Annotated in this window: 17 protein-coding genes; 10 read left to right on the top strand and 7 right to left on the bottom strand. The window is 67.7% G+C overall.

Annotation, left to right across the window (positions count from 1 at the left end; translation table 11 throughout):
* Window positions 1-62 precede the first annotated feature (62 nt).
* Together ABFX56_RS15745 and ABFX56_RS15740 are read right to left on the bottom strand one after the other, a co-directional pair.
* The gene (locus ABFX56_RS15745) at window positions 63-701 is read right to left on the bottom strand and encodes a DUF222 domain-containing protein (protein WP_346234314.1); all 639 of its coding nucleotides are present in this window, start codon (window positions 699-701) and stop codon (window positions 63-65) included.
* Between the two features lie 309 nt (window positions 702-1,010).
* Complete coding sequence (locus ABFX56_RS15740; protein WP_346234313.1) at window positions 1,011-2,165, bottom strand: acyl-CoA dehydrogenase family protein; 1,155 nt, start codon at window positions 2,163-2,165, stop codon at window positions 1,011-1,013.
* 230 nt (window positions 2,166-2,395) lie between these two features.
* Here ABFX56_RS15740 and ABFX56_RS15735 point away from each other — a divergent pair, with 230 nt between their 5' ends.
* The 3 genes from ABFX56_RS15735 to ABFX56_RS15725 are packed head-to-tail and all read left to right on the top strand — an operon-like array spanning window position 2,396 to window position 5,103.
* A complete protein-coding gene (locus ABFX56_RS15735; protein WP_346234312.1) occupies window positions 2,396-3,175 on the top strand; it encodes an electron transfer flavoprotein subunit beta/FixA family protein in 780 nt (259 codons plus the stop codon).
* Window positions 3,176-3,205: 30 nt separating this feature from the next.
* Window positions 3,206-4,180 carry an electron transfer flavoprotein subunit alpha/FixB family protein gene (locus tag ABFX56_RS15730; protein WP_346234311.1) on the top strand — a complete coding sequence of 325 codons (975 nt, stop codon included), beginning with the start codon at window positions 3,206-3,208 and terminating at the stop codon, window positions 4,178-4,180.
* Window positions 4,177-5,103, top strand: a complete 927-nt coding sequence (locus ABFX56_RS15725; RefSeq protein WP_428834464.1) for a cytochrome b/b6 domain-containing protein — start codon at window positions 4,177-4,179, stop codon at window positions 5,101-5,103. The genes ABFX56_RS15730 and ABFX56_RS15725 overlap by 4 nt, the downstream gene beginning before the upstream one ends.
* Window positions 5,104-5,195: 92 nt before the next feature.
* On the opposite strand, the gene ABFX56_RS15720 is transcribed toward ABFX56_RS15725, so the two are convergent.
* Entirely contained in the window at window positions 5,196-5,540 is a 345-nt protein-coding gene (locus tag ABFX56_RS15720) for a hypothetical protein (protein ID WP_346234310.1), read from the bottom strand.
* A 165-nt stretch (window positions 5,541-5,705) separates the two neighbouring features.
* Between ABFX56_RS15720 and ABFX56_RS15715 the strand changes: the two genes are divergently transcribed.
* The 4 genes from ABFX56_RS15715 to ABFX56_RS15700 all read left to right on the top strand — a co-directional run bounded on the left by ABFX56_RS15715 (window position 5,706) and on the right by ABFX56_RS15700 (window position 37,841).
* Entirely contained in the window at window positions 5,706-6,311 is a 606-nt protein-coding gene (locus tag ABFX56_RS15715; protein WP_346234309.1) for a DUF1326 domain-containing protein, read from the top strand.
* On the top strand, window positions 6,312-7,085 hold the full coding sequence (locus tag ABFX56_RS15710; protein WP_346234308.1) for a DUF2182 domain-containing protein: 774 nt from the start codon (window positions 6,312-6,314) through the stop codon (window positions 7,083-7,085).
* A gap of 124 nt (window positions 7,086-7,209) precedes the next feature.
* Window positions 7,210-9,006 (top strand): acyl-CoA dehydrogenase, encoded by a 1,797-nt coding sequence (locus tag ABFX56_RS15705; RefSeq protein WP_346234307.1) that lies wholly within the window; start codon window positions 7,210-7,212, stop codon window positions 9,004-9,006.
* A 404-nt stretch (window positions 9,007-9,410) separates the two neighbouring features.
* Complete coding sequence (locus ABFX56_RS15700; RefSeq protein WP_346234306.1) at window positions 9,411-37,841, top strand: hypothetical protein; 28,431 nt, start codon at window positions 9,411-9,413, stop codon at window positions 37,839-37,841.
* A gap of 21 nt (window positions 37,842-37,862) precedes the next feature.
* On the opposite strand, the gene ABFX56_RS15695 is transcribed toward ABFX56_RS15700, so the two are convergent.
* Window positions 37,863-38,972 carry a PLL family lectin gene (locus tag ABFX56_RS15695; protein WP_346234305.1) on the bottom strand — a complete coding sequence of 370 codons (1,110 nt, stop codon included), beginning with the start codon at window positions 38,970-38,972 and terminating at the stop codon, window positions 37,863-37,865.
* A 163-nt stretch (window positions 38,973-39,135) separates the two neighbouring features.
* Here ABFX56_RS15695 and ABFX56_RS15690 point away from each other — a divergent pair, with 163 nt between their 5' ends.
* Together ABFX56_RS15690 and ABFX56_RS15685 are read left to right on the top strand one after the other, a co-directional pair.
* Window positions 39,136-39,630 (top strand): cation:proton antiporter regulatory subunit, encoded by a 495-nt coding sequence (locus ABFX56_RS15690; RefSeq protein ID WP_346234304.1) that lies wholly within the window; start codon window positions 39,136-39,138, stop codon window positions 39,628-39,630.
* A 15-nt stretch (window positions 39,631-39,645) separates the two neighbouring features.
* Window positions 39,646-40,854, top strand: coding sequence for a cation:proton antiporter (locus tag ABFX56_RS15685; RefSeq protein ID WP_346234303.1), 1,209 nt, complete (start codon window positions 39,646-39,648; stop codon window positions 40,852-40,854).
* Window positions 40,855-40,913: 59 nt separating this feature from the next.
* On the opposite strand, the gene ABFX56_RS15680 is transcribed toward ABFX56_RS15685, so the two are convergent.
* Together ABFX56_RS15680 and ABFX56_RS15675 are read right to left on the bottom strand one after the other, a co-directional pair.
* The gene (locus ABFX56_RS15680; protein WP_346234302.1) at window positions 40,914-41,789 is read right to left on the bottom strand and encodes an alpha/beta fold hydrolase; all 876 of its coding nucleotides are present in this window, start codon (window positions 41,787-41,789) and stop codon (window positions 40,914-40,916) included.
* A 194-nt stretch (window positions 41,790-41,983) separates the two neighbouring features.
* Window positions 41,984-42,442 (bottom strand): MarR family winged helix-turn-helix transcriptional regulator, encoded by a 459-nt coding sequence (locus tag ABFX56_RS15675; protein ID WP_346234301.1) that lies wholly within the window; start codon window positions 42,440-42,442, stop codon window positions 41,984-41,986.
* 53 nt (window positions 42,443-42,495) lie between these two features.
* Between ABFX56_RS15675 and ABFX56_RS15670 the strand changes: the two genes are divergently transcribed.
* Entirely contained in the window at window positions 42,496-43,557 is a 1,062-nt protein-coding gene (locus ABFX56_RS15670; RefSeq protein WP_346234300.1) for a GNAT family N-acetyltransferase, read from the top strand.
* Between the two features lie 20 nt (window positions 43,558-43,577).
* On the opposite strand, the gene ABFX56_RS15665 is transcribed toward ABFX56_RS15670, so the two are convergent.
* Window positions 43,578-43,775 carry a hypothetical protein gene (locus tag ABFX56_RS15665; protein WP_346234299.1) on the bottom strand — a complete coding sequence of 66 codons (198 nt, stop codon included), beginning with the start codon at window positions 43,773-43,775 and terminating at the stop codon, window positions 43,578-43,580.
* Window positions 43,776-44,089 lie beyond the last annotated feature (314 nt).

Here is a 44,089-nt window from a genome sequence, read left to right as displayed (position 1 = left end):
GCGACGGCGACAACGACGAATCCATCTCATCGGTCAAAGACATTCAGTGTCAGAACCTTTCATCAAATATGACTCTTACACAGACAATCTGACACCCTCTGGGATCCGTCCTGGTCCAGGAACATCCGCCACACACCGGCCTGGTTACGGATATCGTCCGCCGCGCAGGCCACCGGGGATAACTCGGTGGCCCCGCACGCGGCGGCCACCAACGCGGTTTCCGCCGCCTGCAGCACGTCGCGACCCACCGGGTGGGTCAGCGCGGTCAGTCCCGCCACGATCGCGTGGGCACTATCCAGACCGATCGTCCCGGCAACCATGGCGTCGGCGACAACGGCGAATTGGGCAGGTAGCCGCTCCCCGGACAGCGACAGCCGCCCGCGCACGGCCCGGCCGGTCTTGATCCGTTTGCGGGCGGTATCCCCGGAGACCTGGGCGACCCGTTCCAGCAACTCCGCACTATTGCGGCAGCCCTTCCGGGCGGCCAGACCACACCTGCCCACCTCGTTGCGGGAGAGTTCGGCCACCTCCCCGGCCGCCAGCACCCGCAGTGCGTCCACCCGCCGGCCCAGACGTTCGGTCGCCGCTAGCAGGCTGAGCAGGTCGTCCTCGGACATGCCACCCAGTCCGCGCGGATCCAGCACCGCGGCCACCCGTGCGGTGATCCCATCCAATACTGTGGTGGTGGTGGGGTTTCCCATACCCCTATTTTGCCACGGAATGCAAGCAGTATCGTATCTTTCTTCGATGTGTGGATAACTATATCCGCTATTGACGCGTCGATAGTTGGCCTACGGTGTACTAGGGAAGCACCAACTGCGGGTGGTGAGAACTCATCATGGCCGTATGTGTGTTCGACATCCTTGCAGGGTCTCGACACTTCGACAAGCTCAGTGGAGCCCAAGCTCGACCACCGGAGAAAGGTGCGGGTCGCGACGAGCTCGACCACCGGGGCGGGTCGACCACTGGGGCGGCTCGACTACTTGGAAGGGGCTGGTGGACCGCGCCGATCAGTAGGAGCGGGGGAGACCCAGGGTGTGCTGTGCCACATAATTGAGCACCATCTCGCGACTGACCGGGGCGATCCGCAGCAGGCGCACGATGCCCCAGAGTGGGATGAGTCCGTACTCGGTGCTAAGTCCGTTGCCGCCGTGGGTCTGGATGGCAGCATCCACGGCGCCCAGTGCTGCTTCCGCGGCAGCGTACTTTGCCATGTTCGACGCCTCGCCGGCCGGGCGACCGTTGTCGTGCAACCAGGCAGCTTTGCGCGTCATCAGCGCCGCCAATTCCACCTCGATCTTGGCCTTGGCCAGCACGTGCGACACGCCCTGGTGGCTGCCGATCGGCACGTCCCAGACCTTGCGGGTGCGAGCGTACTCTGCCGTCTTCTCCAACGCGTACCTGCCGACGCCAACGCAAATCGCTGCGCCCACGATGCGCTCCGGGTTCAAACCGTGGAACACCTCGGCGAAGCCTTCGTTTTCGGCTCCGACCAGCGCGTCGCTGCCAAGACGCAGGTTGTCGAAGAACAGCGTGAACTGACGCTCCGGAAGCGAGGCGGAAACCGGAAGCCGCTGCGCCACGAAGCCGGGGGCATCGGTGGGCACGATGAACAGCGATAGCAGCGCTTTGCCGTTTTCTTCGTTGGTGCCGGTGCGCGCTACGACGAGCACGGCATCCGCCTCGTCGACTCCGGAGATGTAGTACTTGGTGCCGTTCAGCACCCAGTCATCGCCGTCGCGCACCGCGGTGGTGGCCATCTTCAGGGTGTTGGATCCGGCATCCGGCTCGGTAATGGCGAACACCACCTTGCTTTCGCCGCTGGCCATCCGGGGCAACCACGTCTCCTTCTGGGACTGGCTGCCATAGCGGGAAATGACTTCGCCGGAGATGGCGCTCGAGACGAGCATCAGCAGCAATGGCGTGCCTTGGGCGGCCGTCTCTTCGCACACCAGGGCCAGCTCGGTGAGGCCGGCCCCGCCGCCGCCGAACTCCTCCGGCAGATTGATGCCGATGAAGCCCTGCTTGCCGAGTTCCAGCCACAATTCTTGGGTCGGCTTGTTGCTGGCGCCGTGATCCGCGTAATAGGAGTCGCCGAATGATCGGGTGACCGCAGCCACCGCCTCACGTATGTCCGCGTGGCTCTCTTCGTCGTCGAAGTTCATGGTGGCGATCCTTTCGTGGGTGCAGTACTCGGAATGCATTCACGGCGTGTGGCCGTTGTCACAATTGTATGATGTCCCAGTAAATCACCATTAACTGAACTTCTTCCTATCGCCGGGTCACTACGTCCCTCCGGTTTGTGAAGGAGGGCCCTACTATCGGTTAGAAGAACCGCGGATTCACACCCGCCATTCGGATGCTGTCTATCCGGATTCTGCAGAAGGAGCGAGCCATGAAGATCGTCGTGCTGATCAAGCAAGTGCCCGATACCTATGAGGAGCGCAGGTTGGATCCGGCGACGGGGATTCTGGATCGGGCGGCCAGCGATCCGATCATCGACGAGATCGGTGAACGCGCCCTGGAGGTGGCGTTGCGCTACAAGGATGCCCATAAGGGCACCGAGGTGGTGCTGGTGTCGATGGGGCCGAGTTCGGTAACCGCCGCGCTGCGTAAGGGGTTGTCGCTGGGGGCGGATGCGGCGGTGCACGTGCTGGATGATTCGCTGGCCGGCGCCGACCTGGCCCGCACCGCCTCGGTGCTGGCGGCCGCGCTGACCAAGTCGGGGTATGACCTGGTCATTGCCGGCAACGAGTCCACCGATGGTCGTGGTGGGGTGATCCCCGCGATGGTTGCCGAGCACCTGGGTCTACCGCATCTGACCTTTTTGGACTCGGTGGAGATTTCCGAGTCCCAGGTGAGTGGGGAACGCGGCACCGACAGCGGCAGCATTCAGGTGCACACCGGGTTGCCGGCTGTCGTCTCGGTCACTGAACGCACTCCGGAGGTGCGGTTCCCGAACTTCAAGGGCATTCTCTCGGCGAAGAAGAAGCCGCTGACCGTGCTCACGGTGGGCGAGCTGGGTCTGGGTGCCGATGCGCTGTCCGGTGGGGGCCGGTCGGTGGTGTTGAGCACCGCCGAGCGGCCATCGCGTACCGCGGGCACGAAGGTCGTTGACGAGGGCAACGCGGGTGTCGAACTGGCGGAATTCCTGGCCGCGGGCCACCTGATCTGACCGACGTTGATCGAACCTAAGGAATCTGACATGCCCAACATCCTTGCCCTGATCGAACGCTCCAGCACCGGCGAGATCCGGAACACCGCGCCGTCGTTGATCGCCGCCGCCGGACGGTTGGGCACCCCGGTCGCGGTGGTCGCGGTCGCCCCTGGTGCGGGAGCCGGCCTGGTCGACGCGCTCGGCGCGCTGGGCGCCCAGCAGGTGTTTCTGGCCGAGTCCGATCGGGTCGACTCGCTGCTGGTGGGCCCGCAGTTGGAGGCGTTGGTGGCCGCCAGTGCCGCCCTGGATCCGGCCGCGGTCCTGGTGGCGAACTCCGTTGAGGGCCGGGATGTTGCCGCCCGTCTGGCGGTGCGTCTGAAGGGTGGCCTGTGCATTGATGCGGTGGATGTGCGTTCGGATGCCGGAAAGATCGTGGTCACTCATTCGATTTTCGGCGGCGCCTACACGGTCGAGTCGACCGTGGAGGGCGGGCCGGCGATCGTGACGCTGCGTCCGGGGGCCATCGAGGAGCGTGCCACGGCCGCGACGCCGACCGTCAGCACCGTTCAGGTGAGCGCTGATGCCGCGACCTCGGCGGTGGTCGACGGCATCACCGACGCGGTGGGCACCTCGGCCCGGCCGGAGTTGCGGGAGGCGAAAGTGGTCGTCTCCGGCGGCCGCGGCCTTGGCTCCAAGGAGAAGTTCGAGCTGGTAGAACAGCTGGCGGATGCGCTCGGCGCGGCGGTGGGCGCCTCGCGCGCGGCGGTGGATGCCGGTTACGTGCCGCAGACTTCCCAGGTGGGCCAGACCGGAACCACGGTGTCGCCGCAGCTGTATATCGCGTTGGGTATTTCCGGCGCGATCCAGCATCGGGCCGGCATGCAGACCGCCAAGACGATCGTGGCGATCAACAAGGACGCCGACGCGCCGATCTTCGACATCGCTGACTACGGCATTGTCGGAGACGTGTTCACCGTCGTGCCGCAACTGATCCAGGCGCTGGAAGAGCGAGCCGCATCGTGACGGCGGAGTCGAAATCGGTCACCGCCGCCCGGTGGTTCAAACCGGCGGTGATCACCCTCGCAGCGCTAGTCGCCCTGGTCGTGGTCGTGCTGGTGGCTAAGGGGCTGCGGGAGCTGCCGGCGGTGCAGTCGTTCATGACCGACTTCCCCGGCCAATCCGAACTGCCCAAGGTGGCGCCGGTGGGTTTCCCGGCCTGGCTGTCCTGGCAGCACTTCCTGAACTTCTTCTTCATCATCCTGATCATCCGGTCCGGTTGGCAGGTGCGCACCACCGCCCGGCCGCCGGCGCACTGGACCCGCAACAACAAGGGCCTGATCCGCACCAAGGGCACCCCGACCAAGATCAGCCTGCACCTGTGGTTCCACCTCAGCCTGGCCGCCTTCTGGGTAGCCAACGGCATCATCTTCCTGATCCTGCTGTTTCCCACCGGCCAATGGATGCGCATCGTCCCGCTGCACTGGGACGTGATCCCCAACTCGATCTCGGTCGCCATCCAATACGCGTCCCTGAACTGGCCCACCGAAAACGGTTGGGTCAACTACAACAGCCTGCAACTAATCGCCTACTTCGTCACCGTGTTCATCGCCGCACCCCTCGCCGTCATCACCGGGATACGGATGTCCGGGGCCTGGCCCAAGAACGCCACCACCTTAAACCGGATCTATCCGATCGAGATCGCCCGGGCCATCCACTTCCCGATCATGCTCTACTACGTCCTGTTCACCATCGTGCACGTCACCCTGGTACTGGCCACCGGAGCACTACGCAACCTCAACCACATGTATGGCGGCAGCGACCACGAGAACTGGGTCGGCTTCTGGATCTTCGCCACCTCCATCCTGGTCATGGCCGCCGCCTGGTACGCCGCCAGACCACTGCTACTACGCCCGGTCGCCTCCCTCACCGGCACCATCACCCGCTAAGACCCCGGTGGTCGAGCCTGTCAAGACCCCCCCCCCCAACGAACCGGGATTTCGACAAGCCCAATCACCGATACCAGTACCGGAACCCGAACTCACGAATCGATGAGCTTCAACAGGTTCTTCGACGCAGTGGCAATATCGTCATGGTCGTTTTGCGCAGCACGTGATTCGAGGGAAATAACCGCGCAGCGGTGCACCTTGGAGAAATCGCCGAACGGGAAGCTGTAGCGTCCCTTGGTCTCGGCTGGTTTATCCGTGTCGATTCCCAGGTGCCAGCGCCCGTACGCCTCCCAGCCTTCCTGATCGACAAACTTGTTCTCGTCGTCGGTCGAGGGAGCGTGCTCGCTCCAGTCGTCCCGTTCGTCGCGGACCACACTGCCCCCTTTGACCAGACGACGGGCAGCGCTGAGCGCATCATCATTCAGTTTCACCGACACGGTTCTTCCTCCCGCTCTCTAACGTTTGCTGCAATCCAGGTCACGTTACGCGCGGACCATGACACCGCGAAGGGCGAGTGCTTCACAAGAGATCAATCGGTTGACATCGCCGCCGGCCGCGAGGAGAATCCTCGGCGCAAAGTCACCTCTCGGAAGGAACTTACGATGACGTGGCAACTAGAAGGCACCTACTTCGAGAACTGCAATTGCGACATGATCTGCCCCTGTACCACCTCCGGGTTGAGTGCTCCAGCCGACAATGAGCGATGCAGAGTGGCGATGGCGTTCCATGTCGACAACGGTGACGTCAACGGTGTTGACGTCGATGGCCTCACCGTCTGTCTCGTCGCCGATACGCCTGCGCTGATGAGTGAGGGAGGTTGGAAACTCGGCCTTCTGATGGATTCGACGGCCTCGGCGGAACAGGCGGAAGCGCTCGGTGCTGTGTTCGGCGGCCAGCTCGGCGGACCGATGGCGGGCCTGGCTCCGCTGATCGGCGAAATGGCCGGGATGCAGTCCTCTGAGATGACGTATTCCGACGACGGGAAACGCCACCAGGTCACCGTCGGCAACGCTGTCCAGATGACCGTCGAAGACTTTGTGTCGCCACTGGATCCCACCGGGTTGGGGGTGAAGGTCAGCGGAGTCGGTTTCCCCGCCGACACCCTCGCCGCAGGATTATCCAGCACCGGGCGCATCGACGTGTTCGGGATGACCTGGGACAACGCGGGGAAGAACTCCTTCTCGGCTCCGTTCGCCTGGTCAGCCTAGGTGTCCGGTCGCGCACGCGCACACCTGACCACCGGTCACCGCGCCAGCGCGCTGGCGCTGATCGCCTGCGCGGCGCTCGCCTGGCTGATTACCGTACAGCAGTTCATCGGCATGCCTGCCGGGCCCGGAACGATGGGTCTCGGACTGGTCGGGTTCCTGGCGGTGTGGGAACTGATGATGGTCGCGATGATGTTGCCGACCCTGGCGCCGCTCACGTCGACTTACCTGCGCACGCTGCGCGCCCTACAGCCGTCCCGGATCAGGCTGGCACGCACGACGGCCCTGGTCGTCGGCTACCTGATCACCTGGCTGGGCTTCGGACTGCTCGCCTACTTCGCGGCGAGCCTGCTAGCCGTGCTGGTCGCGGTGGCGCCCGTCGCGGCGACCTGGGTCGGCGCCGGGCTGCTCGCGGCGGCGGGCATCTATCAGCTGACGCCGCTGAAAGACTTCTGCCTCAGACACTGCCGGTCACCGATGGCCTTCCTGTTGCACGTGTCCGGTTATCGAGGCCGGTTTCGGGATCTCCGCGTCGGCATGTATCACGGTTCGTATTGCGCCGGTTGCTGCTGGGGATTGATGGTGGTCCTGATCTGCGTCGGGGTGATGAACCTGGTGTGGATGGCTGCCATCGCGGCGGCGATCCTCTTGGAGAAGACGTGGAAGCACGGCCGCGCATTCAGCAAGGTGGTCGGAGTAGGCATCATCGTATTTGCGTGCTTCGTTCCACTGAATCCGGTATTGCTGCCCGGGCTGACCGCGGTCATGCCCATGTGAGCGGGCCTGTGGCTTGTAGGACTACACCGCAGCATCCGTGCGCAGTCGGAGCAATATTGTAGGAAATCGGCACAGAAACGCGGCAATCCGGGCGGATTCCGCCATGCAAGGTACGCTGGCGAACATGAGCGAGTACCGACCTCCCGTATCCGAAGTAGCCTTCATCCTCAAGCACGTCGTGGGGTACCCGGACATCGCCAAGTTGCCCGGTTTTGAGCACGCCGACCTCGACACGGTGATGGAGTTGCTTGAGCAGTGCGGCGAGTTCATGGCCGATGTCGTGGCGCCTACCAACCGCGCCGGCGACCTGGAAGGCTCGCGCTGGCAGCCCGATGGCACCGTCGTCACGCCGACCGGCTTCAAAGAGGCCTATCACCAGTACGTCGAAGCAGGCTGGGGCGCGATGCCGTTGCCCGAGGAGTTCGGCGGCGGCGGATTCCCCCGGGTGATCGGGCTGATCATCCAGGAGTTCATGACGTCAGCGAACATGGCATTCGCGCTCGGCCCGCTACTCACCCAGGGGGCTATCGACGCGCTGCTGCATCACGGCGCCACCGAACAGCAGCAGCGCTTCCTGCCGAAAATGGTGACCGGCGAGTGGGCCGCGACGATGAACCTCACCGAGCCGCAGGCCGGTTCGGATGTCGGCGCGCTGACCACCCGCGCGGTGCGGCAAGACGACGGCAGCTATGCCATCAGCGGGCAGAAGATCTTCATCACCTTCGGCGACCACGACATGGCCGAGCAGATCGTGCACCTGGTGCTTGCACGCACACCAGACGCCCCGGCCGGCACCAAGGGCATCTCCTGCTTCATCGTGCCGAAGTTCCTGGTGAACGAGGATGGTTCGCTGGGGGAGCGCAACGGCGTGAAGACGCTGTCGATCGAGCACAAGCTCGGCATCCACGGGTCGCCGACCTGCGTACTCGCGTACGAGAACGCCACCGGCTATCTCATCGGCGAAGAAAACATGGGCATGCGGATCATGTTCATCATGATGAACAGCGCCCGTCTCTCGGTTGGGATGCAGGGCCTGGCGGTCGCCGAACGCGCCTACCAGCAGTCGCTGGAGTATGCGCAGGAACGGCGCCAGGGCCGGGCCATCGGAGCGACTGGCCGAGACTCGGCGATCATCGAATTCCCGGACGTGCGCCGGATGCTGATGACCCAGAAGACCTACCTTGCGGCGCTGCGCCGGCTGATGTTGCTCAACGCCGTGTATGTCGACCACAGCACGCACGAGCCGGACCCGGCCGCGCGTAGCCGTTCCGACGAGATCGTGGGGCTGCTGACCCCGATCTGCAAGGCGTTCGGCACCGACCTGGGCAACGAGCTCACCTCGCTCGCGCTGCAGATCCACGGTGGCATGGGCTTCATCGAGGAGACCGGGGCCGCGCAGCACTTCCGCGACGTGCGGATCGCCGCGATCTACGAGGGTACCAACGGCATCCAGGCTGCAGACCTCGTCGGCCGGAAACTCGGCGTGCGCGGTGGGGCATCCTTCCTCGAGTTCATCGCGACCATGCGAGAGATCGTGCCAGAGCTGGCCGCTGCCGGAAACGACTTCGACTCCATCCGCGAGGAGCTCACCAGGCAGTTGGATGCCCTGGAGACAGCCACGAAGTGGATGCTTGCCACCAGCACTGCGGATCCCAACTCGGTCCTTGCCGGTTCCGTGCCGTATCTGCGGATGTGGGGCCTGAGTGTCGGCGGGTGGCTGATGGCGCGTTCGGCCCTGGCCGGTCCGGAGACCGGCGACCCGGAACTAGCCAACACCCAGCTGGTGCTCGCACGGTTCTACGCGGAGCAACTGCTGCCGCAAGCGTCGGGCCTGCTCGGCGCGGCGACCGCGGGCGCCCGTGACCTCTTCGCCCTGGATGCCGACCAGCTGGCAGGGGTCACGCGCCGTTTGGTCAAGTAGTAGCCGGTCATCACCCGCTTCGGGTGGTGCTGTCGACGCCCGTGCCGTGACCGCGCCCCCGGTGGTTGAGTCCGGGTCCTCGATCGTGCCAACTCCGAGCGGCAAGAGAAGGACGACCGAGCCTGCTCAGTGCCCTCCTGTGGCGATACTCCCCGGGTAATCGCCGCCCGGTGGAGGCCTCTGTCTCAACTCGTCAATATGAGTCATTGACACCTGCGAATTGACTACGGTATGGTCTCGCGAAGACCTTTCGTTGGTTGCCGGATCAGATCGTGACCTGCAAGCCCTCCGCCGGAAGAGCTCTGCCCTGTCGTGCGTCGCTCCCCTCGGGGTTTGACGTGCCAGGTGGTAGTTGCCCGCCCCCCCCGAACCGACTGCACCGCCTAGATCACCGGGAACCCCGCATGACTTGGACCGCGCTTGCAATAGCGACGCGGCGGACGTGGACCGCCGCCGTTGCGCTGGTGACTGCGGCGACCATGACACTGCCGGCGGCGAGTCCCGCTGCGGCACTTGCGGCTCCCAGCACGAACGCGCGCGAGCTCACGCTGCCGGTCACGCTCACGGGCGAGCAACTGGCCGACCTACTGCGCAACGGCGAGCACCAGGACGCGCCCGGCATCGGCCCCGCGCCAGGCAGCGCCGCGATCTCGCAGAACGACCTGTCGGCGGCGGCCGCTTCGGCCGCGGCGCAATGGCCCGGCTGGGACGTCAGCGGGGCGCGGCTGTACCTCGCAGACCTCGACGGCGCCACACTGGCCGTCACTTACGACAACGCGATCGCGGTCGACCCTGACGCTGCCGGGTGGGGCTGGTCGCTCAACGGCGGGGCCATGGACCTCGTCACGGTGCTCGCTCACGAGTACGGACACATCGCCGGCTTCCCCGACATCGACGGTGGCAGCGACCTGATGTCCCGCGTACTCGACCCCGGCGAGCAACGCGCGAACAGTGCCGAGCGGATGTATCCGGCAGCAGTTTCAGAACCCGCGCCCACCGCAGATCCGGCCCCGGCCGACCCCGCTCCGACCGTGGACCCCACACCGACCTCCGACCCCACCTCGGCGACGGACCCCGTCCCTTCGACGACCGCCGACCCCGTCACGACAAGCACCGATGCAGCGACGACGACTCCCGAGGCGGACACCGCGACCGTGCCCGGCGACGGTGACCAGGCGCCGGAGAGCTCGACCTCCGCCACGCCCGATGGGGCACCCGACGCGCTCGTGCCAACGGTCTGGTCGCGGTCGATCGGTGCCGGCGCGCACACCCTGGTCTTCAACGCGGATGGCACGGCCAGCTTCGGCAGCGAGACCCGCGCACTGACTGGAGTCACCGAGATCCGTGTCACCGGATCGGCCGGGGACGATATCTTCACCATCGACCGCACCGCAGCCGACCCGGCGATCACGGTCGTCTTCGACGGTGCCGACGGTTTCGACACGCTCGCTACTGCGGGTGACGGCAGCATCGTGTCGTTCCCCGCCGACGCCTCGTCCGGCACCCTGCACCTCGGTGCCATGACGGTGGTCTACTCGAACATCGAGCCGATCGTCGCGACTGGCACCGCGAATGACGTGGAGTTCACCCTCAGCGGCAGCGACGACAAGGCCGTGCTCGAGGAGATCACCGGCGGCCTCCGGCTGCGCAGCCTGAACAGCTCGTTCGAGCAGACCGACTTCACCGGGCCCACCGTCTCGCTCACCATCAACGGCGGCGACGGCAACGACACCATCACGATCATCGGCACCATCGCTCTGGGCGGCGCGACCCTCGTGATCAACGTCGAGAAGATCACCGTGCAGTCCGGCGCAACGATCACCGCAAAGCAGATCACGCTCAACGCCACCCAGTCGACCACCGGCGGACCTGGGCTCGATCCCGACTGCCTCCTGCGCCCGGCCACGCACTGCGCCGACGTGTCCGTCCTCGTCGACGGCGCATCGCTCACCGCCGAGCAGCTCACCCTCACCGCCACGGCGACCGTCGATCCCGACGAGACGGACCCCACCGCCTATGCGGTGATCGTCGACTCGAACGCGAGCGTGACCGTGACCGGCGCATCATCGCTGACCGCCACCGCCGGCGATGCGGTGCTCACCGCATCCTCGACAATCGGACCGGTCGAGTTGAACAAGAAGTACGGCGATGCTGCGATCGTGTTCTCGGACGCCTCGGTCACCGTCGGCGGCTCGGCCGTTGTGACCGCGAGCGGCAAGGTGATCCTCTCGTCGACCTCGACCGTGGATGCCGGTGCCAAGCCGGGGTCGGACGCGGCCAAGGACGAGGGCACCGCCGGCGCGGACGGCACCGCGAGCTTCGACGCCGCGGTGGCCATCCTCACCGTCACAGCGCGCGCGATCAGCAAGGTGACCAACACGGCCCGCATCACCGTGACCGGTGACCTCGAGGTCACGGCCGTCAACCACGCCACCCTGAGCGGCATCGCCGACGCGAAGGATGCAACGGCCGGGGCCGGCGTGGCGATCGCCCACCTCAACCAGACCACCGAGGCGGCCATCGACTCGACGAGCGCCACACCCAGCACGGCCGCCACACTCGCGCTGCTCGCCGAGCAGGAGGCCACGATCACCGCCTCATCCAACGCCGGCAAGGGCGGTGCGACCCAGAACAACGAGAGCGCGAACTCGGCGGATCGCGCGAACGGCCAGTCGTCCACCTCCGACGGCACCATCGACGTCGCCGGCGCGCTGTCGGTGTCGGTGCTCGGCACGAACACGAAGGCGCACGTCACCGGCGCGAAGGTCACCACGACCGGCGCGCAGACCATCACGGCGAAAGCCAAGAACACCGTCACGACCACCGCCGATGGCGGCACGACGGACGGCAGTGGCGGCGGATCCGGATTGGGACTGGCCATCGGGGTCGCGGTGAACATCATCGACGTCCTCACCGAAGCCTTCATCGGGAACGGCTCAACCCTGGGGGCGACGAGCGTCATGGTCGAGGCCCAGGGCCCGGCAACCGGCGAATCGAACTTCACCGCGACGTCGATCTCCGGCAAGAAGAGCTCCGGCTCGGTATCGATCGCCGGCTCGGTTGCGGTGAACTCGGTGACGGCAACGACGGCCGCCGAGGTGCGCGGGGCCGGCAGTTCGGCGGGCAACGCGGATGTCGCGCTGAAGGCCACGGCCGGCCACAACAACCATGCCAAGGCCACCGCGAAGCAGGACGGCGGTTCGGTGGGAGTCGGTGCCTCCGTCGCCATCAGCCTGATCAACGTCGCCGTGCAGGCGGGCCTGGCCGCGGCATCCGCCATCACCGGCATCAAGGCGCTGAACATCGAGGCGACCAGCACCGACGACACGACCACCGAGACGGAAGGCGGTGCCGGCGGCGGATCGTCCGCGTCTCTCACCGGTGTCGCCAGCATCGCGATCTCGAACGTGCGCACGGTCGCCTCCATTCTCACCGGACCAGCGCTGTCGACCAGTGCCGGTATCACCGCGAAGGCCGACCAGACCGCCAAGGCCACCACCACGGCGAAGGGCGCCACCGCGGCAGGCAGCGGATCCTCCCTCGCGGCGACCATCTCGTTCGCACTGACCTCCGCCGACCACGAGGCCGATTCGTCGATCTACCGGGACGTGACCTCGGCCGGCGACGTTGGCATGACGGCTGACGGCGTCTCGACGACGTCCACGAGCGCGGAAGCCAGCGCGGCGGGCGCGCCGGACGAGAGCAGCGACTCCACCGGCCAGAGTGCCAACCAGAAATCCGACGCCAAACTGTCCGATGCCGGGGCTCGCTCCTCGGCCGGTGCGAACGACTCCAGCACACCGGCGGCCGAGAACGAAGACGGCACGGACGTGACCGTGGCCGCCGCAATCGCCTTCAACCTGGTCGAATCCACCACCACGGCGCTGCTCGCCCCCGCCACCACCCTCACCACCAGCGGTGCCGCGTCGTTCACGACACACAACAACACGGATGCGACCGCGACCGCCGACGGCACGTCAACCGGCGCCACCTCGGTCGGCATCGGAGCCGGACTCGCCGTGAACAAGGTGAAGCTGCTGAACGAGGCCGGCATCGGCGTGGGCGCGAAACTGGTGGCGCATTCACTTGCTCTCAGCGCCACCGTGAAGCCGGTCGGCACCGACACGAGCCATGCGTTCGAGGCGACCGCCAAGGCGGGTGCCACCGACGGCAGCGGCACACTCGGCATCGCCGGGGCCTTCGCGCTGAACCTCGTCGACGCGACCACCCTCGCGGTCATCCACGGCGACCAGGCGCCCCTCACCGACTTCCTGCCCGACCGCGGGGTGGCCATCACCGGTGGAGGTGCGGTCAGTTTCACCGCCGGGTCGCAGAGCACCAACAAGGCGTCAGGACTCGCCAGCCAGTCGGGCACGGGCACCGTCGGAATCGGCGCCGCATTCGGCCTCAACCTCGTCAACTTCACCGTCTACGCCGGCATCGACCAGGTCGCCGACCCGACTCGCGGCCCACCGCTCACCGGCGCCGGCGCCATCACGATCACCGCTACCGAGGACACGACGTTCACCACGGAAGCGAAAGCCGGCGGCACATCCGGAACCGTCACCATCGTCCCGGCCATCGCCATCACGTTGGCCACCATCCGCACCAGCGCATCGCTCGGTGCAAGCAGCACCGCACTCACCGCCGAAAGCGTCACCGCGCAGGCCACCCAGAGTGTGAAGGCCGGCACCACCGCCAAGGGGGACACCAAGGCGGGCAGTACTGCCGGCATCGGCGTCTCCCTCGCGCTCGCCATCCTCGACAACGTCGTCGCAGAATCCGGCAGCGCCCGCAGCATCACCGCCGTCGGGGCCGTGGGCTTCCAGACCACGCAATCGGTCGATGTCACGACGCTCGCCGAAGCGGCCGCGAAAGGCGCCTCGCCGTCGGAAGGCAAGGACGGCGGCGGCAAGGACGTCAACCAGAAGGCCGATGCGAACCTCGGCAAGGCGAACCAATCCCGCAACGCCAACGGCGGCACGACCTCCACGAGTTCCACCCCCAAGGCGGCCTCCAACGAGGACGGCGGCAACTCGGTCTCGATCGCCGGCGCGATCGCGATCAACGTGGTGAACAGCGCCTCCCGGGCCTGGTTCGGCGACGGCGTCGTGATCTCGGCGGGTGGGGTCGTCACCCTGAAGTCGCTGGCGAACACGGATGTCTCGGCGAACGCCAAGGGCGACTCCGCGACCGACGGCTCGGTCGGGATCGGCGCGGGCGTCGCCGTCAACGACGTCGACATCGTGAACCGCGCGGTCACCGGCACCGCGACCATCACCGGCACCGGCCTGGTGCTGACCGCGGGCCTGGCCGGCGGGGACACCAACGACGTGATCCGCCGCTGGAGTGGATCCGAGTGGAGGATCGTCGAGGAGGGCAAGGAACTGCCAGGGCCGTCCAAGGACGACCTGGCCTACGTCAAGGCGAGTGCCGACGACGGCATCTACAAGTTCGACGGCTCCAACTGGTCGATGGACACCGACACCACCATCACCAGCGGCGCGGCCCTGCCCGGCACCCCGTCGAACGGTGACTACTTCCTCCTCACCACGGCGCGCGAGGGAAAGCCCGCGAAGAGCGTCTGGAAGTACAACGGCACCGCGTGGGAGTGGATCACCGCGGACGTGTACTCCGAGAAGGACGAACTGCCGAAGGACCAGATCGAGAAGAACGACTGGTTCCGGCTCACCGAGCAGGACGGGTCGAAGGCACCGGGCTTCTACAAGCGGAACGACCAGCACCAGTGGATCCTGCAGACCGGCGCGACGATCGGCACCGGCGACCACTTCCCGGCCGCCCCCGCCGCCGACCAGCTGTTCCGACTGTGGGAGCACGAGGTCACCGCGACCGCGCGGGCCGGCGCCAGCAAGTCGACCAGCGTCGGCATCGCCGGAGCCCTGGCCATCAACATCCTGCACAACACCACCGAAGCGCTGCTGCAGCCCGGCGCCTCCGCAACCCTCACCGGCGGCGCCGTCACGATCTCGGCGCAGAGCAATGAACGGGACCTCGCGAAGGCTTCCGGCAAGGCCGAGGTCGGATCCGCGACCGGCATCGGCGCGTCCGTCGCCCTGCAGGTCATCGACGGCAGCGCCGTGCGCGCCGGGGCCGAGGACGGCGCGGCGCTCACCGGCGGATCCTCGCTCAGCGTCGACGCGTTCGGCTTCCGTGAACTCGTCACCACCGCGGAGGGCGGCACAGCGGGCGGCACCGCGATCACCCCGGTCGTCGCCCTGGTCGTGAGCGTCGACGATGTCGTCATCGCGCGGCTCGGCACCTCCGGCACCGGATACACCGGGAGCGGCGCGGTGACCGTCACCGCGACGCACGTGAACCGCATCGTCACCGAGGGCAACGCCGAAGCCGCGGGCAAGAGCACCGCGGTAGGAGTGGACCTCTCCATCAACGCCGTCGTCGGCTGGGACACCCTCGCCGAGATCGCCCGCGACACCACCGGCACCGCCGTGACGGTGCTGGCAGTATCCGAACTGCGCTCCGAGGCGAAGGCGGTCGCCAGCGCGAAGGGTGCGGAGGAGTCCGACTCCAGTGGCGACCAGAAGTCCAAGGAGCAGGTCAACGGGAACAACCCGAACACGCAGGCGACCTCATCGAAGACCGCGGGCATGCCATCCTCGAACGGCGGAACCAACGGCACGAACGGGGCGACCGGCGCGAACAGCACATCGAGCAGCCAGTCCGGCTCCGGCAGCGGCAGCACCGGAGTCGCCGCCGCCGTCGCGGTCAACTGGGTCGTGGCGACGAACACCGCGCGCATCGCCGCGGACGTCGAGGTCACGGCGACGACGGGACCGGTCGTGGTGCGCTCGACCCTCTGGGCGAACGCGAGGGCCCTCGCGATGGGCTCGGCCATCGACCTCCAATCGAACGGCACCCGCGTCGGCGCAGCGATCGGCCTGAACGTGCAGGACCTCACCAACCGCGCGGCCATCGGTGCGGGCGCCGACGTCAGCGGCAACACCGGCGTCATCGTGGAAGCCACCACGCCGAGCGTCGGCGGGGTGGTGCAGAACAACGAATTCATCGTCTGGGCGTTCGCGGCCGGTGGCGGCAAGTCCACCTCCTTCGCCGGCAGCGCCGCGGTGCAGATCCTGCTGCTCACCACCGAGGCGCAGGTCGGGCAAGGTGCCGGCATCGACGCTTCGGCTGGCGGCATCGCCGTGCGGGCCGACCAGCGCATCGGCCTGCAGAACCTGGCGATCGCCGGCGCCCTGTCCACCGGCTCAGGCTCGGCGATCGGCGCCGCCTTCTCCGTGAACTACCTCGAGGTCGCCACGACGGCGCACGTCGACTCCAGCACCGGCGCCGGCAGCACCGGCCTGGATGCGGCGGGCGCGATCTCGGTTAGCGCCAAGTCCACCCTCGTCTCGCTTGTGCCGGATGTTCCCGAACCGCTCGACGGCAAGCTCGACTGGCTGTCGCTGACCTCCGTCGCCATCGCGGGCGGTGCGAGCTCCGGCGGGGCGGCCGTGTCCGGCGCGTTCATCATCGAGATCTTCAATTTCGACACCCGGGCCTGGATCGGCAACGGCGCGCAGGTCAACCAGGTCGGCGCGATCGGCCACGCCGGGCAGAGTGTGGCCGTGCGGGCGGAGGACAACCTCACCGTCGACGACGTCGGCGGCACCCTGGCGCTCAGCCAGAGCTCGGCCAGCGTCGGCATCACCGTGATCGTCGTCGTCGCCAACTCCAATTTGCGAGCCTGGATCGGCGACTCCGCCGACGTCCGGGCGGGCGGTTCGGTGACCGTCGCCGCCGACGGGACCGAGGACTGGTTCCTCCTCGCCATCGCGGGCGGGCTGAGCCTCAACTCGGCCGCCGCCTCGGGCGCCGTCATCGTGTTCGTCGCCGGCCAGGGCGGTTCCGACCCCAAGGTCCGCGCGCACGTCGGCGCCGACACCGAGGTGCACGCGCTCGGCGCCGTGGCCGTCACTGCGATCCGCGCGATGAACGCCGACCTGGCTGCCGGGAACCTCGCGATCGGCGGCGGCTCGGCCGGAGTGGGGGCATCCGCGATCGTCGTGGTCCGCAACAGCACCGTCGAGGCCCAGGTCGGCGTGAACGCCGACGTTCAGGCCCAGGGAGCGGGCCTCACAATCTCGGCGACGAAGTCGGGCGACCTGATGCTCCTGGCCGTCGGCGGTTCCGGAGGAAGCACCGCCGGGGTGGCCGGTTCCGTGGTGGTCAACACGACCACGGATGTCACCAGGGCGAGCCTCCTCGGCGACGTCAGCCAGCCGACGACGAACGTCGCCATACTGGCCAGCGACGACACGACGGTGCTCGCACTCGCGGGACAGCTGAGCTACGGCGGAACCGCCGGTGTCGGCGCGGGCGTCGACGTCGAGGTGATCCACAAGACCACCGAAGCCTGGATCGGCAAGGCAGCCACGGTTCGGGCCGGCGGCAACCTCACCATTGACGCGCTCTCCACCGAGAACATCGATTCGATCTCGGTCGGCGGCGGGTTCGGCGGCACGGCCGCCGTCAACGTCAACGCCGGCGTCTCCGTGATCACCGTGAACACGACCGCGTATGTTGAGGACGGCACCTCGACCGCGGACCGGGCCGACATCGCCGTGTCCGGCAGCGTCCGGGTGGCCGCCGACGACCGCCTCCGTCTCAACGTGATCGCCGGCAACATCTCCGGCGGCGGCACCGCCGCGGTCGGTGCGGCCGTCGCGGTTCCGGTGATCGCCAAGCACACCCGGTCCTACCTCGGCGCGTTCGCGCTGGTCGTCGGGCTGGGCAACGGCACACCGCTCACCGTCGCGACCGGCGGCTACACCGTGACCACCCAGGACACCCGCTTCGATGCCTCGGTTGCGCTGGAGGGCGGCGGCGTCATCAACCTCGGCTTCGCCCACGGGTTCGCCGACGGCGACGAGGTTATCTACGACTCCGGCTACGGCGCCAACATCTCGGGGCTCAGCGACACTCCGGGTGACGAGAACACGCCGCAGCAGGTCTACTACGTGGAGGTCGTCGACGCGACCCGGGTGAAGCTGCACAAGGTCCAGGACCTGTCCGATGCCGCGATCGCCGTCTCGGGGGGCACCGGTGAAAGCCACCGGCTCATCCCGACCGACCAGGCCGGCGTCCGCCAGGACGAATCCCTCCGGTTCAACCCGCTGAAGCCGGGCACGGTGAGTGGCGACGTCATCACGCTGCCTTACAACCACGGCTTCGCGGACGGCGACACCGTCGTCTACAGCGCGGGCGGGGGAGTGCCGATCGGCGGTCTGATCGACGGCGCGACCTATTACGCGGAGACCACCGGCCTCGCCCCGAACCAGCTGCGGCTGCGGAACAAGCCGGAGGACAAGGGCGGCGTCGTGATCACCGGCCTGAACACCGGATCGACGAGCGGCCGCAGCCACAGCATCGTCGAGAGCGGCACGACCCCCGGCGGGGACGCCAGCGCCTACGGGCCGCGGCTGATCACCGTCGGCACGGACACCTTCCGCGGCGTCGCCGTCACCGCGGGCAGCAGCGACGACATCGCCGTCGTCGGGATCTCCGCCGGCGTCGCCGGCACTGCCGCGGTCAACCTCGCGGGCGCGGTCAACGTCGACGACATCCACACCTATGCCTGGATCGGCGCGGATGCCCGCATGAACTGCAACGCGGACTGCAGCGGCGATGCCGCCGGGTCGAACCCCGCGCAGTCGGTGCGGGTGGCCGCGGCGAGCCAGTTCTACCACCTCGGCATCGCCGGCGCCCTGTCGGTGGCCGGGTCTGCGGCGGTCGCCATCCCGGTGGGCGTCCGGGTCGTGCAGTTGAACACCCGGGCACACGTCGGGTCGGATGCGATCGTGCGGGCGCGCAATGACATCGCCATCACCGCCACCTCGACAGACGCGGTCGTCTCGGTCGTGGTAGGCGCCGGCGGCGGCACCGTCGGCGTCGCGGCCACCCTGGCCGTCACAATCCTGAACACCCGCACCTACGCCTGCACCGGCAACCCGGCGGGAGACGGCTCGGCGTGCGCGACCGGGGGCGCCACGCTCAAGGCCGGCAACAACATCCTGGTGCTCGCCGGAGACGACACGAAGGCGATCCTGATCACCGCGGCCATCGCCGGCGGCTACGTCGGTGTGGGTGCCGCGGTTGGCATCGCCCTCCTCGACAAGGACACGCAGGCCTTTCTCGGTAACGGGTCCGTCGTCGACGCCCTGGCCACCGGCGCTGGCCTGCCCGGCGTCTACAACGGCACGATCGTCGGCACCGGCTTCGGCCGCTACGGGGCGGGCGCGCCGTTCCACGGCGTCGCGGTGCAGGCGTACTCGTCGGAGGACATCTTCGGCCTGGTGCCGGCGATCGGCGGCGGCTTCGTCGGCGTGGCCGGCGGCATCGCCGTCACCCTCCTGCACGTGGTCACGAAGGCCTTCATCGGCGCCGGCGCCCGGGTCAACCTGGCCGGTGGGGCGTCGGCAGCGCAGAGCGTCAACGTCTCGGCCGTGGACCGGTTCACGTCCGTTACGGTCGCCGGCGGCGCGGCAGGCGGCTTCGTCGGCGTCGCCGGCGGGATCGACATCGGCATCGCCGACACCAGAGTGCAGGCCGCGATCGCCGCCGGGGCGACCGTCACAGCGAACGACGACGTCGAGGTCTTCGCACTGTCGATCAAGGACGTCAGCTCCATCGCCGTGAGCATCGCCGGCGGCGCCGTCGGCCTGGCCATCTCGCTGTCGCTCTGGGCGATCGGCACCCAGCAGTCCGGCACCTACCACCAGGCGGACGGTGGACCGTTCCGCGGCGAATACTCGGCGGCCACCGCGAACGACGTGAACCTCTTCTACCGCGAGGGCGACGTCGTCACCTACGGTGGCAAGCGCTGGGCGGCGACCGTCCACCACGCGACCAGCACGCCGGGCACGGACGGCCAGTGGCAGGGCGAGACGGATGCCGCACCCACCGCGAAGGACAACACCGACAAGGCCGATGAGATCGCCAAGGGCGACGGCGGCTACAAGGGGGCGCTGAACGGCACGACCAGCACCCGCACCTTCGTGGCCTGGGACTCCGGCGTCTCCTATGACATGGAAGACCCGAACTCTTACGTCTCCTACGGCGGACACAAGTACCGTCCGCGGGTGAACGCGACCACCATCGGCGCCGCGCCCGACGTGACCGCCGCCGAGTGGGTCATGGTCGACGGCGAGGAGAAGACCAACGGCCGGGTCACCTCCGGATTGGCCGGCGCCTCCGCGGCCATCGCGGGCGCCGCGCCGACCACCGGGCTCACCGCCAGCGCGCTGGCCACCCCGCCGAGCGGCGGCACCACCGCCAGCATCGACGGTCTCGTCACCGCCGGGCACTCGGTGCGGGTGTGGGCGATCGACGACCTGCAGGTGCTCGGCGTGGCCGGCGCCATCGGCGGCGGTGTGGTCGGCGGCGGCGGATCGGTGCTCGTGCTGAACATCCGCAGCCGCACGGATGCCGGCATCGGATCGACCGCCGTGGTCACCGCCGGTGCCGGGGCTGCCGACGAAATCAGTGTCCGTGCCGTCATGGTCGAGGACTCACTCGGGTTCGGGCTCGCCGCTGGCGGCGGATTCGTCGGGCTCGGCGGCCAGGTCGCCGTGATCAAGGACACGGGCACGCAGCGGGCGCACATCGATGGCGGCGCCCAGCTGCGACGGGCGGGCCTCGGCGTGCTCGTCGAATCCAGTGCGACCAGAACCCTGAACGTGTACTCCATCGGGGTCGCCGCCGGCGCTGGAGCGGTCGGCTTCGCGGTCGCCTATGTGAGCGTCGCCGGCGACAACCGGGCCGAGACCGCAAGCGGCACGGTCGCCGTCGGCGCGGCCGGAACCGTCGGTCGCTACGTCGCCAAGGTCATCGACAACGTCACGGTCGACGCGCTGGGCATCTCGCTGGCGGGCGGCGCGATCGGCATCGGCGGAGTGATCACCTTCGTGGACCTGTCCGGCACGGCCAGGGCCTCGGCCGCACCGACGGGGAGCATCGGCGCCGGCGGCGTGTCCGTCACCGCCGACGGCAGCCGAACGGTCACCGTGAAGACGCTGAACGTCACCGTCGGCGCCGTCGCGCTCGGGGTGACCGTTGCCCGCGCGAACTCGTCACGCCACCTGGAATCCGTGCTCGGCGGTGCCACCACCACGACCGGCGCCGTCACGGTGCGCGCCACCGCCGACAACGAGGCCGCCGTGATCGCCCCGGCCGGCGGCGGCGGCGGCGTCAGCGTCCAGATTCAGGTCGTCTTCGCGGAACTTGCCGGACACACCCTGGCGCAGGTCAATGGCAGCGTCATCAACGCAGCGGCCATCGCGGTCGAAGCCGACGCGGAGAACCGTGCGACGGCGGACACCGTGATGGGCGCCATTGCGCTGGTGGGCATCAGCGGCGCCTGGGCGAGCACCCAGATCACCTCCGACGCGTGGATCCGGGCCATCGTCGCCAGCGGCACACTGTCATCGACCGGTGCGATCAGGGTCACCGCGAAGACCCACGACGACGGCAACCTCGTCAGAAGCATCGTCGACGGCGTCTCGGGCGGCCTCATCGACCTGAAGGCGATGATCGCACTCGCCGACGTCGACAACGAAGTGCGGGCCACCATGGACGGCGCGATCACCGCGGCGACCTCGGTCGAGGTGAGCGCGAACGCCCATGCGACCGCCCAGGCGCGCGTGCTCACCGCCGCAGTGGCGCTGGTGAGCCTGGCCGTCGGAATCGCCCACGCCGAGATCACCTCCGCGGTGTCGGCAACGGGCGCCGGCTCCATCGCAGCGCCGGGAGCCGATGTCTCCATCACGGCCACGTCGGTGAACTCGGCGACCGCTGTCTCGAACGTGATGACGGTCTCCCTCTTCGCCGGCATCGCCGTCGGCGCTCCGATCGCCACGATCGGCGCGCCAACGGTGGCCCGCTGGGATGGCACGGTCACGGCGGCGAAGAACCTCACCATCGAGGCCAGCGGCACGAACACGGTGGATGCGACCCTCATCGCGATTGCGGCAGGGCTCGCCGGGGTGAACGGCGGCGTGGCGAACGCGGACATCTCCACCGCGGCGGTCACCGCCGCCATCGTCGGGGACCCGGCCGAAATCTCCGGCGTCACCGGCAAACTCGTGCTGTACGCCCACGCGCGCAACCGCGCGACAGCCGCCTCCGGCGGGGTCGCGTTCGGCGGCGTCAGCATCAGCACGGTCTCGCCGACGGCGACCGACAAGGCGGTCACCAAGGCCGAGCTGAACGGCGACGTGGGAACCACGCACATCGACCCGGCAGTCGGCAGGGTCGGCGACGCCGGCGCACTGGTCATCGAGGTCAAGGCCATCGGCGACGACGCGACCAACGCCAGAGTCGACAGCTTCTCGGCAGGCATCCTGGCCGTCAACGCCTCGACCGCCGAGGCCAACACCGCACCGACCGTCTCGGCGACGCTGGGCGGCGGGGAGGTGACCGCGGCGCAGTCCCTGACCGTCTTCGCGCAGTCCCTGACCGATGCCGATTCCTTCGCCAACGCGACGACCGGTGGCGTGATCTCCATCACGGCGGGCTTCACCGCGAAGTCGGTGGACAAACCAACCGTGGTTGCCACCGTGACCGGCGGCTTCGCGCAGGCCGGCGGGCTGCTCTCCATCACCGCACGCCATGGCGCCGCGCTCGCCACACTCTCCGACGGCACGATCCAGGCGATCAACTGCAACGGCGCAGACACCATCTGCTTCGCGCTTCCGCACGGAATCGACACCGGCAGCACCATCACCTACAGCGCGCCGGCGTCCACCGACCCCGCCGTGCAGGACGGCACGATCCCGAACCCGAACGCCATCGCCGGACTGGGCGACGGCCGCAGCTACGGCATCATCAAGGTCGACGACAACACGCTGAGGCTCGGCGTCCAGTTCACCGCGGCCGGCGTGGTCTCCGCCGCCACGGCCACCCTGCACTTCCCGGGAGGACACAACCTCCGCACCGGCGACAGGGTCGTCTACAACTGCAACGGCGGCGGTGCGCTCGGCACACTGCCGGTGGGCGGCCTCACCTGCGGGAACGCCTACTACGTCTACGCGGTGGACGAATTCGACCTGCGCCTATCCACCTCACCGCTGACCCAGTCCGGCAACACCGTCGTCTCGCTCGTGAACCCGAGCATCACTGCGGGCAGCAGCTTCACCGTCGGCGACACCACCGGCCTGGACGGGCGCGCCGTGGTGTACCACGCCCCCGCGACCATCGACTTCAAGTCCAGCCTGGTCGACGTGCGCACCGACGGGGACGGCAAACTCGACCAGAACGCCGATGGCGCCATCAGCCACGACGGGGCGTGGAACACGATCTACGCCCCGAACCACGGCGCCATCGACAACTCCGAGTGGATCTACACCGTCAGCGGCGGTCCCGCGATCGGCGGGCTCGTGAACGGCCAGCACGTGTGGATCGTGCTCGAAGACCTCGACGGATTCGGCCCGATGTTCGGGGCGGGCAACCACACCATCCGACTGGCCGACTCCGCCTGCCACGCCGGCATCGGAACCTACGACGCCGACCCGGGCACCGACGTCGACCTCCGCCCGTGCACCGAGGTCATGCAGATCATCGCGCTCATCCCCAACACGACACCGGCCGGGCTGCGGGCCACCCACAGCCTGCAGCGCGTCGGCCACGAGTCGATCGGGCTCGTCGACGGCAACATGTACTTCATCTCGGTGACAAGCGGCACCACGTTCCAGCTGAAGGACGCCGCCGGCACGGTGCAGACCGGCCTGGTCGACAAGCTCGGCACGCACCGCCTCGTCGACGAGGGCATCGCAGCCGTCTCGCAAGGCACAGGAACGCAGCAGCTCTATCTCGACCTCCCGAACGGCAGCCTCGTCGGCACACCGCACGTCCTCATCGGCGTCGGCGGACCGGGAGCACTGCTCGCCGACCTCAGCGGCGGGGTGAACGGCGTGCCGAGCGCCACCTCCACCGGCATCGGCGGCGGCGGGTTCGACTTCAAGGACGTCTACTCCACGGTCGACGTGCGGCCGACGGTCACTGTCGATATCCGGAACGGAACACTCCGCGGCGGCGCCGTGAAACTCAACGGCACGTCCTACGCCAACGCCGCCGTGAGTTCGGTGGCCCGGGGCGGCGGATTCATCGGATTCGGGGCGGCTCACGCCAACGCCCACGTCGTGAACACCGTCACCGTCGTGGTCGCCAATGGCGCCTCAATCTTCTCCTCGACCGACGTCGAGATCACCGCCCTCGGCTTCATCACCGCCAACGGAGAGGCGGTCAACCGCACCGGCGGCCTCATCTCCGGCGCCGACACCGACGTCGACCTCGAACTCGGCTTCACCGTGAGCACGCTCGTCGCCGGTGACGTCGTCGCGGGTCGCACCGTGCTCGTCGATGCCGCCGCGGGCTTCGACGCATCGGCACGCGCATCCTCGGGTTCCGGCGGCCTCGGCACGAACACCGACGCCAACGACGACTCGAGCCAGGGCGTCCAGATCGGTGGCGAGCATTCCGCCACCGTGGCGACGACCGTGGCCGGCACCGGCAGCATCCTCGGCGATGAGGTTCAGCTCTCGGCGGCCATCGGCCGCCAGCACACCGTGAACGGTGCCACCGGCGCGATCCAGACCGCACTCCTTCAGGCCCGCGGCATCGCCCGCTCCGACGCCGACGCCTACGCCCTCGGTGCGGATTCGGACGCCGGCGCGTACGTGAGGCTGAACAGCGCCGCCACCGTCACCCTCGAGAAGGACTCCGCCGTCGAAGGCACCGACGTGTTCATCCGCTCCGCCCACGAGAACCTCGACCTGCAAGCCGATGCCAACGCGAACTGCGGCTGCGGCGGCGGCGACACGGATGCCAGAGCCGACGTCACGGCGACCACGACATCCTCGGTGGTCGGTGCCGATGAATCGATCGTGCGCACCGCCGGATTGCACGTGGCCGCGTACCAGTACTTCTCGAACCTCTACGTGCACGCCCACCGCTCCGGCGGGCTGTTCGACTTCGGCAGCTCCGATGCCAACCTCACCTACCAGCCGGCGCGGGACATCCTGTGGGAGTCCACCACGTACCTGCTCGGCGAACCCAACCCGATCCTCATCGTCGACGCGAGCGGCAGGATCATTGCGAAGACCGACAACGTCACCGTGCGCGCGACACAGTTCGGCACCCCGCTCGGCATCGGGGACGTGGTGGGCGGCGACACGATCTGGGTCGACCCGATCCTCTACGACCAGAAGCCAGAGGCACTGTTCGAGGCGAACCACCAGGCGAGCTGCACCGGCGCCTGCGACGGCCTGATCCACGGGCTCCTGGGGATCTTCTACATGCAGGAGACCTGGAACTCGGTGCAGATCCGCAACTCCTCGGACAAGGCCGTCTTCCTGAAGGGCACCACGGCCTCACCGAGCGTGTCGATCAACACGCTCAACTCGAACCTCACCACGACCCCGGAAGGCACGATCAACGTGTCCGTCGACAACGGGGCGCACGCACCGCCGGCCACCCGCTGGTTCTTCAAGGTCGAGCACATCTTCCCCGCCACCGACGTGGTGATCGAGAGCCTCCGCGGCGCCGCGACCACCGGGCACGATCTCACGATCGACGGCGATATCGTCAACAACATCGGCTCCGTGCGCGTCACCAACGACCGCGGCTCGATCCTCAGCGGAACGGATGCCGGCCCCGAAACGATCTTCGCGAACCGGGTCACCCTCGATACCGAACTCGGCTCCATCGGCACCGTGGCCCAGCCGATCACCCTGGCCCTGTTCCAGATCACGCATACCGGAGAGGTCGGCGTCCCCGCGACGCTCAAACCCATCCACCTCGGCGCCGAGGCCGGAGCCGACATCTTCCTCGATGTCACAACCATCCGCCGTGACTCACTCACCGCGAACACCGCACCGCTGAATCCGGTGGTTTCGTCCATCAAGGCGGGACACGACGCGGTGGTGATCCTGCGCGACAGCGCAGAGGGCACCGACCCGGGCGCGGTCGGCGACATCAACGTGCGGATTTACACCCCGGACAACCTGCCCGGCGGCCCCGTTCGCGAAACGGTGCCGACCACGTGCTACTTCCGTCCCGATGGCGCCGGGTGCACCGGCGGCGCCGACACTCCGGTGATCGTCGGCGGCGAGGTCGTGCTGGTCGCCTTCGGCACCACGCTCAGCCAGCGCGCGGCGAACTACACCTTCAGCGACATCCGCGCAGGACATAACGTCGCAATCTTCCACACCTCGGCCGCAACCGAGCTCACCGTGACCGCACACACCGATGCCGACGCGACCTGGACCGACGACGAGACCGGCGCCAGCCACGGATCGAGCGACGGTTCCGGCAAGATCGACGTGCTCACCAACGGCAGCATCACCGTCATCGAACAAAGCGGGAAGGGCGACCTGCGGGTTGGCCACATCCACGCGACCGGTCTGTGCACCGGTGCGGCCCCGGGGGCGTGCAGCACGGCGACGATCGCCGCGGACGTCACGCTCCGCTCGCCGCGCATGATCCTCGACGCCGAACTCGACGCGGGGCTCATCGGCACCGATGACGACAGCACCTGCGTCGATGCGTACGACCTCGACTGCGCGGCCGGCACCCCGAACGGCATCGACGTGACCGGGCGCAACATCAACCTCTATGCTGGCGACAACCTGCTCGGCGGGGCCGGCAGCGTGTCCGGGGTCGGCGGCATCGGGCTGCCAGGCAACTTCCTGGAGATCCAGGTCAACGCGGTTGGCGGACCGCTCGGCGACCTCGACGCGGACGACACCGCGGCCGACGACGACAAAACGGCCGGCATCTACCTCGACCAGGTCGCCGGCGACCTGCAGGTCGGCCTCGTCCACACCGCGGGCGACGCCTCCCTCGCCACCGGCAACGTGAGCCTCCGGAGCCGCGCGGGAAGCATCCTGGACGCGCAGAACGATGCCGCGGCCGACGTGATCGGCCAGTCCATCGACCTGGACGCCAACGGCGGATCCATCGGCGTCGCGGCCAACGATCTCGAGATCGACTCGCTCGTCGGATCCCCGTTCGCCTGCACGAACGTGAACTGCGCGAACAACCCGGACGGCAGCTCCGATGCCGGCCTCGCGACGGTCGCCGACGACGTCGCACTCGAGGCCGGCACCGGCATCTACCTCACGGAGACCGACGAGTACCTGCGACTCGTTCTCGCCCACGCCTTGAGCGGCGACATCCGGATCACCGTACGGGAGAGTGGTGCGATCGACGAGGACCTGTTCCTGGTTCGGGACGGCACCGCGAACTTCGCGGAAGACGACACGACGGCGCCGGCGAATGACGCCGACCACCCCCGGGTCATCCCGAACGGTACCGTGCTGGCCGAGACCGGCAGCGTGGAGCTCCGCGTCGGCGACGACATCACACTGCACCAGAATTCGCAGATCCTCGCCGACCGTTCCATCGACATCCGTGGGGACTTCGGCAATGCCGACACCGGCGGCACCATCGTCGCCCCGACCGACGAGTACGGCACGAGCATGATCCTGCGCGGCCGCATCATCGCCGACTGCGTCGTGACGCCCGGCGGCCCCGGCGACGAGCCGATGGGCCTGTGCTCGCCCACAAGCGCGAACCCGGTCACTGGCCGACAGATCAACGTCTGGGGCGGCAGCGACGTCGACCTGATCCAGCTCGGCGATCCGTCCGGACTCGACCTGGCTCAGACCACGAACCCGGCTCTCAACAAGGAGCAGTGGGGCGACGCGGGGTACATCTTCCTCGGCGCGAAGACCACGATCCACGGCAACGCGACCACGGACTCGCTGACCAGCGACGGCGAGGATCGGATCACCGTCTGGCACCTGCAGTCGATGGACGTCGTGACCAGCCCGACCGGCCTGCAGTCCGGAGTCGGTGCCGGCCACACCCTGACCCTCGATGGTCAGGGCGAAAGCGACTACTACGCGGTGTACACAAACGGCAGCCACGGCAACGTGCGCAACTACGTCATCAACGTACTCGACACCGGCGCGCCCGATGCGGGCGTGGACGAGTTGGCGATCTACGGTTACGACAACCTGGCGGCCCACTACAACGGCTACCTGGCCGGCACGACCACGAATGCCGCCACCGACGACATCTTCCTGCTGCGGGCGCTGAGGTGCATCGACAACCAAAGCCCGTTCGGGCTCGAGCCCGGTGTGGCTGGCGGATGCCTGACCCCGACCGAAACGGCCAACAACCCGGCCTTCATCGCACTGCTGGCAGGCTCGGGCGCGGCGGACGGCGGAATCGGAAGCTACCGTGACCGAATCGCCGGTAACGAGCCGAGCCCGCTGGTGCAGCGGATCAATTACGACACCGCGATCAACGGCCGCATCACCGTGTACGGCCAGGGCGGCAATGACGCGTTCTTCGTCGACGACACGACCGCGACGATCACGCTCGATGGCGGCGCCGGCAACGACACGTTCCAGATCGGCCAGATCTTCGGCACCCAGCGCGACGGTGAGCAGAGCCCCGAGGGCGGTGCACTGCTCCCGGCGGATACCTTCCCGTCGCTGGTGCCGACCACCCGGGGCTGGCTCAGCCCCGGCACCCACGCTCCGCTCCTGGCGACCGGCGGCACCGGCAACGATCGCTTCACGGTCTACTCGAACCAGGCCGAGATCCAACTGAACGGTGACGACCACAACGACCTGTTCATCGTGCGCTCGTTCGCTATCGCCGCGGTGTGCGACACCGACGCCGACAACATCGCCGGGTGCGGCCTGAGCGACGTCACGTTCGCCGCAGACCCGACCACCGGCGCGTTCCCGGTTCCGGATGTCCCGGGCGGCCAGTGCACCCTGGCGAACGGCTACATCCGCTACGACAACAACGGTGACAACGTCTGCAACAACGCCGACGCGCACACCACCTTCAACCACCTGACCGGCTCGAACGTCGATCTCGACAACACAAGGTGGCAGGACGATGTCATCCCGCTCGATGCGAACGGCGTCGCGGTGCCGGTGATCGGCCTCGGCTTCTCCACCGCACGCCCGCTCGACATCCGCGCCGGCGCCGGCGAGGACGAGGTGCAGTACAACGTGAACGCGCCGGTCAACGTCGACGGCGGCACCGGGTTCGACAAGGTGATCGTGCTCGGCACCGAGTTCGCCGACGACTTCGCGATCACCGACACGGGCGTCTTCGGCGGGGGACTGAACGTCAGGTACACGACGATCGAGGTCGTCGAGGTCGACGGGCTGGAGGGCGACGACCAGTTCTTCGTGCAGTCCACCGCCTACGGGGTCGCCTACCGCATCATCGGCGGGCTCGGCTCCGACCTGATCAGCGTCACCGGGGATGTCACGGCCGACATCGTAACGCGCGAGCTGGAAGGCCTGTCGGGCGCAGTCGACCACGTCGTGACCGCGCCGAACGACCCCGGCTACGATGGCCTGCCGACGGATGGCCTGCCGTACAACCTGGCCACCTCCGGTCAGGGGATCGTCGTGATCCGCGAGCAGTCCGGCGGCACCGTGGTGCGGGAGGGCGCCACCGGCTCGGCCGTGATCAAGAGCTACGCGCACTACACGGTCGAACTCGCGGTCAAGCCGACCGCACCGGTGTACGTCACCGTCTCGGCCGCGTTGGCGTCCTCGCAGGAGGCGAACGGCGCCGATCTCAACCCAGAACCGCTGGCAGACGGCATCGGCGACTCGGTCTGGCTGTGCGTCGGCACCGACGACAGCCAGTGCGACGAAGCCCGCGAGTTCCAGCGTCACAAGGTCGTGAACGGTGTCGTCGTCGACGAGGCCGGTCGCGCCGTCGTGCTCACCTTCACCACCGTGGGCGACAGCTGGAAGACCCCGCAACGGGTATACCTCTGGGCCGCCGACGACCCACGCGCCGAGGGCGACCGCATCGTCGTCGTGCAGCACTCGGTGATCAGCGCGGACTCCCGGTTCCACGGCGCCGCGGTGCGCCAGGTCAACGCCCTCGTCTACGACAACGACACCCCCGGCGTCTACGCGGTTCCGGTGACCCCCGGCGGCACCAGCCTCGACGGACGCACCGTGGTCATCGAGGGCAGCACCGCGACCGAGCGCACCGACGACATCCTCCTGTCACTTGCGACCGCCCCCGCGGCCGGCGAGACGATCTGGGTGAAGGTCTGGATGGATGCCGCCAGCCAGCGGCTGATCAGCCTGGACCTTTCCGCGGTGCCCGCACTGCGGCTGCGGCAGTCCTCCGACGGCGCAGGCGGCAGCTACTACTCGGTGAGCTTCGACTCCTCGAACTGGGACGTCCCGCTGCGCATCGTGGTCCACGCTCGCAACAACAGCGACCCGGGCGACCCGCTCACCGCCGTGGTGAACTACGAACTCGACACGGCGCTCACCACACCCGCGGCGGTGGCGAAGTACCCGTTCCCGAACCTCCGCAGCGGCCTGCAGCGCACCGACGTGCTCGTGTACGACGACGAGACCCCGAATGTCGTGAGCATCCCGACCGGCAGCGACACCGTGGTGATCGCCTGCGGCAATCAGGCGTGCACCATCCCCGGCGGCACCGATAGCTACACGATCCGGCTCACCAAGGCGCCGAACGGCAGCGTGACCATCGCCCTGCTCACCGACGGTCTCGTCGACGTGGTGTCGGTCGGCGGCGCCGCGGTCACCTCGGCCGACTACCAGGTCGTCGGCGGGGACATCCCGAGCCGCAGGTTCCTCGGCAACCTGAGCTTCGCCGGCAACACCATCAGCCGGGCGAACGGCAGCGACCTCGGCAGCTTCATCGACGAGGGCTTCCTGGCGGGGCAACGCATCCGGATCTCCGCGTGCGGCCCGACGATGTTCACCATCCTTTCCGTCGGCACCGACGGCAAGACACTCACGCTGAACGGCCCGGTCGCCGGCTGCGGCTCGGGCACCGGCGTGGCGATCAACCTGCTCACCCGGTCCGGGATCTGGGACGGAAACGCGACGACCGAGTTCGTCGGCGGCGCCTGGCGACTCGTGCGGCCGGCCTCCGGCAGCTGGTTGGCCGACGGCTTCCTTGAGGGCCAATGGGTCGAAATCTGCCAGGGCGCCACCTGCATCCGCGGGAAGATCGCCGTCATCCGCGGCGACAACGCGGGCCACGACGAGAAGCTGGAACTTCGCGCGGCCGGCCTCTCCGGCGACTCGCTCGCAGCGTTCGTCTCCGGCGGCCAGTTCAGTGTGGTGCGCATCGCTGCCGTGGTCACGTTTGCCGCGGCCGGTGACGACTACGCGGCCGAGAAGAACATCGTGCTGGAAGCGGACGTCGCATACAGCCAGCCGCTCCAGCGGGTGGGCGTGAAGGTCTTCCCGGCATCGACCCACCTGGTGTCGAAGCTGCGCGGGCCGCTCGCGGTCGAGGGCGGCGTGTCCGGCGCCGACCGCTCCCTCGAGTTGGGGCTCAAGCTGCCCGGTGAACAGGACGGACCTCTCTTCGCGATCGGGGCGCAAGCGCCGGAGTTCAAGCAGATCGACATGCTCAACGTCTACAACGACTCCAGTCAGGCCAATGGCCGCGGGGTCATGACCGGCACGTCCCTGACCGGCTTCGGGATGGCACAAGACCTCGACTTCGGTGCCGGCTTCGGCGGCACCGATGGCCAGACGTTCGGCGAGCCGCAGGTCTTCCCCGGCGGTATCAGCTACGGCACCGTGCAGTTCATCGACGGCCGGTTCGTGACGAACGGCGCGAAGAGCACGATTGAGGTGTTCAACCTGATGCTCGGCGTCGGCAACGACCGCCTCGACATCCAGGGCACGCTGCAACCGGATGATGCGGTCAAGCTCACCGGCACGGTCGTGCTCGCCACATCCGCAGGACAATTCGGCTCGACCCACCGCCTCAGCCGCCCGGCAGCGTTCGATTGGAAGGCCCAGGGCTTCGTCGTCGGCATGCCGGTGACGATCAGCGGGATGACCGGAACCTGGAAGGTCGTCGGCTTCGGCGACGACGACCTCGCCGACACCACGGCCAACACCGTCATGTACCTGCGGCTGGTGAGCGGCGCGGCCGCCACCGGATCCACGCTCCGTACCGTCGTCGGCGCCGACGTGCCCGTCACCGCCTCCACGCCGGTGACCATCACCCCGAACCTTCAGGGCGACGGCGGCACCGTCACCCGTTCCTCCGGCAGTTGGGCCGCCGACGGTTTCGTGGTCGGGCAACTCGTGATGATCCAGGGACTCACCGGACAGTGGCGCCTGATGGCGATCTCCGACGACGGAACCACCCTCACGCTTCGCCGCGGCGAGCGCATCCCGACGGCGACCTCCGGCACGCGCACCGTATTCGTGCCCGGCCCGCACGGCGGGATCACCACGGTGCACGGCGGCGGCAACTCGGCGATCCAGAACTCGTTCGACATGCTGCGCTCGGCCCCCGCGGCGGGCGCCCCGGCCGGTACCGGGCTCGTGCTCACCCGACTCGACGGCCTGCCGTGGGGTCTCACCTCGGCCCTCGCGGGCAGCGGCTACGTCGTCGGCGACCCCTACGGAATCGGCCCGCAGCATGTGCAGTTGGCCGGCGAAGCGTTTACCCGGATGATCCTCGGCTTCGGCGACGCAGCCTGCGCCTTCGACGACCCGTTCCCCTCCTGCGGCGCCGGCTCGGTGATGTACCTGTCTGGTCCGGTCTACACCGGCCCGCTCGGCACCGTCGCGACGACGGTGCACGTGGCGAACCCGGTCGAGGTCACCGTTACCGCGCCGGTGCAAGTGCACACCGATTACCTGCTCCGCACCGACGGCGGCTCCTTCCTGGCGGACGGTTTCACAATCGGCATGCAGGTGCGCCTCTCCGGCATGCCCGGCGCGTACACGATCAGGGCGCTCACCGCGTCAAGCATGACGTTCTGGAACGTCGCATTCCAGCCATCGGTGTCCCTGAACGCCACGGGCGCGGCGGTCTGGAACGCGCCACTGTTTACCATCACCGGGTTCGACGCGACCCGCGACGGCGGCGTGCGGATCGGTGGCGACGTGATCACGGTCTGCAACCTGGTCAACCCGATCGACGGGGTGGCGTGCGACCGCGACGCCGTCGCGGGCCCGGGTTCCCCGCTGGTCGTCTACGGCGACACGTCTCAGGACGGAGTCTGGTATTCGGGCCGGGCGTCCGATGTGCTCGGCATGGAGTTCGGCCCGAAGCCGTTCGATCCGTTCACCGGGATCCCGGACGCGGAGAACGAGGACGACGAGTGGGTGCTCGGCCTCGCCCACCCGTATGACCACGCCGGCAACGACATCATCGACGCCTCCGGCCTGTTCGCCCACCGGGCAGCGAACGATCTGCCAACTGTCGGCTTCACGGCCTATGGCGGACTGGGTGACGACCTCATCATCGGCAGCCAGGCCGGCGACCACCTCGCGGGCGGCTCCGGCGACGACGAGATTCGCGGCCTGCGCGGTGTGGACCACATCTACGGCGACTCCGGTATCAACGTGGACGTCTTCACCCGGGCGCTCGACATCGCCGTGATCGACCGCTCGCCGGCGCCATCGGTGACCGGAGGCGGCTCCCTCAACAACGGCACCACCATCGCGCCGTATCCGTCGCCGGTGCGCGACACGCTCCTGGACGCCGGACGCGACCTGCTCTTCGGCGATGGTCCCGGCACGCTTACCGGCGGAGATCAGTCTGCCTACGATGATGTGATCTTCGGCGACCACGGCGCGATCGTGCAAGCTGTCGCCGACCCGAACCTCCCGGACCCGAGGCTGCAGAAGATCCAGACCACGGCGATCGCGACCATCGTCTCGATTGAAAGCCGCACCCTGCAGCGTGGCGCCGACGACGTCATCTTCGGCAATCTCGGTCGCGATGTGCTCATCGGCGGCGCCGGCCATGACATGGTCGACGGCGACGAAGGTGATGACATCCTGTTCGGCGACAATGTGGTCTTCGAGCGGACGCCCGGCGACTGGACCAGCCCGCGCTTCCAGACCCTCTGCGGCACGCTCCTCTACAGCCGCACCGACCGGCCGAATGCGTGCGGGGGAGTGGTCGGAGAGGACAACTCCGGACTTCTCCTCGTTGACGGCACACCGCGCGCCTACCGCGACGCCGATGGGGCGCCGTGGTGGGCAGAATACGACGTGACGAACCTGTTCCACACGTTCGCATTCGACGAGGGCACGGCAGGCGCGGGAAGCTTCGGCAACGACTACCTGGCCGGCGGCCAGGCGCACGACGTGATCTTCGGCCAACTGGGCAACGACACGATTCAGGGCGACGGCGGCATCGACAGCGCGTTCGCCAGGATGACCGATGACCAGACCCCCACCTGGCATGTCGGCGCGTCGCGGACTCCGCTCGGCTGCCTGGGCGCCCCGGGGTCGCTGGTCTGCGACTTCACCGGCGTGCTCGTGGTCGTGCCCTCCTTCGAGGCGGCGACTGATGGCGACGATTACCTCGAGGGCAACGCCGGCAACGACCGGATCTTCGGCAACCTCGGCCAGGACGACATCGTCGGCGGGTCCAGCGACTTCTTCAGCCTGGTGCGCCCGGAACTGAGGCCGGACGGCGTCCCGACCCCCGCCGAGTGGTACGCGCCGGGCGACGACCGCGGCGCCGATCTGCTCTTCGGCGGCGCCGGCACCCAGCTCGGCATCAACAACCAGACCTCGGGAATCGCGAGCACGCCGGGTCTGGACGGCGGAATTCTCGCCGACGGCACGTCGGCCGCGAACATGCACGCCCGCGATGCCGACACCATCTCCGCCGACAACGGCCGCATCATCCGCGTCGTCGGCGTCAACGGCACCGATGTGAACCCCACCGGCGCGGCGGGCCAGGCCAACTACGTCACCTTCAACTACGACACCTACGGTGCGCAGAAGCTCGTCGTGCGCGGCGTGCACCTGCTGGACTACACGGTGGGCGGTCCGGACTTCGCGCCGGAGAACTTCGGGCTGGGCACCGGCGCCGATTGCAACGGGTCGCTCACCCAGCCGACCTGCTCAACGATCCTGGACACCACGGGCGGATCGTGGAAGTACCTGCAGATTGGCGGACGCGACGAGGTGCACGGCGAGACCGGCGACGACATCGTCTACACCGGAGCCGACCACGATGCCATCTACGGCGACGCGCAGGACGACGACTTGATCGGCGGCTGGGGCAACGACTGGATCTCCGGCGGCACCGGCGCGGACGGCATCCTCGGTGACGACGGCCGTATCTTCACCAGCCGGAACACCGGATGCTCGACCGCCTCGTCCGCGGTGTGCACGCAGTTCGCGGAGCCGTTGTACGGCATCCTCAAATTCCGCACGGTCGACCCCGACGCCAAGACCAGCCAGGGCGACGTGCTGAACGAGTTCATCTACACGCCCGGCCAGGTGCAGACGGCAACCATCAACGTGGCTGGCCAGCTCGTGAAGGCCGCCGACCTCACCGTCTACAACCTCGGCCCCAATGAGAACGCGAGCCGGCAGCACGTGGCGAATCAGCCGTCGTTCGACGCGAACAACGCCGACGACATCATCTTCGGCGGCCTCGGCGGCGACTGGATTCACGGCGGCGCAGGCGATGACGCGATCTCCGGAGCGGAAGCGCTGACGACCGGCTATGCCCAGCACTTCGACACGGCGGGCAACCCTGTGGGTGTCGAGTACATCGACTTCGCCCACCCGTGGAACCCCGGCGACGTGCTGCACTTCGGGGCCGACACGAACGCGTGGCACTCGACCAGCAACGGCGCGCTGCGCCTGGGAGAGTTCCTGCTCTACGACGAGTACGACCCGCGCCGCGCCATCCTCTTCAACGCCGATGGCAGCCTCTGGAAGGGCGGCGCGGCACCGTGGACCCGGCCGTTCTTCCTGAACAACGACGCCAGCTCGGGCAACTGGGTCACGGCCTGCATCGCGGTCGACAACCGTGGGTCCTGCACCGGGACGATCTCCAATCAGCGCTCCGACGGCAACGACGTGATCTTCGGCGATCTCGGCAACGACTGGTCGGTCGGCGGCACCGGTGAGGACACCATCTGGGCCGGCTGGGGCAACGACCTCTCGAACGTCGACGACCTGCTCACCACGAACGCCGGACTGAACGACGCGCCCGACGGCGTGAACTCCAGCTTCGAGGATCGCGTCTACGGGGGAGCGGGCCTGGATATTCTGATCGGCAACACCGGCGGCGACCGGCTCATCGACTGGGTGGGTGAGTTCAACACCTACCTGGTGCCGTTCTCGCCGTTCGGCATCGCGACGGTCAGCCGGCAGGTGAACCCGCAGCTGCCGGAGTTCCTCTACGCGCTGTCGAAGAGCCAGGGCGCCGACCCGACGCGGGCCACCGACACCGGTGAGGACCCCGCCCGCAATGGCGAGCCGTTCGGTGAACTCGGCCTGATCACCCAGAGCGACCACAACCACTGGCAGACGCAGACGGGCGGGCCGACCGACCCGCAGGCCGGCAACATCCCGGGCGGACGACGGGACACGTTGCGCGGGGCCGACTTCAACGACGGCACCCTGCAGGGCTTCGCCACCGACTCCGGCGCGTTCGTCGTCCAGTCGGGCATCCTCAAGGTCACCGCGACGAGCAACGCCAACGATGCCGTCGCCGTTCTCTACTCCGATAGCTACACGAGTGTCTACTACGAACTCTCCGCCCGGATCGCGATGGACAAGCCCACCGCCGGTTGGAAGGCGAACGCGTTCGTGATCTTCGACTACTTCGGAGAATTCGACTTCAAGTTCGCCGGCGTCGACCAGTCGACCAACAAAATGGTGATCGGGCACCGGGACGTGAACGGGTGGTGGTACGACGCGCAGGGCTCGGTGTCCGGCGGAGTGAAGTCGGGCAAGAGCTACAACCTGAACGTGATCGTGAACGGGCTCATCGTCACCGTGACGATCGACGGCAAGAACGCCTTCAGCCATCAGTTCTCGCCGCGCATCCTCGATGGCGAGACGGTCGCGCTCAACCGGGGCCTGTACGGCTTCGGCTCGAATCAGGCACACGGGTGGTTCGACAACATCGATGTCACGGTCATCTCTCCCGAGATCACGCTCGAGCGCACGGAGCAGTTCGACGAGCCGACGACAGCGTTCACGCCAGTCGCCGGATCCTGGACCACCGCCGCGGGACGCTATGCGAGCGGGCCCACTACCGCGGGGCCGGTCATCGCGCTGGTCGGCTATGCGGCGGACGGTACCGGAACCATCAACGGCGTCCGGCTGGACCCCCTCAGCTACATTGAGGTGGAGTCGGTGCTGGCCACGAACGGTTTCAGCGGTATCGTCTTCGATTACTACGGCACGGACGACTTCAAGTTCGTCGCGCTGGATGTCGCCGGCAGTCGCGTCGTCATCGGACACGTCACGCCGCGCGGTGGCTGGGTGATCGACCGAGCCATCACCAAGGCATTGGTGGACGGTCGAGATTACCGTCTGAATCTGGTGCTCAAGGCGACGGTGGCGACGATCACCCTGGACGGGCAGGTGATCATGTCGCACATGTTCAACTCGCCTCTCGGCGATGGGCAGCTGGGAGTATTCGGGCGCACCGGTGGGCAGTCGGTGGACTCGTTCACGTTCAAGACGGATGACGCCGCGTACGTCGGCGCACCGGCGCAGGGCGACCCCACGATCAGCACCGCGAGCGTGACGCAGGATCCTGCCGTCAACACGCCGACCACGGAATCCCCCCTCGCTGCGGCCAGCGCAACGACCACCAGCACGACCACCGGCACCCCTACAGCGGAGCTGGCACCTGACGCGACGATCACGACGTCAGCGAACACGACGAACGACAGTGGGACGCAGACGACCCTTCCGCCGTCCAAGGGTTCCTCGCGCCGATCATCGCCAACGCCGTCACCGAACTGAGTGATCCGAGGCGGCAGCTAGTCAGACGGGCCTCCACACGAGCTCGATAATGTGGTGATCGGCCGAGGTGTAGTACACGTGTTGTGATGCGGTATCGACCTCGACAAACCCGTCCGGATTGCTGATCGAGCTCGGCGCATAGGGAGCCCCGGTCAGGTCGTGGTGGTGCCAGCCGGTGGAGTTCCACCACAGTTCGTGGATGTGATTGTCCACGCCCGCGTAGAGCACATGTTGCGTCGCCTCGGGCTGCCGGGGCTGAGCTTCAAAGGCGTATCCGGAGGGGACGGTGCCGCCGTACGTCGCCGGAGCGCCGGTCAGTCCGCTGAGGTCGGCGTGGTGCCAGCTGCCGGTTTGCCACCAGAGCTCGTGGATGTGGCCATCGGCTCCCCGGAAATTGACGTGCTGGGTCTGTTGGCCGCGAAACACGTATCCGGTGGGGTCGTCGGCAGCGGGCGGCGCCCCCGCGGACTGGGTGAGGTCATTGTGGTGCCAGGCGCCGGCCTGCCACCAGAGCTCGTGGATGTGGGCGTCTTTACCGAGGTACACCACGTGCTGGGTACCCTGTTGATCAAACACGTAACCGAACGGTTCACCGTCGGCGAGGGGAGCGCCAGTCACGGCGGTGAGGTCGCCACGATGCCAGCCGGTACCGTCATCGCGCCACCACAGTTCATGGATGTGCAGGTCCTGCCCCTGGTACACCACGCGCTGGGTACCCTCGGCGAAGAACTCGTAACCCTTCGGACCGCTCAACGCCAGAGGAGCGCCTGTCGCGGTAGTGAGATCGTGGTGTTTCCAATCGCCGTGCCTCCAGTACAGTTCGTGCACGTGTCCGTCGAACAACCCGCCGATGTACAGGATGTGCTGGGAGCCGGTGGTCGCGTGGATGTAAGCGGTCGGATTCCCGGTGGCGGCGGGCGCGTCCGCGGCATCCATCAGATCGGTGATGCGCCACTGATCGTTGTCCGGCGTCCAGTAGAGCTCGTAGAGGCGGCCTGTGGACCCGCCCGCCGACGTGAAGCCCTGGTACACCGCGTGCCGGGTGGACTGGGCGAAGAGGTAGGCCGCCGGTCCGAAGGTGGCGTGCGGCCCGTCGGTCCGCGCCGTCAGATCGTAGAGTTTCCAGCCCATTGCCCGATCCATCCATCGAGTGCGCCCCGACACCAATGTCGGCGAGAGGATTCACGCTACGCTGCGGGGCGATCCGGGGCCAGGGGGTGACCGACCGAACCAGCTCTCGGCCAACTGCCGAGTCTGGATGTCACTGGACAAGCCGCCCTGGTAGCGTTGCGGCATGGGCGTGCGCATTGAGAAAACCGACCTGCCAGGCATCGGAGTCCGGCACGATCTGGTGACCGCGCGGGGCCGGCGCATCGGTGTTGTCACGTATCGGGACGGCAGCCGCGAGCTGTCGATCTTCGATATCCAAGACCCGGATGCGTGCGCGTTCTCCATCCCGATGAGCGACGCCGAGGCTGCGACGCTGTCCGACATCCTGGGCGCCTCGTTCATGCTCAGCAAACTCACCGAACTCACGGATGAAGCTGCCGGCCTGTTCACGGAGCACTTGCTGGTCCCGACGGACTCCAACTATGCCGGTCGCCCGCTCGGGGCCACCCAAGCGCGTAGCAGAACCGGCGCATCCATCGTGGCCATCGTGCGCGACAAACAGGTCATCGCATCCCCCACTCCGAACGATGTAATCGAGGCGGGGGACTCGCTCGTTGCGGTCGGCACACGACAGGGTTTGGATTCGCTGGCCGACCTCATCGCCTCCAGCACAGGCTGAGCGGATGCCGACCCTATGAACGAGACAACTGTGATTCTCGTCGAGGTCGGTGGAATGCTTCTCGGCCTGAGCCTGCTCGGGCGGCTCTCCATGCGCTTCGGCATCTCACCAATCCCCTTATATCTGCTTGCCGGGCTTGTCCTTGGTACCGGCGGTGCGCTCGAGATGTCTGCGAGCCAGGACTTCTTCGAGATCGGCGCGGAGATCGGCGTCATCCTGCTCCTAGCCATGTTGGGGCTGGAATACTCCCCGGAAGAATTGATCGGCAGTCTCAAACGCTCCCGAATGGCGGGAATGCTCGATGCCCTGTTCAATGCCGTACCCGGTGCGGCGTTTGCACTGATCCTCGGCTGGGGACCGATCGCGGCGGTGGCCATGGCGGGGATCACCTGGGTATCGTCCTCGGGCGTGACCGCGAAACTGCTTCGCGACCTCGGTCGCGTTGGCAACCGCGAGACACCGGTGGTGCTGTCCATCCTGGTTATCGAAGACCTCGCGATGGCGTTCTATCTGCCGGTGCTTTCCGCTCTGGTGATCGGGGCGGCTCTTTTGCAGGGTGCCATTGCGCTTGTCATCGCCGTCGGCGTCGTGCTCGTCATCCTGGTGATCGCGCTTCGGTTCGGCCACCTGGTGTCGCGACTGTTCACGGTGGATCACGCGGAGCCGCTGCTCCTCGGTGTGCTCGGTCTGACGATGCTGGTGGCCGGATTGGCCGAGCAGGTGAGTGTGTCCGCCGCGGTCGGCGCCTTCCTTGTGGGGATTGCGCTCTCCGGACCCGTTGCCCATAACGCGACCCAACTGCTGTCGCCGCTGCGGGACCTGTTCGCCGCCATCTTCTTCGTCTTCTTCGGTCTGGTGACCGATCCGGCCGGCATCTGGCCGGTGCTCGTCCCGGCCCTGATACTTTCCGCGCTCACGATCGGCACCAAGGTCATGAGCGGTTACCTGGCTGCCAAGCGAGCCGGAATCGGCGTACCGGGCCGTTGGCGCACCGGATTCGTGCTCACTCCACGCGGTGAGTTTTCCATCGTCATCGCCGGACTCGCGGTTGGCGCCGGCGTGGAGCCACAGTTGGCGCCACTAGCCACCGCATACGTGCTGATCACTGTGGTCGCCGGGTCCGTGTTGGCGAGGGTGCCGGACACATCCTGGTTCCCCAAGCTCGCTCGGTATCCACGATCGGTGCCGGCGGTGCAGGTCAGTCAGCCGCCAGCCAGCGCCTAGGGCAGCACACAGGCCCCTCGCCAGTCCTCACCGTGGATGTCGGTGACTCGCGAAGGGACTCAGGAACGTTCCAGCAGCCAGTCCATCGCCAAGGGGCACGCGTCGAGCACGGAGATATGACTATCGCGCGGTCGAAGCCACAGTTCCGGCCGCAAGCAATGACGCACCAGCCAGTCGGCATGCGCGGGCGGCACGACCCGGTCCTCGCCGCCCTGCACGAACAGGACGGGCGCGCTGATGTCGGCCAAATCGAATCCCCAAGGTTGCACGTAGGCTACATCGTCGTCGATCAAGCCGTCAGGCCCAGCACTCGACGCGACAGCGACATCCGATCCAAGCGATGCCCAGCGTCCATCAAGCGCGGCGTAGTCGGCAGCAGTGAACGTTGCAGAATCAAATACCTCCGTTTGCGCGAAGGTCTCCCGCGCCTGCCGGCCGGCCACAGCAGCGCGCAAAGCCGCTCCGTCGCCGATCATGCCGCCGAAGTAGTCGAGTCCTTCGGCGCCGAACGGGGCAAGGCTCGCCAGGCACGCCACCGCCGACACCCTCTCGGGCAGCAGAGCGGCGCAGGCGAGCGCGTGCGGCCCGCCGCCCGAGGCGCCCATTACGGCAAATCGTTCGATGCCGAGCGCATCGACAACCTGCTCCACGTCGGATGCCGCCGAGGCGACGTTCCGTCCAGGTTGCCGGGTGGACCCACCGTAGCTAGGCCGCGCATAAGATACGAGGCGGACTCCGCGTTTGGCGGCGGCATCCAGCAGCGGCTCGAGCGCCGCACCGGTCTGCGGGGAGCCGTGATGCCAGAAAATGGTGAACGCGGCAGGAGAACCGTCGCCGACCTCACCACTGTCATGGATGCGCAGCATGCGTCCGTCGCGCAGCCGGAGGTCGGAGGACATCTGCACAGCGTAGTAGTAGTCGTCGTCGTAAGCCATGACGTCGCGGCAGACTGGGTCAATGATCCGACGTGAATACGAACCAGGGCATCGCCCGGTTATCGAGCCCCGGTTCGCGGGCCGTGCTGGAACGCTCGGTTCCGCTGCCCAACACGCCGGACCTTGAGCGCGCGGCGAATTCGTCACCGCGACTCTGGGGTAGCCCAAGGATGCTGTCCTCGCGGTCAGCGCGATTACTCGAGGCCAGCCGGGAGGTCGGCGATCCGGTTCGAGATCCGCTCGAGGCTGGCCAACTCCGCCGGGGTAAGGTGATCGATCAGCCGCGCGCGCACCGAGTGCAAATGGTGCGGTGCGACCCGGGACAGCGCCGACCGACCAGACTCGCTGAGACGTAGCAGGCAACCACGCGCATCCGAGGCATCGGCCTGCTTCTCGACGAGGCCGCGGTCGGCCATCCGCGACACATGCCGCGAGAGCCGGCTTCGGGACCACTCCATCTTGGCGGCCATCTCCTTCAGCGGCCACCGGCCATCCGCCTTCTCCGAGAGCGTGCTGAGCACCTCATAGTCCGGCGTGGAGAGCCCCTGGGCAGCGAGATCGCGGCCGAGGCGGGCGGGCAGGGCCACGAGCAAGCGGTTGATCGCCCGCCAGGCGCGCTCCTCATCCGCCGTCAGCCACCGAGTCTTCGTCACACCGCACACCCTACAGTTGGTTACATGTAATCGATAGTCTAAGCTTCGTTTACATGTCACAGATAAATCCAGTGCGCGTCCTCGTCATTGGCGCCAGCACCCGGCCCAGCCGCATCGGCGCAGCAATCACTGAGTGGTTCCTCCAGACCACAGGCGAACGAGCTCAGCAACTCGGGGTTACCTACGATCTCGTCGACCTCGCGGAGCTCCAGCTACCCTTCCTCGACGAGCCGGAGCACCCGTCCGCCGGCCACTACCAGCACGAGCACACCCGGGCCTGGTCCCGGCGGGTTGATGCCGTCGATGCGGTGATCGTGGTCACCCCCGAGTACAACTACGGGATGCCGGCGACGCTCAAGAACGCCTTCGACTACCTGCACCGCGAGTGGGCGTGGAAACCCATCGCCTTCGTTTCCTACGGCAACACGTCCGCAGGCACCCGCGGTGTGCAGATGAGCAAGCAGGTCGCCACCACGCTGCGGATGGTCCCGTGTGGCGCCACGGTCGCGCTGCGCATCACCGATGAGACGCGGGATGGAGCCATGCGCCCGAACCCGGTGCGCGACGCCAGGGCACTCGGCGTGCTGGAGGAGATCACCCGCCTCGCGACGACCCTGCGCCCGATGCGCAGAACATCCGTTCCTACCGATTCGCTGCCGTTGGCGGGTATCGATCTGCACCGCGCCGACGGTTCGGATGCGGCAGAGCTGCTGGTGCTGCAACGCTGCTGCTGGATGCAGGAAGCGTTCTCGAACGAGACCATGGAGATTCCGGCGCTCCAGGAAGATTTCGCGGACGTCGTCGCCTGGATCGAGGAGTGGTCGGTGTGGTGCCTGCGGGACGGCGGGCGTCTCGTCGGTGCGGTGCGGGCTCGCACGCAGGGGGACGAGTGGGAGATCGGGCGCCTGATGGTCGCCCCAGACTACGCAGGCCACGGCATCGGGCGCTGGCTCCTGCACTACGCGGAGCAGCAGGTTCCGACGCCAGTGCAGCAGATCACGCTGTACACCGGGGCTCGGAGCCTTCGCAATATCGACATTTACCAGCGCGCGGGCTTCGTGCTGGACAATGTTCCCGTGCCCGCTGGAGTGGTGCATCTGAGCAAGCGGGCGTGACGCGTGTCAGCACGGATGCGCTAAGCGCCGATGAGCGTCAGCACGTGATAGACGACGTAGACGGGCCAGACCAGGGCCCGCAGCAGTCCTAGGATCACGTGCCTAAAACTGCCGTCGGATTCGGACACGAAGTAGATGGCGGCTCCCACATACGCCAAAAGGAATACGAAGCCCCAGGGCCCGGCCCGTTCCACGATTCTGCGGTTGCTTCCGGCCATGCGTACCTCCTCGGCGGCAGCCATCGACCCGCTCAGAGTACAGGCGGGGCAGGGTGATTCAAGGGCCCTGCGGTCCAGGTCACGGCCACGCTTCCACGGCCGGAACCGCTCTCGTACCAACGCCCGATCGCGCCCGCTTTGCCGCAAATATAACGGTTTGGTAACGGTGTTGTAGCTGGGTTGGTAGGGGGGTGGTTTTGCTGGTTTTTGGGGGTTGGGATGTCGGTGGCTGGTGGGATTGTTGGGGTTATGGAGCAGCCGTTGCAGTTTCTGGAGGACGACGTGAAGTCGTTGCGCCGGACGTGGGTTGGTGC

This window comes from Parafrigoribacterium mesophilum (assembly GCF_039652555.1).
Lineage (GTDB): Bacteria > Actinomycetota > Actinomycetes > Actinomycetales > Microbacteriaceae > Parafrigoribacterium > Parafrigoribacterium mesophilum.
This window is presented reverse-complemented; position numbering and strand designations above follow the sequence as displayed.

Coding starts and splice junctions, on each gene's coding strand:
- ABFX56_RS15745 (WP_346234314.1), bottom strand. CDS start 701: ATGGGAAACCCCACCACCACCACAGTATTGGATGGGATCACCGCACGG.
- ABFX56_RS15740 (WP_346234313.1), bottom strand. CDS start 2,165: ATGAACTTCGACGACGAAGAGAGCCACGCGGACATACGTGAGGCGGTG.
- ABFX56_RS15735 (WP_346234312.1), top strand. CDS start 2,396: ATGAAGATCGTCGTGCTGATCAAGCAAGTGCCCGATACCTATGAGGAG.
- ABFX56_RS15730 (WP_346234311.1), top strand. CDS start 3,206: ATGCCCAACATCCTTGCCCTGATCGAACGCTCCAGCACCGGCGAGATC.
- ABFX56_RS15715 (WP_346234309.1), top strand. CDS start 5,706: ATGACGTGGCAACTAGAAGGCACCTACTTCGAGAACTGCAATTGCGAC.
- ABFX56_RS15705 (WP_346234307.1), top strand. CDS start 7,210: ATGAGCGAGTACCGACCTCCCGTATCCGAAGTAGCCTTCATCCTCAAG.
- ABFX56_RS15700 (WP_346234306.1), top strand. CDS start 9,411: ATGACTTGGACCGCGCTTGCAATAGCGACGCGGCGGACGTGGACCGCC.
- ABFX56_RS15695 (WP_346234305.1), bottom strand. CDS start 38,972: ATGGGCTGGAAACTCTACGATCTGACGGCGCGGACCGACGGGCCGCAC.
- ABFX56_RS15690 (WP_346234304.1), top strand. CDS start 39,136: ATGGGCGTGCGCATTGAGAAAACCGACCTGCCAGGCATCGGAGTCCGG.
- ABFX56_RS15685 (WP_346234303.1), top strand. CDS start 39,646: ATGAACGAGACAACTGTGATTCTCGTCGAGGTCGGTGGAATGCTTCTC.
- ABFX56_RS15680 (WP_346234302.1), bottom strand. CDS start 41,789: ATGGCTTACGACGACGACTACTACTACGCTGTGCAGATGTCCTCCGAC.
- ABFX56_RS15670 (WP_346234300.1), top strand. CDS start 42,496: ATGTCACAGATAAATCCAGTGCGCGTCCTCGTCATTGGCGCCAGCACC.
- ABFX56_RS15665 (WP_346234299.1), bottom strand. CDS start 43,775: ATGGCCGGAAGCAACCGCAGAATCGTGGAACGGGCCGGGCCCTGGGGC.